The sequence below is a fragment of the Pseudomonas sp. GW458-11-26-14-LB4 genome, assembly GCF_059423925.1.
Genome location: NZ_JBWKYU010000013.1, coordinates 1 through 57671 on the forward strand (window position 1 = coordinate 1; position 57671 = coordinate 57671).

Annotated in this window: 42 protein-coding genes (1 of these 42 running past the window's edge); 23 read left to right on the forward strand and 19 right to left on the reverse strand. The window is 61.3% G+C overall.

Annotated elements, in window-relative coordinates; translation table 11 throughout:
* Positions 1-171: 171 nt before the first annotated feature.
* From AC07XZ_RS17965 to rloA, 3 genes are read right to left on the reverse strand one after another with little or no spacing between them, the layout of a single operon-like run.
* Positions 172-1158: an alpha-L-glutamate ligase-like protein gene (locus AC07XZ_RS17965; protein ID WP_085747914.1), complete on the reverse strand. Its 987-nt coding sequence runs from the start codon at positions 1156-1158 to the stop codon at positions 172-174.
* Complete coding sequence (gene rloB, locus AC07XZ_RS17970; RefSeq protein ID WP_007951967.1) at positions 1158-2693, reverse strand: osmotic stress tolerance membrane protein RloB; 1536 nt, start codon at positions 2691-2693, stop codon at positions 1158-1160. The genes AC07XZ_RS17965 and rloB overlap by 1 nt, the downstream gene beginning before the upstream one ends.
* A 5-nt stretch (positions 2694-2698) precedes the next feature.
* Complete coding sequence (rloA, locus tag AC07XZ_RS17975; RefSeq protein ID WP_011333239.1) at positions 2699-3235, reverse strand: retropepsin-like aspartic peptidase RloA; 537 nt, start codon at positions 3233-3235, stop codon at positions 2699-2701.
* Positions 3236-3535: 300 nt separating this feature from the next.
* Between rloA and AC07XZ_RS17980 the strand changes: the two genes are divergently transcribed.
* The 6 genes from AC07XZ_RS17980 (at position 3536) to prpD (ending at position 11832) form a co-directional block, all read left to right on the forward strand.
* The gene (locus AC07XZ_RS17980; protein ID WP_173892848.1) at positions 3536-4258 is read left to right on the forward strand and encodes a GntR family transcriptional regulator; all 723 of its coding nucleotides are present in this window, start codon (positions 3536-3538) and stop codon (positions 4256-4258) included.
* Positions 4255-5145: a methylisocitrate lyase gene (gene prpB / locus AC07XZ_RS17985; protein WP_007951973.1), complete on the forward strand. Its 891-nt coding sequence runs from the start codon at positions 4255-4257 to the stop codon at positions 5143-5145. Before AC07XZ_RS17980 ends, prpB begins: the two co-directional genes overlap by 4 nt.
* A 43-nt stretch (positions 5146-5188) precedes the next feature.
* Complete coding sequence (gene prpC, locus AC07XZ_RS17990) at positions 5189-6316, forward strand: bifunctional 2-methylcitrate synthase/citrate synthase (RefSeq protein WP_102686934.1); 1128 nt, start codon at positions 5189-5191, stop codon at positions 6314-6316.
* 61 nt (positions 6317-6377) lie between these two features.
* The gene (gene acnD, locus AC07XZ_RS17995) at positions 6378-8972 is read left to right on the forward strand and encodes a Fe/S-dependent 2-methylisocitrate dehydratase AcnD (RefSeq protein WP_102686935.1); all 2595 of its coding nucleotides are present in this window, start codon (positions 6378-6380) and stop codon (positions 8970-8972) included.
* 54 nt (positions 8973-9026) lie between these two features.
* Positions 9027-10229: a 2-methylaconitate cis-trans isomerase PrpF gene (gene prpF / locus AC07XZ_RS18000; protein WP_102686936.1), complete on the forward strand. Its 1203-nt coding sequence runs from the start codon at positions 9027-9029 to the stop codon at positions 10227-10229.
* Between the two features lie 118 nt (positions 10230-10347).
* Positions 10348-11832, forward strand: a complete 1485-nt coding sequence (gene prpD / locus AC07XZ_RS18005) for a 2-methylcitrate dehydratase (RefSeq protein WP_102686937.1) — start codon at positions 10348-10350, stop codon at positions 11830-11832.
* Here prpD and ppsR read toward each other — a convergent pair.
* Positions 11825-12643 carry a posphoenolpyruvate synthetase regulatory kinase/phosphorylase PpsR gene (ppsR, locus tag AC07XZ_RS18010; protein ID WP_007951980.1) on the reverse strand — a complete coding sequence of 273 codons (819 nt, stop codon included), beginning with the start codon at positions 12641-12643 and terminating at the stop codon, positions 11825-11827. The genes prpD and ppsR overlap by 8 nt on opposite strands.
* 174 nt (positions 12644-12817) lie before the next feature.
* Between ppsR and ppsA the strand changes: the two genes are divergently transcribed.
* The 8 genes from ppsA to AC07XZ_RS18050 all read left to right on the forward strand — a co-directional run bounded on the left by ppsA (position 12818) and on the right by AC07XZ_RS18050 (position 20981).
* Positions 12818-15193 carry a phosphoenolpyruvate synthase gene (ppsA, locus tag AC07XZ_RS18015; RefSeq protein ID WP_102686938.1) on the forward strand — a complete coding sequence of 792 codons (2376 nt, stop codon included), beginning with the start codon at positions 12818-12820 and terminating at the stop codon, positions 15191-15193.
* 98 nt (positions 15194-15291) lie between these two features.
* Positions 15292-16281, forward strand: coding sequence for an alpha/beta fold hydrolase (locus tag AC07XZ_RS18020; protein WP_007951983.1), 990 nt, complete (start codon positions 15292-15294; stop codon positions 16279-16281).
* Between the two features lie 226 nt (positions 16282-16507).
* Positions 16508-16999, forward strand: a complete 492-nt coding sequence (rraA, locus tag AC07XZ_RS18025; RefSeq protein ID WP_007951984.1) for a ribonuclease E activity regulator RraA — start codon at positions 16508-16510, stop codon at positions 16997-16999.
* A gap of 24 nt (positions 17000-17023) precedes the next feature.
* The gene (locus AC07XZ_RS18030; RefSeq protein ID WP_011333249.1) at positions 17024-18019 is read left to right on the forward strand and encodes a zinc transporter ZntB; all 996 of its coding nucleotides are present in this window, start codon (positions 17024-17026) and stop codon (positions 18017-18019) included.
* Between the two features lie 63 nt (positions 18020-18082).
* The gene (locus AC07XZ_RS18035; RefSeq protein WP_102686939.1) at positions 18083-18331 is read left to right on the forward strand and encodes a CrfX protein; all 249 of its coding nucleotides are present in this window, start codon (positions 18083-18085) and stop codon (positions 18329-18331) included.
* A 2-nt stretch (positions 18332-18333) separates the two neighbouring features.
* A complete protein-coding gene (locus AC07XZ_RS18040) occupies positions 18334-19158 on the forward strand; it encodes a mechanosensitive ion channel family protein (protein WP_007951987.1) in 825 nt (274 codons plus the stop codon).
* 90 nt (positions 19159-19248) lie between these two features.
* A complete protein-coding gene (gene sigX / locus AC07XZ_RS18045; protein WP_011333251.1) occupies positions 19249-19839 on the forward strand; it encodes an RNA polymerase sigma factor SigX in 591 nt (196 codons plus the stop codon).
* A 107-nt stretch (positions 19840-19946) separates the two neighbouring features.
* Complete coding sequence (locus AC07XZ_RS18050; RefSeq protein ID WP_085747909.1) at positions 19947-20981, forward strand: OmpA family protein; 1035 nt, start codon at positions 19947-19949, stop codon at positions 20979-20981.
* Between the two features lie 74 nt (positions 20982-21055).
* Here AC07XZ_RS18050 and cobA read toward each other — a convergent pair whose 3' ends face one another.
* The 8 genes from cobA to AC07XZ_RS18090 form a co-directional block, all read right to left on the reverse strand.
* A complete protein-coding gene (gene cobA / locus AC07XZ_RS18055; RefSeq protein ID WP_102686940.1) occupies positions 21056-21808 on the reverse strand; it encodes a uroporphyrinogen-III C-methyltransferase in 753 nt (250 codons plus the stop codon).
* 13 nt (positions 21809-21821) lie between these two features.
* Positions 21822-24536, reverse strand: a complete 2715-nt coding sequence (locus AC07XZ_RS18060) for a nitrate reductase (protein WP_102686941.1) — start codon at positions 24534-24536, stop codon at positions 21822-21824.
* Positions 24536-24853, reverse strand: coding sequence for a nitrite reductase small subunit NirD (nirD, locus tag AC07XZ_RS18065; protein ID WP_007951992.1), 318 nt, complete (start codon positions 24851-24853; stop codon positions 24536-24538). The genes AC07XZ_RS18060 and nirD overlap by 1 nt, the downstream gene beginning before the upstream one ends.
* Positions 24850-27303 carry a nitrite reductase large subunit NirB gene (nirB, locus tag AC07XZ_RS18070; RefSeq protein ID WP_045121673.1) on the reverse strand — a complete coding sequence of 818 codons (2454 nt, stop codon included), beginning with the start codon at positions 27301-27303 and terminating at the stop codon, positions 24850-24852. Before nirB ends, nirD begins: the two co-directional genes overlap by 4 nt.
* A 309-nt stretch (positions 27304-27612) precedes the next feature.
* Positions 27613-29283 carry a bifunctional protein-serine/threonine kinase/phosphatase gene (locus AC07XZ_RS18075; RefSeq protein ID WP_102686942.1) on the reverse strand — a complete coding sequence of 557 codons (1671 nt, stop codon included), beginning with the start codon at positions 29281-29283 and terminating at the stop codon, positions 27613-27615.
* Positions 29284-29290: 7 nt separating this feature from the next.
* Positions 29291-30502 (reverse strand): nitrate/nitrite transporter, encoded by a 1212-nt coding sequence (locus AC07XZ_RS18080; protein ID WP_102686943.1) that lies wholly within the window; start codon positions 30500-30502, stop codon positions 29291-29293.
* Between the two features lie 422 nt (positions 30503-30924).
* Positions 30925-31500 (reverse strand): ANTAR domain-containing response regulator, encoded by a 576-nt coding sequence (locus AC07XZ_RS18085; RefSeq protein ID WP_007916390.1) that lies wholly within the window; start codon positions 31498-31500, stop codon positions 30925-30927.
* A gap of 15 nt (positions 31501-31515) precedes the next feature.
* On the reverse strand, positions 31516-32727 hold the full coding sequence (locus AC07XZ_RS18090; RefSeq protein ID WP_102686944.1) for a CmpA/NrtA family ABC transporter substrate-binding protein: 1212 nt from the start codon (positions 32725-32727) through the stop codon (positions 31516-31518).
* Between the two features lie 222 nt (positions 32728-32949).
* Here AC07XZ_RS18090 and AC07XZ_RS18095 point away from each other — a divergent pair, with 222 nt between their 5' ends.
* Positions 32950-33969, forward strand: a complete 1020-nt coding sequence (locus AC07XZ_RS18095; protein ID WP_011333259.1) for a quinone-dependent dihydroorotate dehydrogenase — start codon at positions 32950-32952, stop codon at positions 33967-33969.
* Positions 33970-34107: 138 nt separating this feature from the next.
* Here AC07XZ_RS18095 and rmf read toward each other — a convergent pair whose 3' ends face one another.
* Positions 34108-34323 (reverse strand): ribosome modulation factor, encoded by a 216-nt coding sequence (rmf, locus tag AC07XZ_RS18100; protein WP_003223300.1) that lies wholly within the window; start codon positions 34321-34323, stop codon positions 34108-34110.
* Between the two features lie 530 nt (positions 34324-34853).
* On the opposite strand from rmf, the gene rlmKL reads away from it, so the two are divergent.
* Positions 34854-37124 carry a bifunctional 23S rRNA (guanine(2069)-N(7))-methyltransferase RlmK/23S rRNA (guanine(2445)-N(2))-methyltransferase RlmL gene (rlmKL, locus tag AC07XZ_RS18105; RefSeq protein ID WP_102686945.1) on the forward strand — a complete coding sequence of 757 codons (2271 nt, stop codon included), beginning with the start codon at positions 34854-34856 and terminating at the stop codon, positions 37122-37124.
* Between the two features lie 146 nt (positions 37125-37270).
* Positions 37271-39655 carry a sensor domain-containing diguanylate cyclase gene (locus tag AC07XZ_RS18110; RefSeq protein ID WP_102686946.1) on the forward strand — a complete coding sequence of 795 codons (2385 nt, stop codon included), beginning with the start codon at positions 37271-37273 and terminating at the stop codon, positions 39653-39655.
* Positions 39656-39784: 129 nt separating this feature from the next.
* Here the strand turns inward: AC07XZ_RS18110 and dacB are convergent, their stop codons facing one another.
* Entirely contained in the window at positions 39785-41245 is a 1461-nt protein-coding gene (dacB, locus tag AC07XZ_RS18115; RefSeq protein WP_007952030.1) for a D-alanyl-D-alanine carboxypeptidase/D-alanyl-D-alanine endopeptidase, read from the reverse strand.
* A gap of 234 nt (positions 41246-41479) precedes the next feature.
* Here dacB and AC07XZ_RS18120 point away from each other — a divergent pair, with 234 nt between their 5' ends.
* Positions 41480-41824 (forward strand): YggL family protein, encoded by a 345-nt coding sequence (locus tag AC07XZ_RS18120; protein ID WP_085747901.1) that lies wholly within the window; start codon positions 41480-41482, stop codon positions 41822-41824.
* A 61-nt stretch (positions 41825-41885) separates the two neighbouring features.
* Here AC07XZ_RS18120 and AC07XZ_RS18125 read toward each other — a convergent pair whose 3' ends face one another.
* A complete protein-coding gene (locus tag AC07XZ_RS18125) occupies positions 41886-43076 on the reverse strand; it encodes a benzoate/H(+) symporter BenE family transporter (protein ID WP_085747900.1) in 1191 nt (396 codons plus the stop codon).
* 224 nt (positions 43077-43300) lie between these two features.
* On the opposite strand from AC07XZ_RS18125, the gene AC07XZ_RS18130 reads away from it, so the two are divergent.
* Positions 43301-44065: a GntR family transcriptional regulator gene (locus AC07XZ_RS18130; protein WP_007952027.1), complete on the forward strand. Its 765-nt coding sequence runs from the start codon at positions 43301-43303 to the stop codon at positions 44063-44065.
* 178 nt (positions 44066-44243) lie between these two features.
* Here the strand turns inward: AC07XZ_RS18130 and guaD are convergent, their stop codons facing one another.
* From guaD to xdhA, 4 genes are all read right to left on the reverse strand, one after another.
* Positions 44244-45548, reverse strand: coding sequence for a guanine deaminase (gene guaD, locus AC07XZ_RS18135; protein ID WP_085747899.1), 1305 nt, complete (start codon positions 45546-45548; stop codon positions 44244-44246).
* 13 nt (positions 45549-45561) lie between these two features.
* Positions 45562-46419 carry a xanthine dehydrogenase accessory protein XdhC gene (gene xdhC, locus AC07XZ_RS18140; RefSeq protein WP_102686947.1) on the reverse strand — a complete coding sequence of 286 codons (858 nt, stop codon included), beginning with the start codon at positions 46417-46419 and terminating at the stop codon, positions 45562-45564.
* A gap of 141 nt (positions 46420-46560) precedes the next feature.
* Positions 46561-48954, reverse strand: a complete 2394-nt coding sequence (xdhB, locus tag AC07XZ_RS18145; RefSeq protein ID WP_102686948.1) for a xanthine dehydrogenase molybdopterin binding subunit — start codon at positions 48952-48954, stop codon at positions 46561-46563.
* Entirely contained in the window at positions 48947-50401 is a 1455-nt protein-coding gene (gene xdhA, locus AC07XZ_RS18150; RefSeq protein WP_102686949.1) for a xanthine dehydrogenase small subunit, read from the reverse strand. The genes xdhB and xdhA overlap by 8 nt, the downstream gene beginning before the upstream one ends.
* Before the next feature lie 266 nt (positions 50402-50667).
* Here xdhA and AC07XZ_RS18155 point away from each other — a divergent pair, with 266 nt between their 5' ends.
* The 4 genes from AC07XZ_RS18155 to ligA form a co-directional block, all read left to right on the forward strand.
* Positions 50668-51327 carry a GntR family transcriptional regulator gene (locus AC07XZ_RS18155; protein WP_102686950.1) on the forward strand — a complete coding sequence of 220 codons (660 nt, stop codon included), beginning with the start codon at positions 50668-50670 and terminating at the stop codon, positions 51325-51327.
* Positions 51328-51329: 2 nt separating this feature from the next.
* Complete coding sequence (smc, locus tag AC07XZ_RS18160) at positions 51330-54818, forward strand: chromosome segregation protein SMC (protein ID WP_102686951.1); 3489 nt, start codon at positions 51330-51332, stop codon at positions 54816-54818.
* A gap of 258 nt (positions 54819-55076) precedes the next feature.
* Complete coding sequence (gene zipA / locus AC07XZ_RS18165; RefSeq protein WP_102686952.1) at positions 55077-55943, forward strand: cell division protein ZipA; 867 nt, start codon at positions 55077-55079, stop codon at positions 55941-55943.
* A gap of 87 nt (positions 55944-56030) precedes the next feature.
* Positions 56031-57671, forward strand: partial view of an NAD-dependent DNA ligase LigA gene (gene ligA / locus AC07XZ_RS18170; protein WP_102686953.1) — the 5' portion only. 717 nt of this gene lie beyond the right edge of the window; 1641 of the gene's 2358 nt are visible here — the first part of the coding sequence; its start codon is at positions 56031-56033; the stop codon falls past the right edge of the window.

Here is a 57671-nt window from a genome sequence, read left to right on the forward strand (position 1 = left end):
CCCCAGCCCTCTCCCCCAAAGGGGGAGAGGGGGAAGGGAGCAGATCTTCATGCTTTTCAAAGCCTGAGTTCGACTCGGTCATTCAGGTCGATGTAACTCGAATGTTCAACACCGTCGGCTCCCTCTCCCTCCGGGAGAGGGCTGGGGTGAGGGTGCTTTTGCTTCTGAGCTTCAGCCCTCGACCGCCGGAATATGCCCAAACAACTCCTGAGCAAACGCCACCCGCTCTTCAACCGACTCCGTCACGCCGCGCGCCTTGAGCTCTTCCAGATGCGCTTCCACCGCATGGGTACGCAACGTCAGCCCGCAATCATTGGCAATCTGGATATTCAGCCCCGGCCGCGCATTCAGCTCCAGAATCAGCGGGCCTTTCTCCTGGTCCAGCACCATGTCTACGCCGATATAGCCCAAACCACACAGCTCATAACAACCGGCCGCGAGCTTCATGAAACCGTCCCAGTAGGGCAGTTGCACGCCGTCTACCGCATTGGTGGTGTCCGGGTGTTTGGTGATGATGTTGTTCAGCCAGGTGCCGCGCAGGGTCAGGCCGGTGGCCAGGTCGACGCCGACGCCGATGGCGCCCTGGTGCAGGTTGGCCTTGCCCCCGGACTGACGGGTCGGCAGACGCAACATCGCCATCACCGGGTAACCCATCAGCACTATGATGCGGATGTCCGGCACGCCTTCGTAGCTGATGCTCTTGAAGATCTGGTCCGGGGTCACCCGGTATTCGATCAGCGCCCGATCACGGTGGCCGCCCAGCGAATACAGACCGGTGAGGATGCTGGAGATGTGATGCTCCAGCTCTTCGTGGGCAATGATCTTGCCCGACACCGTACGATAGCGGCCCTCGAAACGGTCGGCGATGACGATGATGCCGTCACCGCCGGCGCCCTGGGCCGGCTTGATCACGAAGTCGTTGCGCCCGCCGATGATCTCGCCGAGCTTGTCGATTTCCTTCTCCGTGGAAATCACGCCATACAGTTCCGGCACGTGAATGCCGGCCTTGATCGCGCGTTCCTTGGTGATGATCTTGTCATCGACGATCGGGTACAGGCTGCGCTTGTTGTACTTGAGCACGTAGTCGGCGTTACGCCGATTGATGCCCATGATGCCCCGGGCTTCCAAGGCCTTCCAGGTCTTCCAGAAACCGAACATCAGGCGTCAGCCTTCTTCAGGAAAGCCTTGAAACGTACGAGTTCAGTCAGGCGATAACCGCGATAACGACCCATGGCCAGCATGAAGCCCACCAGGATCAGCAGGATCGCCGGGAAGGTGAACACGAAGTACACCAGCTCAGGAACGGTCATGATCAAGTGCGCCAGGGACGCTGCGAACAGCGTGCCGATCGCCACTTTCATGGCATGGCTGGCGCCGCGTTCTTCCCAGGTGATCGACAGACGTTCGATGGTCATGGTCAGAATCACCATCGGGAACAGCGCCACCGACAGCCCGCGCTCCAGACCGAGTTTGTGACTGAACAGGCTGATCGCCGCGATCAGCACCACCACGAACGTCAGCACCACCGACAGGCGCGGCAGCATTTGCAGCTTCAGGTGTTCCAGATACGAGCGCAGCGATAACCCGAGCGCGGTGATCACGGTAAACAGCAGGATGCCGAAGCCCAGTTGCGTCTCGCGGAAGGCCAAGGCGATCAGCACCGGTGTGAACGTGCCGAGGGTCTGCAGGCCGATCAGGTTGCGCAGGATCAGGATCACCAGCACGCCGATCGGGATCATCACCATGATCATGAACGTCTGCTGGGTTTGCAGCGGCAGGCCGTACAGCGAGTATTCGAGGAAGTTGGCGTCGGTGTTTTCGTCGGTCAGCTTGGCCAGACGAATCGCGTTCATCTCGCTGTTGTTCAGGCTGAAGGTCACGTTGGCCTTCTTGCCGCCGTCGACAGTGATCAGGTTTTCATCACCGCTCCACCACAGCAGGCGGTCGGTCGGCAGGCCTTGTTCGCCGGTTTCCGGGTTGAAGTACAGCCAGTCGGTGCCGTTGAAGCTGCGCAGCCACAGTTCCGGAGTTTGCGGCTGATCGGCGACGAGGCGGATGGTGTGGACTTTCTCCACCGGCACGTGGGCGATGGACAGCAGCAGTTCGACAATCTTGGCTTTGTGCGGCGTCGACGGATCGCCGGCCAGCAGCAGTTTCACGTTGTCGTCGTTGACGTTGTTGACGCGTTTGATCGCTTCGCCAATGAAGGTCTCGACGTCGGCCGAGTGCTGGCGGATCGGGGCGAGCAGGGCTTCGGCGGCAATCTTTTCCGGGCCTTCGATGGCCATGCTGTCGCGGAAGGTCGGGCCTTTGATCTTGGTTTTCTCGGCGGTGTAACGCTTGGTCAGCACCAGGCGGTAATAAAGGGTCTGGTTGCCCTTGGCCCGGCGTGCCGACCAGGTGACCTTGCGGTTGCCGTCGACACGGTTGACCGCCACGCCGTAGTTGTTGGAGATGAAGCTCTCATTGAGGCTGACGTAATCGCGGCTCAAGGGCGGCACGAACATCTGGATCTTCACCGGATCCTTGGTGCTGGCGACGAACTCGACCTTGGCGTCGATGTTCCACAGGTCGTCGGTGGCGTCTTCGGTCACTGGAATGCCGAGCACGAAAATCTGATAGGCCGTAACCGAAACGCCCAGCAACACCAGGATGGTGATCAGGACTTTCAGGTGGAAGGTTAGAGAACGCATGGAAATTACTCGGCGGTATGAGCGGCGATGGCGCAGGCGGGTTTGCCGGCAGCGTATTTAAGACTGGGATCGACCAGCGCATCGAAGCGTTTCAGCGCCTCGGAGCCGATCAAAAGCGGGTATTGGAACGCACTACGGTCGGTCAGGTTCACTTCGATGCTGCGCATTGCCGAACCCATGCAGATGTCCAGCTCGATCACCGGGCGCGCGGTGTACTTCTTGCCTTCTTCAGGGTCGTAGTCGCCGGCGCGGCGCTTGATCTTGCTGACCCGGGCCAGCGGCCGTTCGATCGGGTGCGAATGCGCGGCGTCGATGGCCAGGTAGAAACGTACCCAGGACTCGCCGTTGCGTTTGAAACGTTTGATGTCGCGGGCGCTCAGGGAGGCGGTTTTCGCCCCGGTGTCGAGTTTCGCCGCCACTTCCAGGTTGATCCCGTCGAGGGCAGCGTATTCGTTGAGGCCGTACACGGTCTTTTCCCCCGCCGCGGCGAGGCCGGGCAGGCAAAACAGTGCAAAGAATGTGGGGAAGGGCTTGAGTCTCATAAATCCTGGCGAGCAGCGTTCCGTTCTCGGTTCAGGGCCATGGCATCAGGAAATCCTGTCTGCCCATGCGCCTTCGTGTGCCTATCAGCTTTTTATGACAAGCCGTGCAAATGACTCGCAAATGCGGGCGGCATTCTAGCACGGTGGTTTTATGGCGCCAGCGGCGGGACCGGTCTATAACCCTTGGGGCTGATATGAAGGCTTATTAGACGATTGTCGACAATCTGTATTTATCCTTTGACTGATGCGGGCTGGTTCGCTAGTTTTTGCCGCATTGGATTTGAAGGTGTCGACAATATGCTGGATCAACTCGATCCCCCGGTGATCAACGGCGACGATTCCGAGACGCTCTCGGAAAACGTCTTCCGACGCATCCAGGCGGCCATCGTCAAAGGCGAGATCGCCCCGGGCAGCAAGATCTCCGAGCCGGAACTGGCGCGCACCTACGGCATCAGCCGCGGGCCGCTGCGCGAGGCGATCCACCGGCTGGAAGGCCAGCGCCTGCTGGTGCGCGTACCGCACGTCGGTGCGCGGGTGGTGTCGCTGAGCCACGCCGAATTGCTCGAACTCTACGAAATCCGTGAATCCCTCGAAGGCATGGCCTGCCGTCTGGCGGCCGAACGCATGAGCGTCGAAGAAATCGACGAACTGCGCCGGGTGCTGGAAACCCATGAACGCGATGCAGCCTTCCAGGCCGGTGTCGGCTACTACCAGCAGGAAGGCGATTTCGACTTTCACTACCGGATCATCCAGGGCAGCGGCAACCGCACCCTCACGCAAATGCTCTGCGGCGAGCTCTATCAACTGGTGCGCATGTACCGCATCCAGTTTTCCACCACGCCCAACCGCCCGCGCCAGGCCTTTGCCGAACACCACCGGATTCTCGATGCCATCGCCGACCGTGACGGCGAGCTCGCGGAATTGTTGATGCGCCGTCACATCGGCGCCTCGAAACGCAACATCGCCCGTCACTACCAGGACGGCGCCGACAATAAGACAGCCACTGAACGAGGTGAGTCATGAGTTCCAACAAGAGCACTCCAGGCCAGCGTTTCCGCGATGCGGTCGCCAGCGAACATCCGCTGCAAGTGGTCGGGGCGATCAACGCCAACCACGCGCTGCTGGCCAAGCGCGCCGGTTTCAAGGCGATCTACCTGTCGGGTGGCGGGGTGGCTGCCGGCTCCCTCGGCGTGCCGGACCTGGGCATCACCGGCCTGGATGACGTGCTGACCGACGTGCGCCGCATCACCGACGTCTGCGACCTGCCGCTGCTGGTGGACGTCGACACCGGTTTCGGCGCCTCGGCGTTCAACGTGGCCCGCACCGTCAAGTCGATGATCAAGTTCGGCGCGGCGGCGATTCACATCGAAGACCAGGTCGGCGCCAAACGCTGCGGTCACCGCCCTAATAAAGAAATCGTGACCCAGCAGGAAATGGTCGACCGCATCAAGGCTGCCGTCGATGCCCGCACCGACGACAGTTTCGTGATCATGGCCCGCACCGACGCCCTGGCCGTTGAAGGTCTGGAATCGGCACTGGATCGCGCCGCTGCGTGCATCGAGGCCGGCGCCGACATGATCTTCCCGGAAGCCATCACTGAACTCGAGATGTACAAGCTGTTCGCCAGCCGCGTGAAAGCGCCGATCCTGGCCAACATCACCGAATTCGGCTCGACGCCGCTGTACACCACCGAGCAACTGGCCGGCGCCGATGTGTCGCTGGTGCTGTACCCGCTGTCGGCGTTCCGCGCGATGAACAAGGCCGCGGAAAACGTCTACACCGCGATCCGCCGCGACGGCACTCAGCAGAATGTCATCGACACCATGCAGACTCGCATGGAGCTCTACGATCGCATCGATTACCACACCTTCGAGCAGAAGCTCGACGCGTTGTTTGCGGCGAAGAAGTAAGCCGCAACCGTACTCCCTAATAAATTCAAGATTGGAGACAACAATGGCCGAAGCAAAAGTACTCAGTGGCGCCGGGCTCCGGGGCCAGGTTGCCGGGCAAACCGCACTGTCCACCGTGGGCCAGGCCGGTGCCGGGCTGACCTATCGCGGCTACGACGTGCGCGAACTGGCGGCAGACGCACAATTTGAAGAAGTGGCGTACTTGCTGCTCTACGGAGAACTGCCGACCAAGGCACAGCTCGCCGACTATCAAGGCAAGCTGAGCAAGCTGCGCGACCTGCCACAAGCACTGAAAGAAGTGCTGGAACGCATCCCCGCCGACGCCCACCCGATGGACGTGATGCGCACCGGTTGCTCGTTCCTGGGCAACATCGAGCCGGAGAAAGATTTCTCCGAGCAACGCGACAAGACCGACCGCCTGCTGGCCGCGTTCCCGGCGATCATGTGCTACTGGTATCGCTTCAGCCACGACGGCAAACGCATTAATTGCGTAACGGACGAGCAGTCCATCGGCGGCCACTTCCTGCACCTGCTGCACGACAAGAAGCCGAGCGAACTGCACGTCAAAGTGATGAACGTGTCGCTGATCCTCTACGCCGAGCACGAATTCAACGCCTCGACCTTTACCGCTCGGGTGTGTGCTTCGACCCTGTCAGATCTGTATTCCTGCGTCACGGCGGCCATCGGCTCGTTGCGCGGCCCACTGCACGGTGGCGCCAACGAAGCGGCGATGGAAATGATCGAGCGCTTCTCGTCGCCGGAAGAGGCGATCAAAGGCACCCTCGGCATGCTCGAACGCAAGGACAAGATCATGGGCTTCGGCCACGCGATCTATAAGGACAGCGATCCGCGCAACGAGGTGATCAAGGGCTGGTCGAAAAAACTCGCCGACGAAGTGGGCGACAAGGTGTTGTTCGCGGTTTCGGAAGCCATCGACAAGACCATGTGGGAGCAAAAGAAACTGTTCCCCAACGCCGACTTCTACCATGCCTCGGCGTACCACTTCATGGGCATCCCGACCAAGCTGTTCACCCCGATCTTCGTCTGCTCGCGCCTGACCGGCTGGGCAGCGCACGTGTTCGAACAGCGCGCCAACAACCGCATCATCCGTCCAAGCGCCGAGTACACCGGCGTCGAACAGCGCAAGTTCGTGCCAATCGACCAGCGCTGACCGGGGAGGGCGCCGGCACAGGCGCCCCCTCTTTGAAACTACCGTGACCGAGTCCTGACCGATGAACACAGAATTTCGCAAGAACCTGCCCGGCACGCCGCTGGACTTTTTCGACGTCCGCGCGGCTGTCGATGCGATCCAGCCCGGCAGCTACGACACCCTGCCGTACACCTCTCGCGTGCTGGCGGAAAACCTCGTGCGTCGCTGCGACCCGGCCACGCTCACCGATTCCCTGAAACAACTGATCGAGCGCAAACGCGACCTCGACTTCCCGTGGTTCCCGGCTCGCGTGGTGTGCCACGACATTCTCGGCCAGACCGCGCTGGTGGATCTGGCCGGCCTGCGCGACGCGATTGCCCAGCAGGGCGGCGACCCGGCGCAGGTCAACCCGGTGGTGCCGACCCAACTGATCGTCGACCACTCGCTGGCGGTTGAAGCGGGCGGTTTTGACGCCCAGGCGTTCGAGAAGAACCGCGCCATCGAAGACCGTCGCAACGAAGACCGCTTCCACTTCATCAACTGGACCAAGAAGGCGTTCAAGAACGTCGACGTGATCCCGCCGGGCAACGGCATCATGCACCAGATCAACCTGGAGAAAATGTCTCCGGTGATTCAGGTGCGCGACGGCGTGGCATTCCCGGATACCTGCGTCGGCACCGACAGCCACACCCCGCACGTCGATGCGCTGGGCGTGATCGCCATCGGTGTCGGTGGTCTGGAAGCCGAAAGCGTGATGCTCGGCCGCGCGTCGTGGATGCGCCTGCCGGAAAGCGTCGGCGTCGAACTGACCGGCAAGCTGCAACCGGGCATCACCGCCACCGACATGGTGCTGGCGCTGACCGAATACCTGCGCAAACAGAAAGTGGTCGGCGCATGGCTGGAGTTCTTCGGCGAAGGTGCTTCGGCACTGACCCTCGGCGACCGCGCGACCATCTCCAACATGGCCCCGGAATACGGCGCCACGGCGGCGATGTTCTACATCGACCAGCAGACTATCGATTACCTGAAACTCACCGGTCGCGAAGACCAGCAAGTTCAGCTGGTCGAGCAATACGCCAAGCAGATCGGTCTCTGGGCCGACAGCCTGAAAGGCGCGCAATACGAGCGCGGCCTGACCTTCGATCTGTCTTCGGTGGTGCGCAACATGGCCGGCCCGAGCAACCCGCACGCCCGTGTGGCGGTGTCGGATCTGGCGGCCAAAGGCATCGCCGGTCAGTGGGAAGACGTGCCGGGGCAAATGCCTGACGGCGCGGTGATCATCGCCGCCATCACCAGTTGCACCAACACCAGCAACCCGCGCAACGTGATCGCCGCCGGCCTGCTGGCGCGCAACGCCAACAAGCTCGGGCTGACCCGCAAGCCGTGGGTCAAGTCGTCGCTGGCGCCGGGTTCGAAAACCGTGGCGCTGTACCTCGATGAAGCGGGGCTGACCACGGAGCTGGAGCAGCTCGGTTTCGGCGTCGTCGCGTTTGCCTGCACCACCTGCAACGGCATGTCCGGCGCGCTGGATCCGGTGATCCAGCAAGAGATCATCGACCGCGATCTGTATGCGACCGCTGTGCTGTCTGGCAACCGCAACTTCGACGGGCGGATTCACCCGTACGCCAAGCAGGCGTTCCTCGCTTCGCCGCCGCTGGTGGTGGCCTACGCGATTGCCGGAACTATTCGTTTCGACATAGAAAAAGACGTGCTGGGCGTGGTCGACGGCAAGGAAGTTCGCCTGAAAGACATCTGGCCGAGCGACGAAGAAATCGACGCGGTGGTGAAATCCTCGGTCAAGCCCGAGCAGTTCCGTCAGGTCTACATCCCGATGTTCGCCATCCATGAAGACACAGGCCCGAAAGTCACGCCGCTGTACGACTGGCGCGAGATGAGCACCTACATCCGCCGTCCGCCGTACTGGGAAGGCGCGCTGGCCGGGGCGCGACCGCTCAAGGGCATGCGCCCGCTGGCGGTGCTGCCGGACAACATCACCACCGATCACCTGTCGCCGTCGAACGCGATCATGCTCGACAGCGCCGCCGGTGAGTACCTGGCGAAAATGGGCCTGCCGGAAGAGGACTTCAACTCTTACGCGACCCACCGTGGCGACCACTTGACCGCGCAGCGCGCAACGTTTGCCAACCCGAAACTGTTCAACGAAATGGTTGTGGAAAACGGCAAGGTCAAGCAGGGCTCCCTGGCCCGTGTCGAGCCGGAAGGCAAAGTGATGCGCATGTGGGAAGCCATCGAAACCTACATGGAGCGCAAGCAGCCGCTGATCATCATCGCCGGCGCCGACTACGGTCAGGGTTCGTCCCGGGACTGGGCAGCCAAAGGCGTGCGGCTGGCGGGTGTGGAAGCGATCGCCGCTGAAGGTTTCGAACGTATCCACCGCACCAACCTGGTGGGCATGGGCGTGTTGCCGCTGGAATTCAAACCGGGCACCGACCGCAAGACCCTGGGCATCGACGGCAGCGAAACCTATGACGTGATCGGTGAGCGCACGCCGCGCGCCGACCTGACGCTGGTAATCCATCGCAAGAACGGTGAACGCGTCGATGTGCCGGTGACCTGCCGCCTCGACACCGCCGAAGAAGTGTCGATCTACGAGGCCGGCGGCGTGTTGCAGCGCTTCGCTCAGGACTTCCTCGAAGAGTCGGCGGTTGCCGTTTAAATCAACTGATGTGGGCATGGGGCTTCAAGTCCCATGTCTTCGTTAAGGAGCACCATGGCTCACGCAGCTAATTTCGCACCGCAGATCAAAATCCCCGCTACCTACATGCGTGGCGGCACCAGCAAAGGCGTGTTTTTCAGCCTCAAGGATCTGCCCGAAGCGGCGCAGATTCCCGGCCCGGCCCGTGATGCGCTGTTGCTGCGGGTCATCGGCAGCCCCGACCCGTACGACAAGCAGATCGACGGCATGGGCGGCGCCACCTCGAGCACCAGCAAAACCGTGATCCTGTCGAAAAGCATCAAGGCCGATCACGACGTCGATTACCTGTTCGGTCAGGTGTCGATCGACAAGCCGTTCGTGGACTGGAGCGGCAACTGCGGCAACCTGTCGGCGGCAGTCGGTTCGTTCGCCATCAGCAACGGTCTGGTGGACGCCAGCCGCATTCCGCACAACGGTGTGGCGGTGGTTCGCGTGTGGCAGGCCAATATCGGTAAAACGATCATTGCCCACGTGCCGATCACCAATGGCGAAGTCCAGGAAACCGGCGATTTCGAACTCGACGGCGTGACCTTTCCGGCCGCCGAAGTCCAGGTCGAATTCATGGACCCGGCGGCGGAAGAAGAGGGCGGCGGTGGCTCGATGTTCCCCACCGGCAACCTGATCGATGAGCTGGAGGTGCCGGGCGTCGGCACGTTCAAGGCGACCATGATCAACGCGGGTATCCCGACGATCTTCGTTAACGCCGAAGACATCGGTTACACCGGCACCGAGCTGCAGAGCGCGATCAACAGCGATCCGAAAGCGTTGCAGATGTTTGAGACCATTCGTGCCTACGGTGCTTTGCGCATGGGGCTGATTTCCAGTCTGGATGAAGCGGCCAAGCGTCAGCACACGCCGAAAGTGGCGTTCGTTGCCAAACCTGCGGATTACGTGGCATCCAGTGGCAAAGCCATTGGCGCTGGGGATGTGGATTTGCTGGTGCGGGCGTTGTCGATGGGCAAGCTGCACCACGCGATGATGGGGACGGCGGCGGTGGCGATCGGCACCGCCGCAGCGATCTCCGGCACCTTGGTAAACCTGGCGGCCGGCGGCGTTGAACGCAATGCCGTGCGGTTCGGGCATCCGTCCGGGACGTTGCGTGTGGGGGCTGAGGCCAGCCTTGAAAATGGCGAATGGGTTGTGAAGAAAGCGATCATGAGCCGTAGTGCGCGGGTACTGATGGAAGGTTTCGTCCGCGTGCCTGGAGATTCGTTCTAACGCACAGTCGCTGAGAGCGAACCTGATCGCTCTCAGCGCTTTACGCATTTCAATAACAAGAAAAATTAGCCCTGAACCGAGGTCCCATCAACGAACCACTTCCAAGAGTGAATCGAACATGAGCGCCAACGTCGACCTGAACAACCGCCCCGACTACGACCGTGTCCTGCAGGACATCGCCGATTACGTCCTCACCTGCAAGATCGAATCTGCCGAAGCCCTCGACACCGCCCGCAACTGCCTGATGGACACGCTGGGCTGCGGCCTGCTGGCTCTGCGTTTCCCCGAGTGCACCAAACACCTTGGCCCCATCGTCGAAGGCACCGTCGTCCCATTCGGCGCCCGAGTTCCAGGCACGTCCTATCGCCTCGACCCAATCAAAGCCGCGTGGGACATCGGCTGCATCGTGCGCTGGCTCGATTACAACGACACCTGGCTCGCCGCCGAATGGGGGCATCCGTCGGACAACCTCGGCGGGATTCTCGCGGTGGCCGATCACCTGTCGCAAAAGCGTCTGGCAAATGGTGAAACGCCGCTGACGGTGCGCGATGTACTCGAAGCGATGATCATGGCCCACGAAATCCAGGGCGTGATCGCGCTGGAAAACTCGTTCAATCGCGTAGGCCTCGACCACGTCATTCTGGTGAAGGTGGCCTCGACTGCCGTGACCGCCAAACTGATGGGCGCCAACCGTGAGCAGCTGTTATCGGCGTTGTCCCACGCGTTCGCCGACGGCCAGGCATTGCGCACGTACCGCCATGCGCCGAACGCCGGTTCACGCAAATCCTGGGCGGCTGGGGATGCATCGAGCCGGGGCGTGCGGCTGGCGGATATCGCGATGCGCGGCGAAATGGGAATCCCCGGCGTCTTGAGTGCCAAACAATGGGGCTTTTACGACGTTTTGTTCAGCCACACCAACAACGATCTGGCGCTCAAGCCCGAAGACAAGCGCGCCTTCAGTTTTTCCCGACCGTTCGGCAGCTACGTGATGGAGAACGTGCTGTTCAAAATCAGCTTCCCCGCCGAATTCCACGCGCAAACCGCCTGCGAAGCCGCCGTGACCTTGCACCCGCAGGTGCGTAATCGTCTGCATGAGATCGACCGGATCGTCATCACCACCCACGAATCGGCGATTCGCATCATTTCCAAGATCGGGCCGCTGGCCAATGCCGCCGACCGCGATCACTGCCTCCAGTACATGACCGCCGTGCCGCTGGCGTTCGGCAATCTGGTGGCCGAGCAGTACGAAGACGATTTCCACAAGGCCCATCCGGTCATCGATGTGCTGCGCGAGAAAATGGTCATCGTCGAGGATCCGCGCTTCACCCGTGAATACCTGGAGGCCGACAAACGCTCGATTGCCAACGCGGTGCAGGTGTTTTTCAAGGACGGTTCGAGCACGGAGAACGTGGTGGTGGAATACCCGATCGGCCATCGCCGGCGTCGCGCCGAGGGCATTCCATTGCTGGAGGACAAGTTCAGGGCAAATCTGGCCACCCGTTTCACCGGGCAGCGCAGCGGGGAGATTCTTGCGCTGTGCAAGGATCAGGCGCGGCTTGAAACCACGCCGGTGAACCGGTTTGTCGATTTATTGGTTATTTGAAGCGCCGCTCCACGCCTTTTTCCACGAGGATCTTCGCGGAAATTTCTTCTACCGAGAAATGCGTGGAGTTGATGTTCGGGATGTTCTCGCGGCGGAACAGGTTTTCCACCTCGCGCACCTCGAACTCGCACTGGGCGTAGCTCGAATAGCGGCTGTTGGGCTTGCGTTCGTTGCGGATCGCGGTAAGGCGGTCCGGGTCGATGGTCAGGCCGAACAGCTTGTGCTGGTGGGCGCGCAGGGCGGCCGGCAGTTGCAGGCGTTCCATGTCGTCTTCGGTCAGCGGGTAGTTGGCCGCGCGGATGCCGAACTGCATCGCCATGTACAGGCACGTCGGCGTCTTACCACAACGCGACACGCCCACTAGTATCAGGTCGGCCTTGTCGTAATAGTGGGTGCGGGCGCCATCGTCGTTGTCGAGGGCGAAGTTCACCGCCTCGATCCGCTCCATGTAATTGGAGTTGTGACCGATGGAGTGGGATTTGCCGACGGTGTAGGAAGAATGCTCGGTCAGTTCCTGCTCGAGCGGGGCGAGGAACGTCGAGAAGATGTCGATCATGAAACCATTGGAGGTTGCGAGAATCTCACGAATGTCCTGATTGACGATGGTGTCGAAGATGATCGGCCGGAAACCGTCGGTTTCAGCGGCTTTGTTGATTTGTTGTACCATGGCCCGCGCTTTTTCAACGCTGTCGATGTACGGGCGCGTGAATTTGCTGAAGGTAATGTTTTCGAACTGCGCCAGAAGGCTTTGACCCAGGGTTTCGGCGGTGATGCCGGTGCCATCGGAGATAAAGAAAGCAGATCGTTTCATTTGCACCTTGGGCCTTAAGCTAGTGACGAATCTTGGATATGATAGGCGCGATTTGCCGGCCGCCATTGGCCCGCATTCTCACTTATTTTCCAGGTCCAGGCCATACAGCCGGCCAACGCTCCCCCGAGCTGCCGGTTTCTGAGCTTTTCCAACACAGTTAGTGGAGAGATCACCTTGGTAGAGTACGTAGTTTCCCTCGATAAGCTCGGCAAACACGATGTTGAGCATGTGGGGGGCAAGAACGCATCCCTGGGCGAGATGATCAGTAACCTGGCCGGTGCCGGTGTTTCGGTCCCCGGCGGCTTCGCCACCACGGCGCAAGCCTATCGCGACTTCTTGGAACTGAGCGGTCTGAACGATCAGATCCACAAGGCCCTTGATGCGCTGGACGTCGATGACGTCAATGCCCTGGCCAAGACCGGCGCCCAGATCCGCCAATGGATCATGGAAGCCGAATTCCCTGAAAAACTGAACACCGAGATCCGCACCGCGTTCGCCGCGCTGTCGGCCGGCAATCCTGACGTCGCCGTGGCCGTGCGTTCCTCCGCCACCGCCGAAGACTTGCCGGACGCTTCGTTCGCCGGTCAGCAGGAAACCTTCCTGAACATCCGTGGCGTGGAAAACGTCATCCGCGCGGCCAAGGAAGTGTTCGCTTCCCTGTTCAACGACCGTGCCATTTCCTACCGCGTCCACCAGGGCTTCGACCACAAACTGGTCGCCCTGTCCGCTGGCGTGCAGCGCATGGTGCGTTCGGAAACCGGCACCGCCGGTGTGATGTTCACCCTCGATACCGAATCCGGCTTCCGTGACGTGGTGTTCATCACCGGCGCCTACGGCCTGGGCGAAACCGTCGTACAAGGCGCGGTGAACCCGGACGAATTCTATGTCCACAAGGGCACGCTGGCAGCCGGTCGTCCGGCAATCCTGCGCCGCAACCTGGGCAGCAAGGCCATCAAGATGATCTACGGCGACGAGGCCAAGGCCGGTCGTTCCGTGAAAACCGTTGATGTCGACAAGGCCGAACGCGCGCGTTTCTGCCTGACCGACGCTGAAGTCAGCGAGCTGGCAAAGCAGGCGATGATCATCGAGAAGCACTACGGCTGCCCGATGGACATCGAGTGGGCCAAAGACGGTGACGACGGCAAGCTGTACATCGTGCAGGCCCGTCCGGAAACCGTGAAGAGCCGCACCCAGGCCAACGTCATGGAACGTTACCTGCTGAAAGAGACCGGCACCGTGCTGGTGGAAGGTCGTGCCATCGGCCAGCGCATCGGCGCCGGCAAGGTGCGGATCATCAAGGACGTCTCCGAGATGGACAAGGTTCAGCCGGGCGACGTACTGGTCTCCGACATGACCGACCCGGACTGGGAACCGGTCATGAAGCGCGCCAGCGCCATCGTCACCAACCGTGGCGGCCGTACCTGCCACGCGGCGATCATTGCTCGTGAGCTGGGTATTCCTGCTGTTGTCGGTTGCGGCAACGCCACCCAACTGCTGAAGGATGGCCAGGGCGTGACCGTGTCCTGCGCCGAAGGCGACACCGGTTACATCTTCGAAGGCGAACTGGGTTTCGACATCAAGAAGAACTCCGTCGACGCCATGCCGGAACTGCCGTTCAAGATCATGATGAACGTCGGCAACCCGGACCGCGCCTTCGACTTCGCGCAGCTGCCGAACGCCGGTGTGGGCCTGGCCCGTCTGGAATTCATTATCAACCGCATGATCGGCGTGCACCCGAAAGCGCTGTTGAACTACGACGGCCTGCCACAGGACATCAAGGAAAGCGTCGACAAGCGCATCGCCGGTTACGACGATCCGGTCGGCTTCTATGTCGAGAAGCTGGTTGAAGGCATCAGCACCCTGGCCGCTGCGTTCGCACCGAAGAAGGTCATCGTGCGTCTGTCGGACTTCAAGTCCAACGAATACGCCAACCTGATCGGCGGCAAACTCTACGAGCCGGAAGAAGAAAACCCGATGCTGGGCTTCCGTGGCGCGTCGCGTTACATCAGCGAATCGTTCCGCGACTGCTTCGAACTCGAGTGCCGTGCGCTGAAACGCGTGCGCAACGAGATGGGCCTGACCAACGTCGAAATCATGGTGCCGTTCGTCCGTACCCTTGGCGAAGCCAGCCAGGTGGTGGATCTGCTGGCCGAGAATGGCCTCAAGCGTGGCGACAACGGTCTGCGCGTGATCATGATGTGCGAACTGCCATCCAACGCGATCCTGGCTGAAGAGTTCCTCGAATTCTTCGACGGTTTCTCGATCGGCTCCAACGACCTGACTCAGCTGACACTGGGTCTGGACCGTGACTCCGGGATCATCGCGCACCTGTTCGACGAGCGTAATCCGGCGGTCAAGAAGCTGTTGGCCAACGCGATTGCCGCGTGCAACAAGGCCGGCAAATACATCGGCATCTGCGGTCAGGGCCCTTCGGACCACCCGGACCTGGCCAAGTGGCTGATGGAGCAGGGCATCGAAAGCGTGTCGCTGAACCCGGACACCGTGCTGGAAACCTGGTTCTTCCTTGCCGAAGGCCAGGCGGCGGAATAAGCCGTGAATGAAGCCCCGGCCCGTTGAACCGGGTCGGGGCTTTAAGATTGAAGTAGGGCGAGCTCTCCGGATGCCGCCCTTTTTTGTGCAAGAGCATTATGCAAAGCAGCAGCAACCTATTTCCTGTCGCCCTGATCAGCGCCGAACGGCGCGGTGATCTGAGCGAAGACGTTTACCGTTTGAAACCGGGCAACAGCCCTGACTGGTCCGTGGAAATCGCGGTGACTCGTCTCGGCATGGCCGATGAGCCGGCGTCGCGCGGCGTGCCGGTGATCTTGCTGCACGGCAGTTTTTCCAACCGGCGCTTCTGGTTTTCGCCGAAGGGCCTGGGCCTGGGCGCGTATCTCACGCGGCTGGGCTTCGATGTGTGGATCCCGGAAATGCGCGGTCACGGTCTGTCCCAGCGCAACGAGGACTACCGCCGCAACCGCGTCGCCGACTATGCCCGTTACGATCTGCCGGCCATCGCCGCGTTCGTCCGGGAGCAGAGCGGGCAGATTCCGCACTGGATCGGCCACTCGCTGGGTGGCATCACGTTGGCAGCCGCGCTGGGCGGCGAATACCTAGGTGAACCGGCGGTGGCCTCGGCGGCGTTTTTCGGCACCCAGGTCAGCCGCACGTACTGGCCGCTGAAAATTCCGCCGGTGGAGTGGAGCGGGCGCTTCATTCTCAAGCGTTTTGCCCAATTGTCTGGTTCGCGGCTCAAGCGCGGCCCCGAGGACGAGCCGATCGGCCTGGCGCTGGAAAGCATGCGCTGGTATGGACTGTTCGGCCGTTTCGGCGACAAGGACAAGGATTGGTGGGCGGGCCTTGCCGATGTGCAGGTGCCGGTGCTGGCAGTGAGCGCGGCGGGCGATCATCAGGATCCGGCCTGGGCGTGCCAGAAACTGTTCGAACAGATCGGCTCCGAGCACAAGCAGTTCATCAACCTGGGCCGTGAACAGGGTTTCAACGATCAGTTCGGGCATGTCGAGATGCTGGTCAGCAAGGCAGCGCAGGCTGAGGTCTGGCCGCTGGTGGCGCGTTGGCTGGCGGATCAGCACACGCCATTGCTTGGCGAGAAGCCGGATCTGGCGGCAGCGGTCTGAACGCGGCGCCCTGAAAAGGGCATTTCGTTCGAGTCGGCTTGCGGCTAAGATATGACGCATTGGACGGTTCTGGTCATATTTAGTGACTGTTTCGCTATTACGTTTCAGCTTGTGTTCAGGTTCGTTCAGCGACCATGACATGGGCTAAGGTAAACAACGACCGCCGGGACTCGTTTCAAAAGAGTGCGACATCCTTGATCGTCTTCCTTGTTACAGGAGTTATTCGATGAACCATTACCTTACGCCTGACCTGTGCGACGCCTATCCGGAGCTGGTTCAGGTGCTGGACCCGATGTTCAGCAATTTCGGCGGCCGTGATTCGTTCGGCGGCGAGATCGTGACCATCAAGTGCTTCGAAGACAACTCGCTGGTCAAGGAACAGGTCGAGCTCAAGGGTAATGGCAAGGTGCTGGTGGTGGACGGTGGCGGTTCCCTGCGCCGTGCACTGCTGGGCGACATGCTCGCCGAGAAAGCCTCGAAAAACGGTTGGGAAGGGCTGGTCATCTACGGCTGCATTCGTGATGTGGACGTCATCGCCCAGACCGATCTTGGCGTGCAGGCCCTGGCCAGCCACCCGATGAAAACCGACAAGCGCGGTATCGGCGACCTCAACGTGCCGGTGACGTTTGCGGGTGTCACTTTCCATCCCGGCCAGTACATCTATGCGGACAACAATGGCGTGATCATCTCGCCAAGTCCGCTGAAAATGCCTGAATAAATCGCGGTAACCACAGGGGTGAGGATGTTCGAGGAAGAAAACGCGCAATGGGGGCTGGTGCATGCCCTGGTGCTGGACGGTAAAGGCGGTGCGCGTTCGATAGCCCGGACTGATCTCGACGATCTGCAGCTGCAGGCTCATGAAAGCTTGTGGCTGCATTGGGATCGCAGTCACCCGCAGACCCAGACCTGGCTGCGCAAATCCAGTGGGCTCAACGAGTTCACCTGCGATCTGCTGCTGGAAGAAAACACCCGACCACGCCTGTTGCCGCTGCCGGATTCCGAGCTGCTGTTGTTTTTGCGCGGGGTCAACCTCAACCCGGGTGCCGAGCCGGAAGACATGGTGTCGGTGCGGATTTTCGCTTCGGCCCAGCGGGTGATTTCCCTGCGTTTGCGTCCATTGCGCGCCACCGATGAGTTGCTGGTGATGCTGGGCGAGGGCAAGGGGCCGAAAACCTCGTCCGAGCTGATGCTGTATCTGGCGCAATTCCTCACCAACAAGGTGCAGGATCTGGTGACTTGCCTCTCCGAAGTGGTCGATGAAGAGGAAGAAAAACTGGATGCCGACGAACGGTATACCCCCGAGCATGGTGCCATTTTGCACATCCGTCGCCGGGCTGCCGGGCTGAAGCGTTTTCTGGCACCGCAGCGGGATATTTTCGGACAGCTGACGCGGATAAAACTGCCGTGGTTCGTCGATGACGATGCCGACTACTGGAACGAATTGAACAACAGCCTGACCCGTTATCTCGAAGAGCTCGAATTGACCCGAGAGCGCGTGGGGCTTGTGCTGGAGGCTGAAGACCGGCGCTTGAGCGTGCACATGAATCGCACGATGTACCGCTTCGGGATCATCACCTGCATCTTTTTGCCGATGAGTTTTATTACCGGTCTGCTGGGCATCAACGTCGGCGGCATTCCGTTCTCGAGCAGCCCTTATGGTTTCCTGATCGCCTGTCTGACGGTGCTCGCCCTGGCGTTCGGACAATGGTGGTTGTTTCGCCGTTTGCGCTGGGTATGAAGATGCGCCATGTGACCCGACCAAATTTGCCCGCGTCTTTCACAGACATCACGAGAGGTGCGTATGCACGATCCGTTTGAACAGTCTTTGCGCGACATGCTCAACGCCTCGCCGTCCGGTCGCGACGACGATGCCTGCCTGGGCCGCGTACTCAAAACCGCCAACCGCCAGGTTGGCGCCGGCGATCTGTTCAGCCTGCTGGGCCGCTGGCTGCCCGCGCTGATGATCGCCCTGAATAACGGCTCGGCCCATGTCGCGCCGGTCTCCCGTCTCCGTAAACCTACCGCTCGCACTGCTGAAAAGGCTGATTGAATATGGAACTTGATCTCTGGACTCAGAGCCTCGTCACTGCAATGACTGCGTTGTGGACCAAAGTCGCTAACTTCATTCCGAACCTGTTCGGCGCATTGGTTGTGTTGCTGTTGGGTTTTGTCGTCGCCAAGCTGCTGGACACCTTGCTGTCCAAATTGCTGGCCAAACTGGGCCTCGATCGCCTGATGGGCGGCACCGGCCTGACCAAATTGATGTCCCGTGCGGGGCTGCAAGTGCCGATCTCGACGTTGATCGGCAAAATCGTCTATTGGTTCGTTCTGCTGATTTTTCTTGTTTCGGCAGCAGAATCCCTTGGACTTGAGCGAGTTTCAGCTACGCTTGACATGCTCGCGCTGTATTTACCAAAAGTGTTCGGCGCGGCGCTGGTGTTGCTGGTGGGGGTCCTTCTTGCGCAACTGGCCAATGGCCTGGTTCGCGGGGCGGCAGAAGGCGTAGGCCTGGACTACGCTTCAGGACTTGGGCGAATTGCCCAGGGCCTGGTGATCATCATCAGCATTTCGGTCGCGATCAGTCAGCTGGAGGTCAAGACCGACCTGCTGAACCATGTGATCGTTATCGTATTGATTACCGTTGGTCTGGCGGTTGCGCTGGCCATGGGTTTGGGAAGCCGGGAAATTGCCGGTCAGATTCTTGCGGGAATCTATGTGCGTGAGTTGTATCAGGTTGGGCAACAAGTGCGTATTGGCGAGGTCGAAGGCCAGATCGAAGAGATCGGCACGGTTAAGACCACATTGCTGACCGATGAGGGTGAGCTAGTCTCTCTCTCCAATCGGATCCTGCTGGAGCAGCATGTGAGTAGCCGCTAACCCGGCAAATCCTGCTAATGTATGCCGCCGCAAAATGCCAGCTGTCGCTGGCTGCGGTGGACATTGACCTGACTGTCGGCACGACTTGTTTTGAATAAAGCCCAAACGCTATCCACGCGCTACGACCCCCGCGAGCTCTCTGATGAGGAGTTGGTCGCGCGCTCGCATACCGAGCTTTTTCACGTGACGCGCGCGTATGAAGAATTGATGCGGCGTTACCAGCGGACATTATTTAACGTTTGTGCGCGATATCTCGGGAACGATCGCGACGCGGACGATGTCTGTCAGGAGGTGATGTTGAAGGTGCTGTACGGCCTGAAGAACTTCGAGGGGAAATCGAAGTTCAAGACATGGCTATATAGCATCACGTACAACGAATGCATCACACAGTATCGGAAGGAACGGCGAAAGCGTCGCTTGATGGACGCACTGAGTCTTGACCCCCTCGAGGAAGCGTCCGAAGAAAAGGCGCCGAAACCCGAGGAGAAGGGCGGACTGGATCGCTGGCTGGTGTATGTGAACCCGATTGACCGGGAAATTCTGGTGCTACGATTTGTCGCAGAGCTGGAGTTCCAGGAGATCGCAGACATCATGCACATGGGTTTGAGTGCGACAAAAATGCGTTACAAACGCGCTCTTGATAAATTGCGTGAGAAATTTGCAGGCATTGCTGAAACTTAGTTCGGCGCAAATATCTCTTACGTGTAGGCAAGTTCTGATAGACTTGCCGCCGAGTTGTCCCCCGGTTTGCGGGACTGCTTCACAATCACCAGATGGGGATTTAACGGATGAAACTGAAAAACACCTTGGGCTTGGCCATTGGTTCTTTGATTGCCGCCACTTCTTTCGGCGCTCTGGCACAAGGCCAAGGCGCAGTTGAAATCGAAGGCTTCGCAAAGAAAGAACAATTCGACAGCGCTCGTAACTTCAAGAACAACGGCAACCTGTTCGGCGGCTCGGTCGGTTACTTCCTGACCGACGACGTTGAACTGCGTCTGGGCTACGACGAAGTGCACAACGTGCGTTCCGACGACGGTCGTAACATCAAGGGCGCCAACACCGCTCTGGATGCTCTGTACCACTTCAACAACCCAGGCGACATGCTGCGTCCATACGTCTCGGCTGGTTTCTCCGATCAGAGCATCGGTCAGAACGGCACTGGCGGTCGTAACCGCTCTACCTTCGCCAACGTTGGCGGCGGTGCCAAGCTGTACTTCACCGAGAACTTCTACGCCCGTGCTGGCGTTGAAGCTCAATACAACATCGACCAGGGCGACACCGAGTGGGCTCCTAGCGTCGGTATCGGTGTGAACTTCGGTGGCGGCTCCAAGCCAGCTGCTGCTCCAGTTCCAGCTCCGGCTGAAGTCTGCTCCGACAGCGACAACGACGGCGTTTGCGACAACGTTGACAAGTGCCCGGACACCCCAGCCAACGTAACTGTTGACGCTGATGGCTGCCCAGCAGTTGCTGAAGTTGTTCGTGTTGAGCTGGACGTGAAGTTTGACTTCGACAAGTCGGTTGTTAAGCCAAACAGCTACGGCGACATCAAAAACCTGGCTGACTTCATGAAGCAGTACCCATCGACTCGCACCACTGTTGAAGGTCACACTGACTCCGTCGGTCCTGACGCTTACAACCAGAAACTGTCCGAGCGTCGTGCAAACGCCGTTAAGCAAGTTCTGACCAACCAGTACGGTGTTGAATCGTCCCGCGTTGACTCTGTTGGTTACGGCGAAACCCGTCCAGTTGCTGACAACAAAACTGAAGCTGGCCGTGCTGTTAACCGTCGCGTAGAAGCGCAGGTTGAAGCTCAAGCTAAGTAATTAGCTGCCGCTCCGAGAAAAGCCCGGCTTAGGCCGGGCTTTTCTTTGCCTGCGATTTGGTGAAACCGGGATTGTCAGGCCAGGCGATCAGCTGGCCAGCTAATCGAGTCGAACTGGGTCACAGCCGCGGCGACGGCACCTATGACCAGAATCGCAGGACTCTTGAGCTGGAAACCAAGGGCATCGTCTTCCATGGCTGTCAGCTTGCTGCGACATTCGCGCTGCTCTGGCAACGAGGCATTCTCGATCATCGCCACCGGCGTATCCGCTGCCATACCGCCCGCCAGCAGTTGCTCGCGAATCTCGCCGAGCTTCGCCACTCCCATGTAAATCACCAGCGTCGTCCCGCCTTGCGCCAGCGCCCGCCAGTTCAACTGACTGTCGTCCTGGGTATGAGCCGTGACCAGCGTCACGCCCCGGGCCACGCCGCGTAACGTCAGCGGAATATCACACTGGGTCGCGCCGGCCAGTCCGGCGGTGATGCCATTGACCAGCTCCACCTCGACCCCGCGCTCGCGCAACCACTGCGCTTCCTCACCCCCACGCCCGAAAATGCATGGATCGCCGCCCTTGAGCCGTACTACGCATTTACCCTGACGCGCATAACGCAGCATTAGCCGATGGATGAACGCCTGGGGCGTCGAGCGGCAGCCGCCGCGTTTGCCGACCGCGATGATTCGCGCAGCAGGGCAGTGCTCAAGCACCGCCTCATTGACCAGATCGTCGATCAGCACCACCTCGGCTTCGCGCAAGGCACGCAACGCTTTGAGCGTCAGCAGTTCAGGATCACCGGGGCCCGCGCCCACCAGCCAGACTTTCGCGTTCATGGTGTTTTCCTCTTCAGATGACGGCGACCGGACGCACGTCGGCGGCCAGCAAGCGCTTGATTTCCGGGACGCAGGAACCGCATTGCGTTCCGCACCCCAATGTATTTTTCAAACCCTGCAGATCCAGACCTTCACGAATGCCGGCGCAGACCGCGCTGTGGCTGACGTTCTTGCAGTTGCACAAGGTTTTGTCCGCCACAACCTGCGCGCCGGCATTGCCCGGCGGTGCACTCATCGGTGCCAGCAGCCAGCGCCGCAGTTGTTCGTCGGCGCGCCCCTCCAGCCACAGGCCTTGCAACCAGTGCTGAGCGAGGGTTTCACCGGCCAGACGGATCGCGGTGATTCGTCCGTTTTCGATGCGTACCCGCTTGCCGATGGCGCGGCGAGGATCGTCATAAGCCAGCACCGGCCCCTCAATCAGGGCCAGGCACTGGTCGATTTCACGCAGCAATTGCGGATCGGGTGCGGCGGCGCTGGCTGCGCGTATCAGCAGCGCAGGCCGTTCACGTCCGACAAGGCTGAGACTTGCGTAGGAAAACGCCTCACAGAGCGGTCGAAGCGCCTCGAAATGCCGTTGAACATCGCCCTCGATCAGTGCGAACAGTTGCCAGGGCAGATTCACCGGTTCCAGCCGTACACCGCTGTGCTTGAGTTCCGGCTGTTTCGACAAAGGATCGAAGGCGGGCAGGGTCAGGCTGTTCACGCCGCCCTTGAGGAAACGATCGCCCCAGTGCATCGGCAGGAACGCCTGACCCGGACGCACGCTGTCATCGCTGGCAACCGCCACAATCACCGCGCCCCGACGACTTTTCAGATTCACCAGATCCCCCGGCTGCAAGCGGTGGCGGCGCACCTCATCCGGGTGCAGGTTCAACACCGCTTCGCTGACATGGCCGAACAACTGCGCCGCCGTACCGGTGCGACTCATACCGTGCCATTGATCACGCAGGCGGCCGGTGATCAGGGTCAGTGGAAAGCGCGCGTCGCGTTGTTCCTTGGCGGCGCGATAGGGATCGGCAACGAACTGCGCGCGCCCGTTCGGCGTAGGAAAGATTCCGTCGCCATACAGCCGGGCTGTACCTTGGCGAGCGCCAGCGGGAAAGGGCCATTGCTGTGGCCCCAGTTCATCAATCAACCCATGGCTGATCCCGGACAAATCCAGATCGCGACCCCGGGTCAGTTGTTTGTACTCGTCAAACAGCTGACCCGGTTGCTCGAACGCAAACAGACCCGGCTGTTGCGGGCGCAGACGTTTCTCCAGGCGTTGTGCGAAATCCACCGTGATCGCCCAGTCCGGACGCGCTTCACCCGGTGCAGCAATGGCCTGGCGGACGTGGGAAATCCGCCGTTCGGAGTTGGTCACCGAACCTTCCTTCTCGCCCCAACTGGCCGCTGGCAGCATCAGATCGGCAAACGCCGCGGTTTCGGTGGTGCGAAACGCCTCCTGCAACACCACGAACGGACAAGCTTCCAACGCTGCACGTACAGCGTTCTGGTCAGGCATCGATTGTGCGGGGTTGGTGCAGGCAATCCACAGCGCCTTGATCTTGCCGCTACGCACTTGTTCAAACAGTTCGATAGCACTGAGGCCGGTACTTTCCGGCAGCTTATCCACACCCCAATACGCCGCCACTTCGGCGCGGTGCTCCGGATTGGCCACTTCGCGATGCCCGGGCAACAGGTTTGAGAGGCTGCCGGTTTCCCGTCCGCCCATGGCATTCGGCTGACCGGTCAAAGAGAAAGGTCCTGCACCCGGCCGGCCGATTTGCCCGGTGGCCAGGTGCAGATTGATCAGCGCACTGTTCTTCGCGCTGCCAGCGGTGGACTGGTTCAGGCCCATGCACCACAGCGACAGAAAACTCGGCGCGGTGCCGATCCATTCCGCACATTGCTGCAACTGCTCGACGCTGATTCCGCACAACTGCGACACCATGGCCGGCGTGTAATCGCGTACCAGGCTTTTCAGCTCGGCGAGCCCGTCGGTGTGCGCCTTGATGAAGTCGCGGTCGATCCAGTCTTCCCACAACAGCAGATGCAAAATCCCATGGAACAACGCGACATCGGTGCCCGGCAGAATCGCCAGATGCAGGTCCGCCAGATCGCAGGTGTCGGTGCGCCGTGGATCAATAACGACGACTTTCATCTGCGGGCGGTGGGATTTGGCTTCTTCGAGGCGGCGAAAGAGTACCGGGTGGGCGTAGGCCATGTTACTGCCGACGATCACCACGCAATCGCTCAACTCCAGGTCTTCGTAGCTGCACGGTGGTGCGTCGGCGCCGAGGCTGCGTTTGTAGCCGACCACCGCCGAAGACATGCACAGCCGCGAATTGCTGTCGATGTTATTGGTCCCGACCAGCGCCCGCGCCAGTTTGTTGAAGGCGTAGTAATCCTCGGTCAGCAACTGCCCGGAGATGTAGAACGCCACGCTGTCCGGGCCATGTTCGGCGATGGTGTCGGCGAACACGTTGGTGGCGTGATCCAGCGCGGTGTTCCAGTCGCAGCGACTGCGCGCCAGGCCTTTGCCCAGGCGCAATTCCGGGTACAACGCCCGTGCTGCCAAATCACCGGTCAGGTGCAGGGTCGAGCCTTTGCTGCACAGTTTGCCGAAGTTGGCCGGATGCGCCGGATCGCCGCTGACGCCGAGAATGCGCTCGCCGTCATGCTCGATCAGCACGCCGCAGCCGACCCCGCAATAGCAGCAGGTCGAGGCGGTCGTCTGGCGGTTCATCAGACGGCGTCCCGCAGGGCCAGTTGCACACGGCCGTTCTCGACCCGGGCCGGGTGATGGTGAGCGCAACCGACGTCCGGTGCCTGGGCTTCGCCGGATTGCAGGTCGATCTGCCAGTTGTGCAGCGGGCAGGCGACACGTTTGCCGTAGATCAGGCCTTGGGACAATGGGCCGCCCTTGTGCGGGCAGCGGTCATCGAGTGCGAAAACTTCGTCGTCGCTTGTGCGAAAGATCGCAATGTCACCTTTGGGCCCGGCAATGATCCGCGAACCGAGGGCATTGATCTCTTCCAGGGCACAGATATCGAGCCAGTTCATGCCGGCACCTCCAGGTTTTTCACGGGGATCACGTCGAATTCTTTCTTCAGTTGTGGCTGGGCGAGGCGCTCTTTCCACGGATCCTGTTCGAACGACAGGGAGAATTGCAGGCGCTCGTTCAGGGCCTTGCGGCGCTCGGGATCTTCCAGCACGGCTTTTTTGATGTGCTCCATGCCGACCCGTTGCAGGTAGTGCACGGTACGTTCGAGGTAGAAGGCTTCCTCACGGTACAACTGCAGGAACGCGCCGTTGTACTCGCGCACCTCCTCGGCGGTCTTGAGCTTGACGAAGAACTCGGCGACTTCGGTCTTGATCCCGCCGTTGCCGCCGATGTACATCTCCCAGCCGGAATCGACGCCGATGATTCCTACGTCCTTGATCCCCGCTTCCGAACAGTTGCGTGGGCATCCGGAGACCGCCAGTTTCACTTTGTGCGGCGACCACATGTTGAACAGATCGTGCTCGAGGTCGATGCCCAACTGGGTCGAATTCTGCGTGCCGAAGCGGCAGAACTCGCTGCCGACGCAGGTTTTCACGGTGCGGATCGATTTGCCGTAGGCGTGGCCGGACGGCATGTCGAGGTCTTTCCACACACCGGGCAGATCCTGTTTCTTGATCCCCAGCAGGTCGATGCGCTGGCCGCCGGTGACCTTGACCATCGGCACCTGATATTTGTCCGCCACGTCGGCGATACGCCGCAGTTCCGACGGGTTGGTCACGCCGCCCCACATCCGTGGCACCACCGAATAAGTGCCGTCCTTCTGAATGTTGGCGTGGGCCCGTTCGTTGATCAGGCGCGACTGCGGATCGTCCTTGGCTTCGCCGGGCCAGGTGGAAATCAAGTAGTAGTTGAGGGCCGGGCGGCAGGTGGCGCAGCCGTTCGGGGTGCGCCAGTTGAGGTAACTCATGGTGCCGGCGATGGTCAGCAGATGCTGTTCGCGAATGGCCTGGCGAATCTGGCCGTGATTGAGGTCGCTGCAACCGCAGATGGCTTTTTCGCTTTTCGGTTTGACGTCGGCTGCACCGCCAACGGTGTTGATCAGGATCTGCTCGACCAGCCCGGCGCAGGAGCCGCAGGAACTGGCGGCCTTGGTGTGTTTTTTCACCTCGTCGACGCTGAACAGTCCGTGTTCCTGAATGGCCTTGACGATGGTGCCCTTGCACACGCCGTTACAGCCGCAGACCTCGGCGTTGTCGGCCATGCTCATGGCTTTGTCCTGGCCCTGATGTCCTACATCGCCAAGTGCGTTTTCTCCGAACATGAGGTGATCGCGGATCTCACCAATGGCGTGATTCTCACGAATCTGCCGGAAATACCAACCGCCATCTGCCGTATCGCCGTACAGACAGGCGCCGACCAGCACGTCATCCTTGATCACCAGTTTTTTGTACACCCCGCCGATCGGGTCGGAGAGGGTGATGGTCTCGGTGCCTTCGCCGCCCATGAAGTCGCCGGCGGAAAACAGGTCGATGCCGGTGACTTTCAATTTGGTCGACGTCACCGAGCCCTGATAACGGGCGAAACCCAGTTGCGCCAGGTGATTGGCGCAGACCTTGGCCTGTTCGAACAACGGCGCCACCAGGCCGTAGGCGATGCCACGGTGGCTGGCGCATTCGCCGATGGCATAGATGCGCGGGTCGTAGGTTTGCAGGGTGTCGTTGACCAGAATCCCGCGATTGCACGGGATACCGGCCTTTTCCGCCAGTTCGGTATTGGGGCGGATCCCGGCGGCCATGACCACCAGATCGGCGGGGATGATGTCGCCGTTCTTGAATTGCACCGAGCCGACGCGACCATTGCCGGCGTCATGCAGGGCCTGGGTCTGTTCGCACAGGCGAAAGTGCAGGCCACGGGATTCGAGGGCGGTTTGCAGGAGTTGGCCGCTGGTCTTGTCCAGTTGCCGCTCCAGCAGCCACTCACCGAGGTGCACCACGGTGACGTGCATGCCGCGCAGCATCAGGCCGTTGGCGGCCTCGAGGCCGAGCAGGCCGCCGCCGATCACCACGGCGTGCTTGTGAGTTTTTGCGGTGTCGATCATGGCCTGGGTGTCGGCGATGTCGCGGTAGCCGATCACACCCTGCAAGGTGTTGCCGGGGATCGGCAGGATGAACGGGGTCGAGCCGGTGGCGATCAGCAAGCGGTCGTACTCGGCCTCGGTGCCGTCCTCGGCGATCACCCGGCGTTTGACCCGGTCGATCTCCACCACTTTGCGGTTGAGCAGCAGTTTGATGTTGTTTTCCAGGTACCAGTCGAGGTCGTTGAGCACGATTTCTTCGAAGGTTTGTTCGCCGGCCAGTACCGGCGACAACAGGATGCGGTTGTAGTTGGTGTGCGGTTCGGCGCCGAAGACCGTGATGTCGTACAGCTCGTTGCTCAGCTTGAGCAGTTCTTCCAGGGTGCGGACCCCGGCCATGCCATTGCCGATCATCACCAGTTTGAGTTTTTTCATCAGGTTCTCCGGGAGCATCGGGCTTGCCTCTTGTGGGCAGTCAGGCCTTGCTCGACAAAAATGGCGCAAACAAAAAAGGCGTCCCGCCAGTTACCTAGCGAGGACGCCTTTGTCCTTGTCCCGTTCTCTCGGGAAGCCTGGCCTTCGTCGTTGAAGGTCGGGCTTTATGTCAGTTGGAAACGTTAATGCAGTGGTTGTGCCAAGTTGCGCTGAGCCGCGATTTCACTGGGGTAATGCTGGAAATGGCCAGATGTTCGATGTGGTTTTTGCACTGAATGGAAGCGGCACGCCCGTTAATGGAGCGCCACATCAGCCATGAAACAACAGGAACAGCAGGACCAGATTGCCCAGCAGTGCCAGTAACGCCAGTGTCCGCCAGACCTTCAACGGCTCACGTTCCAGCAAGGGACGAGGGCGCACACTCAGGCTGCGGCGCTCACCTTGCTCCAGAATCAGCAGCCATTCCTCGGCGGTTTCATAGCGTTGCAAAGGATCGGCCGCCACACCGCGTTCCAGACACTGCGCCAGCCACTCCGGCAGATCCGGGCGATAACGCCCGGCACTCACCGGCACCCCGAAACGCGGGCGCTGGAACGCTTCGATCTCGCCGTAGGGAAAATGCCCGGTGAGCAAGAAATACAAGGTCACGCCCACCGCATACAGATCCTGTTGTGCGCTGGGTACTGCGCTTTGAAAGGCTTCCGGTGCGATGTAGCTCGGGGTTCCGGGCAAGGTCGACGGTGCGTCCTGCGACAGACCGGGACAATACGCCAGACCGAAATCCAGCAGGCGCAACTCGCCGTCGTCCCCCAGGTGCAGGTTTTCCGGTTTGATGTCGCGGTGCAGGATCTGCCGTCGATGCAACAGGCCGACAGCCCGCAGCAGGCGTTCGGCCAGATCCTGCCACTGAGCCAGTGGCAGCGGGCCGCTTTGCCCGAACAACTGAGCCAGGGTCGTCCCCGAATATTCACGCATCACGTAGTACAAATGCTGACGCTGGCCGGCGCTATGGACTTCAGGAAAGTGCCGCCCGGCGACGCGTTTGAGAAACCATTCCTCCGCCAGCAAGGCCTGACCGGCCTGAGCATCGTCTGCCAGTTGTGCAGGCAACGTCTTCAACAGCCACGCCTGGCCCTGACCATCGAGCACGCGATACAGCAACGATTGCTGGCTGCGACTTACAACCTCTTGAACCCGCCAGCCTTCAAAGTCCTGACCCGGTTTCAGCGGCGGGGGCAGCGGCCACTGCTGCAAATGGATCAGCGCGTCGCCGAGGCTGGCCTCGCCGACGGCATCCACTCGCACCAACAGCGCGCTGGCGTTGTCCTGACTGCCGGCCAGATGCGCGGCGTTGACCAACGTTAGCGCGGCACTGTTCAGATCCGGTTGATCGCGCAGGATTCCGGCGATGGCGGTATCGCCGAGCGCCGCCCACACGCCATCACTGAGCAGCACGAAACATTCGCCGTCACGCAGTTCGCCATCGAGAAAATCCAGCACCAGATGCTGATCCAGTCCCAGTGCCCGCTTGAGCACATGCTGCATGCCCGGTTGATCCCAGACGTGATCTTCGCTTATCCGCTGCAAGGTCTCGGCGTGCCAGCGATAGACCCGGCAATCACCGACATGCGCCAGCGTGAAGCGTTTACCGCGCATGACCAGCGCACTGACCGTGGTGAGCAACGGCTGTCCGCCACCGTTGGCCTGCAACCAGCGGTTTTGTGCGAGCAGCAGACGATCGAGGGCCTGGGCCACGCTCCAGGTTTCCGGGGTAGCGTAGTAGTCCAGCGCCAGCGCCTGCAAGGTCGAACGCGCGGCCAGCCCGCCATCGGCGCACTGGCTGACGCCGTCGGCGATGGCGAACAGAAACCCCTTGCTGGCCGCCAGCGCCGGGGCCGGGGTCACCAGGCGCAAGGCGTCCTGGTTTTCCGCGCGGGGGCCGGTGGCGCTGGCTTCGGCAAAGCTCAGTTGCAGAGCCATTCGGGCTTCAGACCCGGGCAGCGGTCACGGCCGCCGAACCCCAGGTGGTTCTCCAGCGACGTTTGACTCCGTGCAGACCGAACCACGCCAACACACCCAGGCTGGCAAACAACCACAGCGCCAGTTGATAGCTGCCGGTGCTCTGTTTGATCGCGCCCATGCCTGCCGCCAGGGCAAAACCGCCGATACCCCCGGCCATGCCGATCAACCCGGTCATCACGCCGATTTCGCGCCGGAAACGTTGCGGCACCAGTTGGAACACCGCGCCATTACCTGCGCCGAGACCGAGCATGGTGCAGACGAAAAGAGCCAGCGCCGCGTAGGAACTTGGCAGGTTGAAACCGACCGCTGCGATGCAGACGGCGGCTACCGTGTACATCGCCAGCAGGGTGCGGATACCGCCGAACCGGTCCGCCAGCGCGCCACCCAGCGGACGCATCAGGCTGCCGCCGAACACGCAGGCGGCGGTGTAGTAACCGGCGGTCACCGGGCTCAGGCCGTATTGATCGTTGAAGTAGCCGGGCAGGGCGCTGGCCAGGCCGATGAAGCCGCCGAAGGTGACGCTGTAGAAAAACATGAACCACCAGCTGTCGCGATCGCCCAGGGCCTTGAAGTAGTCGGCCATGGACTTGGCTTTCGGCCGCTCCGGCGCGTTTTTCGCCAGCCAGGCGAACAGCACCAGGGTCAGGATCAGCGGAATCAGGGCGAAACCGAACACATTGCTCCAGCCAAACGACGCCGCGAGTACCGGGGCGATCAGTGCCGCGAACACGGTCCCGGAATTGCCGGCTCCAGCGATGCCCATCGCCTTGCCCTGATGCTCCGGCGGATACCATTGCGAAGCCAGCGGCAGGGCCACGGCGAACGAGGCGCCGGCCATGCCGAGGAACAAACCGAGCAGCAGTGCCTGTTCATAACTGTGGATGCCCAGCTTCCAGGCACCGAATAGTGCGCAGATCACGATCACCTGGCCGATCAGCCCGGCGGTTTTCGGCGACAGGCGATCGGCGAGCATGCCCATCGCAAAGCGCAGCACCGCGCCGGCCAGAATCGGCGTGGCCACCACGAGACCGCGCTGCTGGGTGGTCAGGTGCAGGTCGGCGGCAATCTGCACCGCCAGCGGGCCGAGCAGGTACCAGACCATGAAGCTCAGGTCGAAATACAGGAAGGCCGCGAACAGGGTCGGGGTGTGGCCGGATTTCCAGAAGCTTTTATTCATCGCGCACCTCAGCTGTAGAGAATCTCGAGAAGGAGTCAGAACCAGCACAGTGGGGCGCCGCCACGGCCGCACCACCGGCCCCGGGCTGTGGGGCCAAAACGCAAAAACGCCGCTACCCGGATCGCCGAAAGGGGGCGAAGAAGGTGAGCGACGTCTTTGTCGTAGGTGGGGCAACCGCCGTTGGTTACCTGTAGGGATTGCTTAGCGAGATTTGTGCCAAGTCAAAATCAAAAGCCCCTCACCCTAGCCCTCTCCCGGAGGGAGAGGGGACTGATCGGGGGATATTCGAGAGATACGCCGACGTGAACGATCGGCTTTGAATCCATAATCGACTGGGTCGATGTATGACGCAAGACACTGCGGTCGGTTCCCTCTCCCTCCGGGCGGTCCGACGTTTCGGGAGGGTTAGGGTGAGGGGCTTTTCAGCCGAGCAACTCGCTCATCGCAATGATCTGCTCCGCCACCTGAATCAGTTTCTGCTGGCGGCTCATGGCCTGGCGGCGCATCAGGGTGTAGGCCTCTTCTTCGTTGCAGTCCTTCATTTTCATCAACAGGCCCTTGGCCAGTTCGATTCGTTTGCGCTCGGCCAGTTGCTGGTCGCGGGCCTGAAGCTGGGCGCGCAAGGCTTGATCGCTCTCGAAGCGGGCCATGGCCACGTCGAGAATCGGCTGCAGGCGTTGTGCGTGAATGCCTTCGACGATGTAGGCACTGACCCCGGACTTGATCGCCTGACGCATCACGCCGGGGTCATGTTCGTCGGTGAACATCACGATCGGCCGTGGCTGGTCGCGGCTGACCAGCACCACTTGCTCCATCACATCGCGGCTCGGTGACTCGGTATCGATCAGGATCACGTCCGGACGCACCGTTTCGACGCGCGCCGGCAGGTCGATGGTCAGACCCGACTCGTCGATCACCTCGAAACCGGCCTCGGTCAGCGCGGCTTTCAGGCGTCCGACTTTTTTCGCGGTGTCGTTGATCAGCAGAATGCGCAGCATGTTCGCGGTCTCCTGTCAGCGTTGGGCGAAAAGGGGCGCGCTGTCGCTCAGCGCGTGGAGCTTGAAGCTTCGGGCGTAGGCGGCCGGGTCGCTGCCGTCCCAGATTTTGCCGTCGATCAACTGGCTGCTGCGCATGTCCTTGCCCCAGGCTGCGACGCCCACAGCAGTCGCCGCGTCGCGATAGATCTCCAGTTGTTGCACCTGACGGGCGACGGCGAGGTAGTCCGGGTCATCGCGCAGCAAACCCCAACGGCGGAACTGGGTCATGAACCACATGCCGTCCGACAGATACGGCAGATTCACCGCGCCATCGCCGTGAAAGCGCAAGGCGTGCGGGTCCTGCCAGCGATTGCCGAGGCCATCGTCGTAGTCGCCGAGAAAGCGCGGTTCGATGCAGGACACCGGGGCGTCGAGGTATTCCGGGGCGCTCAGCAACTGCGCGGTGCTGCGGCGGTTTTCCGGGTTTTCTTCGATAAAACGGCTGGCTTCGAGGATCGCCATCACCAGCGCGCGGGCGGTGTTGGGGTATTGCTCGACGAACGCGCGGGTGCAGCCGAGGACTTTTTCCGGGTGATCGGGCCAGATGGTCTGGCTGGTCGCCAGCGTGAAACCGAGATCCTGCTGCACGGCGCTGGCCGCCCACGGTTCGCCAACGCAGAGGCCATCAATACGCCCGGCCTGCAGGTGCGCGACCATTTGCGGCGGCGGCACCACCACGCTGTCGACATCCTGCAACGGATGAATGCCCTGGCTCGCCAGCCAGTAATACAGCCACATGGCATGGGTGCCGGTCGGGAAAGTCTGGGCGAAGGTCAGTTTTGCGCGGGTTTGGTGCACATGGTGGTGCAGCGCTTCAGGACCGGTCACGCCCAGGCCCTGCAAGCCGTGGGACAGGTTGAGGCTCTGGCCGTTCTGGTTCAGACCCATCAGCACCGCCATGTCGGTCGGCGCAACGCCGCCGATGCCCAGATGCACTGCGTAGATCAGGCCGTAAAGGCTGTGGGCAGCATCGAGTTCGCCGCTGACCAGATTGTCCCGCAGGTTGGCCCAGGAATTCTGGCGCTTGAGGTTCAGGGTCAGCCCATAAGGCTGGGAGAAGCCCTGAGTGGCCGCGACCACCAGCGAGGCGCAGTCGCTGAGGGCCATGAAGCCCAGATTGATCGCGCTTTTTTCCGGGGCATCGCTGCCGTTGACCCAGGCCAGCGGCCCGGCGGAGGTTTGAGTCATGAAAGCCACCCTCAAAAAAAACGTCGTCCCAGGCTTTGCCCGCGCAAAACCGAGAGACGACGCCATTGTCCTTGCCTGCACGCCACCATTGGCCTGCGGGCTGATGCCGAGGAAGGTGCAAGGCATATGCCATGCGCACGGATTTACCCGTGCGCCTCGCGCGGCGGGGCGATGCCCGGCTATAATCGCCGCCTCTTTTCGCCGCCCGAGTCATAGCCGCCCATGTACACCCTGGCCCGTCAGCTGTTGTTCAAACTTTCCCCGGAAACCTCCCATGATCTGTCGCTGGATCTGATCGGCGCGGGCGGGCGTTTGGGCCTCAACGGCTTGCTGTGCAAGGCGCCGGCGTCGCTGCCGGTGAATGTCATGGGCCTGCAGTTCCCGAACCCGGTGGGGTTGGCGGCCGGTCTGGACAAGAACGGCGCGGCCATCGACGGCTTCGCCCAGCTGGGTTTCGGGTTTGTCGAAATCGGCACCGTGACCCCGCGCCCGCAGCCGGGCAACCCGAAACCACGGATTTTCCGTCTGCCGGAAGCCGAGGCGATCATCAATCGCATGGGGTTCAACAACCTCGGTGTGGATAACCTGCTGGCGCGGGTGGCGGCGGCCAAATACAAGGGCGTGCTGGGGATCAACATCGGCAAGAACTTCGACACCCCGGTCGAGCGCGCTGTAGACGACTACCTGATCTGCCTGGACAAGGTCTACGCCCACGCCAGTTACGTCACGGTCAACGTCAGCTCGCCGAACACTCCGGGCCTGCGCAGCCTGCAATTCGGCGATTCGCTCAAGCAATTGCTGGCGGACCTGGCCACGCGCCGCGCCGAACTGGCCCTGCGCCACGGCAAGCATGTACCGCTGGCGATCAAGATCGCGCCGGACATGACCGACGAAGAAACCGCGCAAGTCGCCCAGGCGCTGATCGAAACCGGGATGGACGCGGTGATCGCCACCAACACCACCCTCAGCCGCGTGGGCGTCGAAGGCATGGAACATGGTGACGAGGCGGGCGGTCTGTCCGGCGCGCCGGTGCGTGAGAAGAGCACCCACACCGTGAAAGTGCTGGCGTCTGAGCTGGGCGGCAAGTTGCCGATCATCGCGGCGGGCGGCATCACCGAAGGCAAGCATGCGGCCGAGAAGATCGCTGCCGGCGCGAGTCTGGTGCAAATCTACTCCGGCTTCATCTATAAGGGCCCGGCGCTGATTCGCGAGTCCGTGGACGCGATCGCCGCCAAGCGCTGATCGGCGGACATAAAAGGCAGGCACAAAAAAGGGCTCCTCGAAGGAGCCCCTGGGCCGTAGCCCGCCGTCCGGGAAGGACGTGCATGGTGATCAGGTTGTTACGAAATCAGATTGTCGTGTCGGAATAAGTGCCCTGTGTCAGCCGACGGCGTGAAGTTCGTTGAGTCTGTGGATTCCCGCAGTGCCGGTCATACCGTCCCAGTTGTCGCCGCGTCCTTCTCGCCAGCCGTTGATCCAGGCTTGACGTACCGACGGTAGAGTAAATGGGCAAAGCTCACGGGATTTGCCACCAACGCCATATTGATATCCGCGCAAAAATGCTCTTTCCAACGGATCACGCTTAAGTCTTCTCATAGGGTGTTTCCCTCACTTGTTGACTGTTTTTGTCGCGTCGACCTCAATTGAGGTCTGGCAGAAAAACTCTGCCGTTGGCGGCTCGCTGCCGGCGTGGCGAGCCAAGGTGTTGACGCCGTTGCGACGTCAACCTGTGTCCAGTTCTAACCAATGAGTCACATCGATGGAATGACCGTTTTGTCATAAGGACGTAACGAAAAAGATGCTATGGCCATAAGTAACCGCGTATTTATCCAGCGTCTATTGGCCAAACCCCGGTATGATCGGCCCCGCGCTGGATGATGAGGTTAATCCTTTAGTGAGAATGACCCACGTTTACGCTGGGGTACTATTCGACGAAGGGTTGCTTTGAGTCATTTTGTTGCTTCAACTTTTTTATCTGTCCCGGCATCTAAGCTCTTTTAACCCGAGCAGCGGGGATGGAACGGCACACCTTCGTGCCACGCGGGCGCTCTTGTAGAAAAGCGCCTGATTGAAAACCGGATCGGCAATGCGTTGCCGGTTCATTAGCCAAAGGCTCTGGAAAAACCATGTCCGACCGTTTCGAACTCTTCCTCACTTGCCCCAAAGGCCTTGAAGGCCTGCTCATCGAGGAAGCCGTCGGGCTTGGCCTTGAAGAGGCCCGCGAACACACCTCCGCCGTGCGTGGCATGGCGACCATGGAAACCGCTTATCGCCTGTGCCTCTGGTCGCGTCTGGCCAACCGGGTGCTGCTGGTGCTCAAGCGTTTCCCGATGAAAAACGCCGAAGACCTGTACCACGGTGTACTCGACGTCGACTGGCAGGATCACATGCTGGCCGACGGCACCCTGGCCGTGGAATTCAGCGGCCACGGTTCGGGCATCGACAACACCCACTTCGGCGCCCTGAAGGTCAAGGACGCCATCGTCGACAAGCTGCGCACCCCGCAGGGCGACCGCCCAAGCATCGACAAGCTCAACCCGGATCTGCGCATTCACCTGCGCCTGGATCGCGGCGAAGCGATTCTGTCCCTCGACCTTTCCGGCCACAGCCTGCACCAGCGCGGCTATCGCTTGCAGCAGGGCGCCGCGCCGCTGAAGGAAAACCTCGCGGCCGCGATCCTGATCCGGTCCGGCTGGCCGCGCATCGCCGCCGAAGGTGGCGCGCTGGCTGACCCGATGTGCGGTGTCGGCACGTTCCTGGTCGAAGCCGGCATGATCGCCGCCGACATGGCGCCGAACCTGCGTCGCGAGCAGTGGGGCTTCACCGCCTGGCTCGGCCACGTGCCGGCGCTGTGGAAAAAGCTGCATGAAGAAGCGGTCGAGCGCGCCGCTGCCGGTCTGGCCAAGCCGCCGCTGTGGATTCGTGGTTATGAAGCCGACCCACGCCTGATTCAGCCGGGCCGCAACAACGTCGAACGCGCCGGCCTGAGCGAGTGGATCAAGATCTATCAGGGCGAAGTGGCGACCTTCGAGCCGCGTCCGGACCAGAACCAGAAAGGCCTGGTCATCTGCAACCCGCCGTACGGCGAGCGTCTGGGCGATGAAGCCAGCCTGTTGTACCTCTACCAGAACCTTGGCGAGCGTCTGCGTCAGGCCTGCCTGAACTGGGAAGCGGCGGTGTTCACCGGCGCGCCGGACCTGGGCAAGCGCATGGGCATCCGCAGCCACAAGCAGTATTCGTTCTGGAACGGCGCGCTGCCGTGCAAGCTGCTGTTGATCAAAGTCTTGCCGGATCAGTTCGTCACCGGCGAGCGTCGCACCCCGGAGCAACGTCAGGCCGAACGCGAGCAAGCCGCCTACGATCAGACGCCGGATGAGCCGCAAGAGCGCAAGTTCAACAAGAACGGCAATCCGATCAAACCGACGCCGGCCCCGGCGCCAGTGATCGAGCAACCGCGCCTGAGTGAAGGCGGGCAAATGTTTGCCAACCGCCTGCAGAAGAACCTCAAGGCCATGAGCAAGTGGGTCAAGCGCGAAGGCATCGATTGCTACCGCGTCTACGATGCGGACATGCCGGAATATGCCATGGCCATCGACCTGTACCACGACTGGGTGCACGTTCAGGAATACGCCGCGCCGAAGTCGATCGACCCGGAAAAAGCCTCGATCCGCATGTTCGATGCGCTGGCGGCCATCCCGCAGGCGCTGAACATCGACAAGAGCCGCGTGGTGGTCAAGCGCCGCGAGCGTCAGAGCGGCACCAAGCAGTACGAGCGTCAGGCGGCTCAGGGCAAGTTCAATGAAGTGACCGAGGGCGGTGTGAAGTTGCTGGTCAACCTCACCGACTACCTCGACACCGGGCTGTTCCTCGACCACCGGCCAATGCGCATGCGGATCCAGAAAGAGGCCGCCGGCAAGCGCTTCCTCAACCTGTTCTGCTACACCGCGACCGCCAGCGTGCACGCGGCCAAGGGCGGCGCGCGCAGCACCACCAGCGTCGACCTGTCGAAAACCTACCTCGACTGGGCGCGCCGCAACCTGTCGCTCAACGGTTTCTCCGACAAGAACCGTCTGGAGCAGGGCGATGTGATGGCGTGGCTGGAGAATTCCCGCGACGAATACGACCTGATCTTCATCGATCCGCCGACCTTCTCCAACTCCAAGCGCATGGAAGGCATCTTCGACGTGCAGCGTGACCAGGTGCAACTGATCGACCTGGCCATGGCCCGACTGGCGAGCGGTGGGGTGTTGTACTTCTCCAACAACTTCCGCAAGTTCCAGCTTGAAGACAACCTGGCCGAGCGCTACGCGGTCGAGGAAATCACCGCCAGCACCATCGACCCGGATTTCGCCCGTAATGGCAAGATCCACCGCGCCTGGAAAATCACGGCTCGTTGACGCTCTGCAAAATTGGATCCACAGAGCCTTGATTTTTAAAGGCTCTTGGATCCGTTCAGAGCTAGCCAAATTAGTGGCTAATAGCTATAACTCACACACGGCCGATGGGGTTTTTCCCGCAGATGCTGACGTAGTGAGTGGCTTTTATGTCGTTGCACCCCGTGCGCCCGAAGATATTGGGTTTTATCAGCGAAGACGTCTCGGCCTGGCTGGTCGGGGTGCTGGTATTGCTCGCCGGCGGAATTCTCACGGGGCTGCTCGCCTGGGGCACCCTCAATCAGTTTCACAGCCAGTTGCGCCAACGCTTTCAGCTGCTGGCCAACGAGCGCTACAGCCGCATCGAAGAGCGTTTTCAGGATCAGGAGCAACGTCTCGATGGCCTGCGCCGGTTCTTCGCCAACTCCGAATCGGTGTCCCGCGCCGAATTCGACGGTTACACCCATCCTCTATTGCTGCGCACCCAGGCTTATTCGTTTGCCTTGCGGGTGAGCGGTGCCGAACGTGCCGCCTTCGAGCAGCGCGTGCGAGATGAGGGCCTGAGCACCTTCAGCGTGCGCGAACTCAATGCGCGCGGCGAACTGCAACTGGCCTCCGCCCGCGATGAATACGTGGTGGTGTTGTACAGCCAGACCCAGAGCCGGCTCGGTTCTCCGCTGGGTTACGACTTGCTGGCTCAGCCGTTGCGCCGCTCGACCCTGGAGCGCGCCGACCAGCTTCGCAGTCTGGCAGTGTCGCAGCCGATGCATCTGGTCGGTATCGAGCCGGCTTACGCCCGCGGCGTATTGCTGGTGGCACCGGTGTTGCGCGAAGGCGAGCCCAGATCATACGGCTACGTGATGGCCGTCATCAGCATGCGTCAGCTGCTGGCGGACGGTTTGCCGGATGCATTTCATGACTATCTGTCGGTGCGCATCCTTGATCTGTCTACCAACGATCAGCATGAAGTGCTGTTCGAATCGACCAATGAACCGGCGCCGAGCGATCTGTCCGCTACCCGGCTGGTGCGCATGGCCGATCACGACTATCAGGTGGATATCTCGCCCAGCGAGGCGTTCATGCAGGCCAACCATTCGTCGGTTGGCAGCGTGGTGGTGCTGGGCGGATTGCTCAGTCTGCTGCTGAGCGCGCTGCTTTATGTGCTGGTCAGTCAGCGCCAGCGCGCGTTGCGCATGGTCGAATTGCGCACCCAGGAGCTACATGAGCGCGAACAGGAACTGCGCGGCACCCACGGCCAGTTGCGCGGGGTGCTCAACGCGGCGACCCAGGTTGCAATCATCGCCACTGACCTGCGCGGGGTGATCAACACCTTCAACCCCGGTGCCGAGCAGATGCTCGGTTATCTCAGCAGCGAAGTGGTCGGCCACATGACCCTGGAGAACCTGCACTTTCCCCGGGAACTGGTGGCCCGCGCGGCGGAGCTCAGCGCCCGTTATGGCAAGACCATTCCGACCTGTCAGGCGATGCTGGTGGAGGGCGGGGAAGTGGGCGGGCACGAGGCGCGCGAGTGGACGCTGGTGCGCAAGGACGGCAGCCACATTCCAGTGAACATGCTGGCCACGCCGGTGCTGGACGAGCAGGGGCTGTGGGTCGGGCACCTGGCGATCTGCATCGACATCACCGAGCGCAAGCGCGTGCACGAAGCGCTGGCCGCGCGGGACGTGCTGTTGAAGAAGCTCAGCGCCCACGTGCCCGGCGGGATCTATCAATTCAAAATGGAGTTCGACGGGCGCTTCAGCGTGATCTACGCCAGCGACGGCATCCGCGAGATCTACGAGCTGGAGCCGGATGTGCTGCTGCTCAACGCCGAAGCGATCTTCACCCGCATCCACCCGCAGGACGTCAGCCGCGTGCGCAAGTCGATCCGTGCCTCGGCGGACAACCTCAGCCCGTGGCGCGAGGAATACCGCGTGCAGTTACCCGGGCGCGGTCTGCGCTGGGTTCGCGGTGAGGCGACCCCGGAGGAATTGCCGGGCGGCGGCGTGCTGTGGCACGGTTATATCTCCGACATTTCCGACCTGAAGCGCGTCGAAGAAGAACTGCGCGCACTGTCGGTGACCGATTCCCTGACAGGCATTCACAATCGGCGCTATTTCCAGGAGCGCTTGACCACCGAAATGGCCCGAGTCGAGCGTGGGGGCGGCGAGTTGTCGGTGATCATGCTCGACATCGACCACTTCAAGCGGATCAACGATCAGTACGGTCACGCGGTGGGCGACCGCGTATTGCAGGCGGTCTGCGAGCGCATCGGCCATCGTCTGCGGCGTACCGACGTGTTCTGCCGGTTGGGCGGCGAAGAGTTCATGGTGCTGTGCCCGGACATCGACGGCGATCACGCCCACATGCTGGCCGAGGAGTTATGGCACAGCCTGCGCAGTGCGCCGATCGACGTGGTGGGGGTGGTGACGGCCAGTTTCGGGATTGCCAGCTGGCGACCGGGAGAGGGCGCGGACGCGCTGTTGCTGCGGGCGGATTCCGGGGTCTATGCGGCGAAGCAGGGCGGACGGGATCGGGTTGAGCGGCAGATGAACTGAGCCCCTCTGCCACCTGATCGTTCCCACGCTCTGCGTGGGAATGCCTCCGGGGACGCTCCGCGTCCAGTGACGCAGAGCGTCACGGGCTGTATTCGCACGCAGAGCGTGGGAACAATCATGTACGGGGGATTACAGAACCGAAGCAGTCTGCGGCGTCCGCGGCTGTTTGTAGAGATCCAGCAGCACCTGATCCAGCACCGACGACGCACCGAACGGGGCCTTATCGTTGAGGATCGCCACCACCGCCCAGGTGTTGCCGTTGACGTCGCGGCTGAAGCCGGCAATCGCCCGTACGGTGTTCAGGGTGCCGGTCTTGACGTGGGCTTCGCCGCGCATCGCGGTGGTCTTCAGGCGTTTGCGCATGGTGCCGTCGGTGCCGGCAATCGGCAGCGAGCTGATGTACTCGGCGGCGTACGGGCTGTGCCAGGCCGCTTGCAGCATGCTGGCCATTTCACGGGCACTGACTCGCTCGGAGCGCGACAGACCGGAGCCGTTCTCCATCACCAGGTGCGGCGCGGTGATGCCTTTCTTCGCCAGCCACTGACGCACCACGCGTTGCGCGGCCTTGGCGTCATCGCCGTCGGCGTCGTTGCGGAATTTCTGGCCCAGGCTCAGGAACAGCTGCTGAGCCATGGTGTTGTTACTGTACTTGTTGATGTCGCGGATGATTTCCGCCAGATCCGGCGAAAACGCGCGGGCCAGCACTTTGGCGCTGCTCGGGGTCGGGGCCAGACGATCCTTGCCCTGGATGCTGCCGCCCAGTTCCTTCCAGATCGCCCGCACGGCGCCGGCGGTGTAGGTCGCGTGGTCGAGCAGCGACAGATAAGTCTGCGAGCTGCAGCCTTCGCCCAACTGGCCGGCCACGGTCACGGTCACGCTGCCATCGGCTTGCGGCACCGGGTTGTAGCGCACGCCGCCGGTGCATTGTTTGGAGTTGAGCGCTTTGACGGTGTTTTCGATGTTGATGCTGGCAATCGGCGGTTCAACCGAGATCAACACCCGACCATTGTCGTTGCGGGCCACGAAACGCAGGGCCTTGAGGTTGACCAGCAGTGAATCCGGCTTGACCAGGAACGGCTTGTTCTCGTCGTTGCCGTCATCGTTGAATTCCGGCAGTTGCGGCTGCACGAAGAAGCTGCGATCCAATACCAGATCACCGGTGACCTGGGTTACGCCGTTGGCACGCAGGTCGCGCATCAGCAGCCAGAGTTTTTCCATGTTCAGCTTCGGATCGCCGCCACCCTTGAGGTAGAGGTTGCCGTTGAGGATCCCGCCGTTCAGGTCGCCGTCGGTGTAGAACTCGGTTTTCCACTGATGGTTGGGGCCGAGCATTTCCAGCGCCGCGTACGTGGTGACCAGCTTCATGGTCGAGGCCGGGTTGACCGAGACGTCGGCGTTGTACACGGTCGGCGTGCCCGGGCCGTCCAGCGGCACCATCACCAGCGACAGGGCGGTGGGCTGCAGCTTGCTGGCCTTGAGGGCTTTTTCGACGTTGGGGGTCAGGGCGGTGTTGATGGTGGCAGCGGAGACGGGCAGGGCCAGCGGCAGAAGAAGACCGGCCAGGAGCAGAGGACGCAACGATTTGATCATATGAAATAAAACCCTACAGCCGAGGGGAAAAAAGACGAGGACATGGATGAAAAGGCCCTCAGTGGTCATGAAAGTGTCGGCATTATGCCCCAAGGTGTAACAGCTTGTGCCTTTCGCAAGGGCGCCAATTCGTTATTTTTTTACAGGCGGTCGCACGCACGTCCCAGAGAGTCGGGCAATCGCCGGCTTAAACTGGTAAAGTGCCGGCCGTTATTACTTAAGAGGATTGTTCCAATGGCGACTAACCGTTCCCAGCGTCTGCGCAAAAAACTGTGCGTCGATGAATTTCAAGAGCTGGGTTTCGAACTGAACCTGGGCTTCAAAGAAGACCTGTCCGAAGAAGCCATTGACGCTTTCCTCGAAGCATTCATCAAAGAAGCCATGGAAGCCAACGGTCTGGGCTATGTCGGCGGCGACGACTTCGGTCTGGTTTGCCTGCAGAAGCGTGGTTCGGTCTCCGAAGAGCAGCGCGCTGCTGTTGAAGCCTGGCTGAAAACCCGCTCCGAGCTGACTTCTACTGAAATCAGCCCGCTGCTGGACGTTTGGTATCCGGAAAAGCCGATCAACCCGGCTAAGTGATACTGAAAAAAACGGCGACCTGAGGGTCGCCGTTTTTTTATGCCTGCTTTTTAACGAGGCCTCAAGCCTTGCGCCAGTTGAGGATCAGCAAGGTCAACACCCCCGCGACAATCCCCCAGAACGCCGAACCGATGGAAAACAGCGTCAGCCCCGACGCCGTGACCATGAAAGTGATCAGCGCCGCTTCCCGTTCCTTCACCTCGGTCATGGCGATGCTCAAGCCGTTGATGATCGAGCCGAAAAGCGCCAGTGCGGCAATCGACAGCACCAATTCCTTCGGCAGCGCGGCGAACAGCGCCGCCAGCGTGGCGCCGAACACCCCGGCAATCCCGTAGAAAATCCCGCACCACACCGCAGCGGTGTAACGTTTGTTGCGATCCTCATGGGCATGCGGCCCGGTGCAGATCGCCGCGCTGATCGCTGCGAGGTTGATGCCGTGGGAACCAAACGGCGCCAGCAGCAGGGACGCGATGCCGGTGGAGGTGATCAGCGGCGAGGCCGGGACGTTGTAGCCGTCGGCCCGCAGCACGGCGATGCCGGGCATGTTTTGCGAGGTCATCGCTACGACAAACAGCGGAATGCCGATGCTGATGGTCGCGGCCAGGGAAAAGTGCGGCGTGGTCCAGACCGGTGTCGCCACTTCCAGATGAAAGCCGCTGAAGTCCAGCAAACCCATGAAACCCGACAGCGCGGTGCCGATCAGCAGCGCGGCAAGCACCGCATAGCGTGGCGACAGGCGTTTGACGATGAGATAAGTGAAGAACATCCCCAGCACCAGACCGGTGCGGTGTTGCGCGGCGACGAAGATTTCGCTGCCAATCTTGAACAGAATCCCCGCCAGCAGCGCGGCGGCGAGGGAGGCCGGGATCTTTTTCACCAGCCGTTCGAAGCTGCCGGTCAGGCCGCAAATGGTCACCAGCACCGCGCAGGTAATGTAGGCACCGATGGCTTCGCCGTAGCTCACGCCGCCAAGACTGGTGATCAGCAGCGCCGCGCCGGGCGTCGACCAGGCAATCGTGATTGGCGTGCGATAGCGCAGCGACAGGCCGATCGAACACACCGCCATGCCGATGGAGATCGCCCAGATCCACGACGAAATCTGCCCGCTGGTCAGGCCCGCCGCTTGCCCTGCCTGGAACATCAGCACCAGCGAACTGGTGTAGCCGGTCATCATCGCGATGAACCCGGCGACGATGGCGGAGGGCGATGTGTCCGCCAGCGGGCGCAGTCGGGTGTGGGTAATTTCGTTCATGACAGCGGCGTTCCTTGTTCAAACCACGGATTTCGGGTTTAAGCCTAAACTCAAACGTAACGGAGCGTTGCAATACAGCCGAAGCCACAAACAGCCGTACAGTCGTGTTGCCACCTTCCATTGTGTACAATCGCGCTGTTTTTTACGCGATACTTGCCAGCGACCCACTGTGCCGTATTACAGTCACGGTCAATTCGCCGCCGTTCTTCCCGACTCGAGTGCCCATGAACGAACAGTTGCAACCCCTCAAGAAACAACCGCGAGCAGGCAAAGCCGGCCGCAGCGGAACCCAGGACGATATTGTCTATGCGCATATCTTCGAGGCCATCCTCGAACAGCGCCTGGCGCCCGGCACAAAGTTGAGCGAAGAAGCGCTGGGGGAAATTTTCGGGGTCAGCCGCACCATCATTCGCCGCGCGCTCTCGCGTCTGGCCCATGAAGGCGTGGTGCTGTTGCGGCCGAACCGTGGCGCAGTCGTTGCCAGCCCGAGCGTTGAAGAGGCGCGTCAGGTGTTCCTCGCCCGACGTCTGGTGGAACGCGCGATCACCGAGCTGGCGGTGCAACACGCCACCGCCGAGCAGATCGCCGAACTGCGCCAGATGGTCAACGACGAGCGCGACAGCTTCTCCCGTGGCGATCGCGGTGCCGGCATCCGTCTCTCGGGTGAATTCCACCTGAAACTGGCCGAAGCGGCGAAGAACGCGCCGTTGATCAGCTTCCAGCGCAGCCTGGTTTCGCAGACGTCGCTGATCATTGCCCAATATGAAAGCGGCAACCGCTCGCACTGTTCCTACGACGAGCACACCCAGTTGATCGATGCCATCGAAGCGCGCAATGGCGAGCTGGCGGTGGACCTGATGATGCATCACATGGATCACATCGACAGCAAGCTCAACCTCGACGAGGAAAGTGCTTCGGACGATCTGCATGCAGTGTTCTCGCACCTGTTGCAGACCAAGAAGCCAGGGCGTCCGGCGGTCAAGCTCTGAGGCGAATCGACAGGCAATAAAAATCCCCCGGACTGCAAAGTACCGGGGGATTTTTTTTGTCCGTCTGATCGTTCCCACGCTCTGCGTGGGAATGCCTCTGGGGACGCTCCGCGTCCAGTGACGCGGAGCGTCACGGGCTGCATTCCCACGCGGAGCGTGGGAACGATCAAGCGATCAGTTAGCGCTGGTGCACCAGCGCGCCCGCCGCATAGGTCTGAGCCACAGTGCGGTCATCGCCCAGGGTCATCAGCACGAACAGCGTTTCGGCAATGTTGTTGGCCTGCTTCAAGCGGTAGCTCAGCAGCGGCGTGGCGTTGTAGTCCAGCACCAGGAAGTCGGCGTCGGAGCCTGGTTGCAGGTTGCCGATCCTGTCTTCCAGACGCAGTGCCCGCGCGCCGCCGAGGGTAGCGAGGTATAGCGATTTGAACGGGCTCAGGCGTGCGCCTTGCAGTTGCATCACCTTGTAGGCTTCGTTCAGGGTTTGCAGCAGCGAGAAACTGGTGCCGCCGCCGACGTCAGTCCCGAGGCCGACGTTCAGTTTGTGCTTCTCGGCCATCGGCAGGTTGAACAGGCCGCTGCCGAGGAAGAAGTTCGAGGTCGGGCAGAACGCAACCGCCGAACCGGTCTCCGCCAGACGCGCACATTCGTCGTCGCACAGGTGCACGCCGTGGGCGAACACCGAGCGCTCGCCGAGCAATTGGTAGTGGTCGTAGACGTCCAGATAGCCCTTGCGCTCAGGGAACAGCGCCTTGACCCACTCGACTTCCTTGAGGTTTTCGCTGATGTGGGTCTGCATGTACAGATCCGGGTATTCGCTGAGCAACTGGCCGGCGAGGGTCAGCTGTTCCGGGGTGCTGGTCGGGGCGAAACGCGGGGTGACGGCATAGTGCAGACGACCCTTGCCGTGCCAGCGCTCGATCAGCGCCTTGCTGTCGACGTAGCTCGATTCCGGGGTGTCGGTCAGGTAGTCCGGCGCGTTGCGGTCCATCATCACCTTGCCGGCGATCATCCGCAGATCCAGCTTCTCGGCCGCTTCGAAGAACGAGTTCACCGATTGCGGATGCACGCTGCCGAACACCAGCGCGGTGGTGGTGCCGTTGCGCAGCAGTTCCTTGATGAAAATGTCCGCCACTTCATCGGCGTGGGCCTTGTCGGCGAACTGGCTTTCGCACGGGAAGGTGTAGGTGTTCAGCCAGTCCAGCAGTTGCTCGCCATAGGCGCCGACCATGCCGGTCTGCGGCAGGTGGATGTGGGTGTCGATGAAGCCCGGGGTGATCAGCGCATCCTTGTGATGCGTGATCTCGATGTCCGCCGGCAGGGTCGGCAGCAGTTCGCTGGCGTGGCCGAGGGCGCTGATCTTGCCGTCATCGACCACCAGCAGGCCGTCCTCGAAATACTCGTAGGAGGCTTCGATGCCGACCTCGGCAGGGTCGGCGATGCTGTGCAGGATGGCGGCGCGGTAGGCTTTGCGAGTCAGAGGCATGAGGGTTCTCTAATCAGTTTGAGGCTTTGAGTGTGGCGGCCTGACTGCGGCGCGAAACCGGCAGCAGTTTGGCAATCGGTTCGGCGCTGGCGGTGTGCTGGCCGAAATTGGCGTTATAGGTGGCGATGATTTCGCCGGCGATGGAGATGGCGATTTCCACAGGCAACTTGCCTTTGACTTCGCCGATGCCCATCGGGCAGCGCATGCGTTGCACGACGCTGGCGTCGAAGCCACGGTCACGCAGGCGATGTTCGAACTTGGCCCGTTTGGTTTTCGAACCGATCAGGCCGAACCAGGTAAAGTCGTTGCGCTTGAGGATCGCGGCGGTGAGTTCCAGATCCAGCTGATGGTTGTGGGTCATGACGATGCAGTAGCTGCCGGCGGGCAGGTCGTCGATTTCATCCACAGGCTCCTCGGCGACGATTTTGCGCACGCCGTGGGGAATCTGCTCGGGGAATTCCTCTTCCCGGGAATCGATCCAACGCACCCGGCAGGGCAGGCTGGCGAGCAAGGGTACCAGCGCGCGACCGACATGACCGGCGCCGAACACGGCGATCTGCGCCTGCATCTGGCCCATCGGTTCGAACAGCAGCACCGTGGCGCCGCCGCAGCACTGGCCGAGGCTGGCGCCGAGGCTGAAGCGCTCCAGATGGGTGTCCTGCTTGCCGCTGGCGAGCATCTCGCGGGCGATCTGCATGGCTTTGTATTCCAAGTGCCCGCCACCGATGGTGTCGAACGTCTGGCGGGCGCTGACGACCATCTTCGAGCCGGCATTGCGCGGCGTCGAGCCGAGCTCTTCGATGATCGTCACCAGAACACAGGGTTCGCCCTGGTTCTGCAGGTCGGCGAGGGCGTCGATCCAGTTGTACATATCTCACCTCTCAGATCGTTCCCACGTCGAGGCGTCGAACCGTCGCGTGGGAATGCATCACTGGACGCTCCGCGTCCGCTGTTCAGGATGCGACGCAGAGCGTCGCCGGCTGCATTCCCACGCAGAGCGTGGGAACGATCATCAAACGACCTCGGTTTCAGCTTCGACGGCTTTCACCGCCTTGAGCTGGCGCATTTGCTCGCAACCCCACAACACCCGCTCCGGGGTCGCCGGCGCGTCGATCTTCGGTTGATGCTTGTAGTCGCCGAGGCTGGCCACCGCATCCTTGATCGCGCACCACGCGGCGATGCCGAGCATGAAAGGCGGCTCACCCACAGCCTTGGAGTGGAACACCGTGTCTTCCGGGTTCTTGCGGTTTTCCACCAGTTTCACCCTCAGGTCCAGCGGCATGTCCGCCACGGCCGGGATCTTGTAGCTGGCCGGGCCGTTGGTCATCAGCTTGCCCTTGTTGTTCCACACCAGTTCTTCCATGGTCAGCCAGCCCATGCCCTGAACGAAACCGCCCTCGACCTGGCCGATGTCGATGGCCGGGTTCAGCGAGGCGCCGACGTCGTGGAGGATGTCGGTACGCAGCATTTTGTACTCGCCGGTCAGGGTGTCGACGATCACTTCGCAGCACGCCGCGCCGAAGGCGAAGTAGTAGAACGGCCGGCCACGGGCCTGGCTGCGGTCGTAGTAGATTTTCGGGGTCTTGTAGAACCCGGTGCTCGACAGCGACACCTGATTGAAATACGCCAGCTGGATCAGCGCTTCGAAGGTCAGGATGTGGTCGCGAACGCGCACGTGGCCGTTGTGGAATTCCACGTCCTCTTCACTGACCTTGTAGTGCCGCGCGGCGAATTCGACCAGCCGCTGCTTGATTGTTTCGGCAGCGTTCTGCGCCGCTTTGCCGTTGAGGTCGGCGCCGCTGGAGGCTGCGGTTGGTGAGGTGTTCGGCACTTTGTCGGTGTTGGTCGCAGTGATCTGCACGCGGTCCATTTCCACCTGGAACACTTCGGCCACGACCTGCGCGACTTTGGTGTTCAGACCCTGGCCCATTTCCGTGCCGCCGTGGTTCAGGTGGATGCTGCCGTCGGTGTAGACGTGCACCAGCGCACCGGCCTGATTGAGGAAGCTGGCAGTGAAGGAAATGCCGAATTTCACCGGGGTCAGCGCCAGGCCTTTTTTCAGGATCGGGCTGTTGGCGTTGTAGCGACGGATCGCTTCGCGACGCTCGGCGTACTGGCTGCTTTCTTCCAGTTCAGCGGTCATCTCCTCGAGCATGTTGTGCTCGACGGTCTGGTAGTAGTGGGTGACGTTGCGCTCGGTCTTGCCGTAGTAGTTGGCCTTGCGCACGGCCAGCGGATCGAGGTTCAGGTGACGGGCGATGGCGTCCATCACTTCCTCGATCGCGACCATTCCTTGCGGGCCGCCGAAACCACGGTAGGCAGTGTTCGACGCGGTGTTGGTCTTGCAGCGGTGACCGTTGATGGTCGCATCGCCCAGGTAGTACGAGTTGTCCGAGTGGAACATCGCCCGGTCAACGATCGAGGCCGATAGGTCAGGCGAGCAGCCGCAGTTACCGGCCAGGTCCATGGCGATGCCGTGCAGGCGCCCGGTGCTGTCGAAGCCGACGTCGTACTCGACGTAGAACGGGTGACGCTTGCCGGTCATCAGCATGTCTTCGACCCGTGGCAGGCGCATCTTGGTCGGCTGGCCGGTGAGGTGCGCAATCACGGCGCACAGGCACGCCGGGCTGGCGGCCTGGGTTTCCTTGCCGCCGAAACCACCGCCCATGCGGCGCATGTCGACCACGATCTTGTTCATCGACACATCGAGAACTTCGGCCACCAGTTTCTGCACTTCGGTGGGGTTCTGGGTCGAGCAGTAAACGATCATGCCGCCATCTTCGGTCGGCATCACCGAGGAGATCTGGGTTTCCAGATAGAAGTGTTCTTGGCCGCCGATGTGCAGCGTGCCCTGAATACGATGTTCGGCCGTGGCCAGAGCCGTGGTCGAATCGCCGCGCTGATGGGTGTGGCTGTCGAGCACGAAGTGTCGTTTGCGCAGGGCTTCGACCACGTCCAGCACCGGCTCCAGATCTTCGTATTCAATGATCGCGGCCATGGCGGCCTTGCGTGCGGTTTCCAGATCTTTTGCGGCCACGGCCAGCACCGGTTGACCGACGAACTGTACGTCATCGATAGCCAGCAGCGGATCGCCCGGCAGCAGCGGGCCGATGTCTTTCAGGCCCGGCACATCTTCGTGGGTGATGGCGATGCGTACGCCTTCGAAGGCGTAGCAGGGCTGGGTGTCGATGCTGATGATTTTCGCGTGGGCGCGATCCGACAGCCGTGCGTAAACGTGCAACTGGTTGGGGAATTCGAGCCGGTCATCGATGTACTGCGCTTCACCGGACACATGCTTGGCGGCGCTGTCGTGCTTGACGCTGCGGCCGACGCCGGTGGTCAGGTCCTTGGCGAACAATTCAGCCAGTTCAGCTTGAGTTTTCTCTACGCCGTGATGGTTAGACATAAGCGGTCACCCGAGTCTCGATGTGCGGTGTTTGCAGTTCGATGAAGTATTTGCGCAGCAGGTTCTGCGCGCTGAGCAGGCGGTATTCCTTGCTGGCGCGGAAGTCCGAGAGCGGGGTGAAATCCTCGCCCAGCGCGGAGCAGGCGCGTTCGATCACCGCATTGTTGAACGGCTGGCCGAGCAGCACGGCTTCGCAATGAGCGGCGCGTTTCGGGATTGCGGCCATGCCACCGAAGGCGACGCGGGCGTCGGTGATCACGCCGTTTTCGACGCGCAGGTTGAACGCGGCGCAGACGGCAGAGATGTCGTCGTCCAGACGCTTGGAGACTTTGTAGGCGCGGAAGCGCTGCTCGGCCGTGGCACGTGGGACGATGATCTTCTCGATGAACTCGCTTTCCTGACGTGCGGTAACCCGGTAATCGATGAAGTAATCCTCGAGGGCCAGCGTGCGGCGGGTCTCGCCCTTGCACAGCACGATCTGCGCGCCGAGGGCAATCAGCAGCGGTGGCGAGTCACCGATCGGCGAGGCGTTGCCGATGTTGCCGCCGAGGGTGCCCTGGTTGCGGATCTGCAGCGAGGCGAAGCGGTGCAGCAGTTCGCCGAAGTCCGGGTACTCGGCGTTCAGCGCTTCGTAGCAGTCGGAGAGGGCGGTGGCGGCGCCGATTTCGATGCGATCGTCGAAGTGCTCGATGCGCTTCATTTCGGCGACGTTGCCGACGTAGATCATCACCGGCAGGGTGCGGTGGAACTGAGTGACTTCCAGCGCCAGATCAGTGCCGCCGGCCAGCAGGCGAGCCTGTGGATAAGCGTCGTAGAGATCGGCCAGATCGGCCACGGTCAGCGGCACCAGGCAGCGTTTGTCGCCGCTGTTGAGTTCGCCGATCGATGTCGGGGCAATGGCTTTGAGGCGGGAGATGGTTTCGGCTTCGCGAGCGTCGAACTGATCCGGTTGCTTGCCGCAGCAGGATTGCTCGGCGGCAGCCAGGATCGGCCGGTAGCCGGTGCAGCGGCAAAGGTTGCCGGCCAGCGCTTCGTGGGCCTTGGCCTGATCCGGTGCATCGCTGTTCTTTTGCAGGGCGAACAGTGACATCACGAAACCGGGGGTGCAGAAACCGCACTGCGAACCGTGGCATTCGACCATGGCTTTCTGCACGCTGTGCAGTTCGCCCTTGTGCTTGAGGTCTTCGACGCTGATCAATTGCTTGCCGTGCAGCGACGAAACGAACGTCAGGCACGAGTTGAGGCTGCGATAGCGAATGTGCTCGCGGCCATCGTCATCCGTCTGCAACTCGCCGACCACCACCGTACAGGCGCCGCAGTCACCGCTGGCGCAGCCTTCTTTGGTGCCGGATTTACCCACGTGTTCGCGCAGGTAGTTGAGCACAGTCAGGTTCGGGTCCAGGGCGTGCTCGCTACGGAGTTCCTGGTTAAGTAAAAACTGGATCACGGAAGGCCTCGCAGACTCATTATTGTTGTTGAGCGACTTGAGCCGAATTTAGCAGGTCTGACTTTTCGGTCAATGGTTTTCTGACTTAAAGGTCAGGAAAAACCGTTTTGTCGCTCAACCACGTGTCTCTTCAGTATTGACCCTCATTGGATCAAGCGCTTTTTTGCGGGATTCGTGCCAAAAACCGCTGTGCGGGCACTCCGCCATGACCGCGCATTGCGCTACACTGCGCCGCTTGTGCAGATCGAAGAGTTTGAAGGACAACCATGACGTTCAAGGCGCCGGACAGCCTCGCCGAGCAAATCGCTCACCACCTCGCCGAACGGATCATTCGCGGCGAAATGAAGCCGGGAGAGCGTATCCAGGAACAGAAGGTCACGCTGGCGCTGAACGTCAGCCGCGGCTCGGTCCGCGAAGCCTTGCTGATCCTCGAGCGCCGTCACCTGATCGCGATCCTGCCGCGCCGTGGCGCCCATGTCACTGAGCTTACGGCGCACAAGGTGCAGAGCCTGTGCACGCTGATGAGCGAGTTGTACATCCTGCTCGGCAACGCAGTGGCCAATGGCTGGCAAGTCCAGTGCGACATGGCGCCGTTCGTGCAGATCCAGCAGCGCCTGACCGCCAGCTACGAGCGTCAGGACATCCGCACCTTCGTCGACGACAGCTTCAACGTGATGCGCGCCGCGTATCCGTTCGCCAACAACCCGTACCTGCAGGAAACCGTCGAGAACCTGCAACCGGCCATGAGCCGTGCGTATTTCCTCGCGCTGGAACAGCGCAAGGCCGAGATGAGCGAGTTCCTCGAACTGTTCGAACGCCTGCTCGCCGCCGTCCTCGCCCGTGACCTGCCGCAGATCCGCATCGTGCTGACGGCTTACGCCCAGCGCAGCTGCGATCTGGTGGTGTCCGCCCTGACGGTTGCCTGACCTTGCGGCTCAAGTGCATCAAGCTGGCGGGGTTCAAATCCTTCGTCGATCCGACCACGGTGAACTTCCCCAGCAACATGGCGGCGGTCGTCGGGCCGAACGGTTGCGGCAAGTCGAACATCATCGACGCCGTGCGCTGGGTGATGGGCGAAAGCTCGGCCAAGAACCTGCGTGGCGAGTCGATGACCGACGTCATCTTCAACGGCTCGACCAGCCGCAAACCGGTGAGCCAGGCGAGCATCGAACTGGTGTTCGACAACTCCGACGGCACGCTGCTGGGCGAGTGGGCGGCGTATGCGGAAATCTCGATTCGCCGCAAAGTGACCCGCGACAGCCAGACGACTTATTACCTCAACGGCGCCAAATGCCGTCGTCGCGACATCACCGACATTTTCCTCGGCACCGGCCTCGGCCCGCGCAGCTACTCGATCATCGAGCAGGGGATGATCTCCAAGCTGATCGAGTCCAAGCCGGAAGACCTGCGTAACTTCATCGAAGAAGCCGCCGGCATCTCCAAGTACAAGGAGCGTCGGCGCGAGACTGAAAACCGCATCCGCCGCACTCACGAAAACCTTGCCCGTCTGACTGACCTGCGCGAAGAACTCGAGCGCCAGCTCGAACGCCTGCACCGGCAGGCCGAGGCCGCCAAGAAGTATCAGGAATACAAGGCTGAAGAACGCCAGCTCAAGGCGCAACTGTCGGCCCTGCGCTGGCAGGATCTGAACGATCAGGTCGGTCAGCGCGAATCGATCATCGGCAACCAGGAAATCAGCTTTGAAGCGCTGGTCGCCGAACAGCGCAACGCCGACGCGGCGATTGAACGCCTGCGCGACGGGCACCATGACCTGTCCGAGCGCTTCAATCTGGTGCAGGGGCGCTTCTATTCGGTCGGCGGCGACATCGCCCGGGTCGAGCAGAGCATCCAGCACGGCCAGCAGCGCTTGCGCCAATTGCAGGACGATTTGAAAGAAGCCGAGCGCGCACGCCTCGAAACCGAATCGCACCTGGGCCACGACCGCACCTTGCTGCTGACCCTCGGCGAAGAGCTCGATCAACTGACCCCCGAGCAGGAAATCACCAACGCCGCGGCCGAAGAAGCTGCCGCTGCGCTGGAAGATTCCGAAGCCGTCATGCACGGCTGGCAGGAGCAGTGGGACGCCTTCAATCTGACCGCCGCCGAACCCCGTCGTCAGGCCGAAGTGCAGCAGTCGCGCATCCAGCAGCTGGAAACCAGCATGGAGCGCCTGGCCGATCGGCAAAAGCGTCTGGGCGAAGAGCGCGCGCTGCTGTCGGCCGATCCGGAAGACGCGGCGATCATGGAACTCAGCGAACAGCTCGCCGAGTCCGAAGCCACCCTTGAAGATTTGCAGACCAGCGAAGAAGCCCAGGTCGAAAAACTCGAGCAACTGCGCCAGGAATTGCAGCAAGCGCTGACCGCGCAGCAACAGGCGCAGGGCGATTTGCAGCGCCTCAATGGTCGCCTTGCATCGCTGGAAGCCTTGCAGCAGGCCGCGCTCGATCCGGGCACCGGCACTGCCGAATGGCTGAAGGAACACAACCTCGCCGAGCGCCCGCGTCTGGCCGAAGGCCTGAAGGTCGAGGCCGGTTGGGAGCTGGCGGTGGAAACCGTGCTCGGCGCCGACCTGCAAGCGGTGCTGGTGGATGATTTCGACGGCTTCGATCTGTCTGGTTTTGCCCAGGGCGATCTGCGTTTGCTCAGCCCCGGCAATGACGGCGTGCGCGTGGCCGGCAGCCTGCTGGACAAGGTCGAGGCGCAGGTGGATTTGTCGCCCTGGCTCGCTCAGGTCAAGCCGGTCGACAGCCTTGAACAGGCGCTGGCCCTGCGCGGCCAACTGGCTGCCGGGCAGAGCTTGATCAGCCGTGACGGTTACTGGGTCGGCCGGCACTTCCTGCGGGTGCGCCGCGCCAGTGAAGCCGAAAGCGGCATGCTTGCGCGCGGCCAGGAAATCGAATCGCTGCATGCGGAACGCGAAGAGCGTGAAGCCACGGTCGAGGCCATGGAAGCCCGTCTGCAGACCCTGCGCGCGCAACAGCGTCAGCAGGAAAACGGTCGCGAACATTTGCGTCGACTGTTGCAGGACGAAGCCCGTCAGCAAGGCGAACTGAAAGCTCAGCTTTCCGCCGGTAAGGCCAAGGCCGAGCAGTTGAACCTGCGTCGCACCCGCCTCGACGAAGAACTGGTCGAGCTCGCCGAGCAGCGCGAGCTGGAACACGAAAACATCGGCGAAGCGCGGATCCAGTTGCAGGATGCTCTCGACGCCATGGCCCTCGACACCGAGCAGCGCGAATTGCTGCTGGCCCAGCGCGACAGCCTGCGCGAACGCCTGGATCGGGTGCGTCAGGAAGCGCGTCAGCACAAGGATCACGCCCATCAATTGGCCGTGCGCCTCGGCTCGCTGCGCGCACAACACGATTCGACCCGCCAGGCCCTTGAACGTCTGGAAATGCAGGCCGAGCGCCTCACCGAAAAACGTGAACAGCTCAGCCTGAATCTGGAGGAGGGCGAGGCGCCGCTGGAAGAGTTGCGCCTCAAACTCGAAGAGTTGCTCGACAAGCGCATGAGCGTCGACGACGAACTCAAGACCGCGCAGATCGCCCTGGAAGATGCCGATCGCGAACTGCGCGACGCGGAAAAACGCCGGACCCAGGCCGAGCAGCAATCGCAATTGATCCGTGGCCAGCTCGAACAGCAACGCATGGAATGGCAAGCCCTGACCGTGCGCCGCAAGGCCCTGCAGGATCAATTGCTGGAAGACGGCTACGATCTGCACGGCGTGCTCAACACCCTGACCGCCGAGGCCAGCGAGAAGGCTGCCGAAGAAGAACTTGAACGCATTGCCGCGCGCATTCAGCGCCTGGGCGCGATCAACCTCGCGGCGATCGACGAATACACGCAACAATCCGAGCGTAAACGTTATCTGGATGCCCAGGACGCCGATCTGGTCGAAGCACTGGAGACCCTGGAAAACGTCATCCGCAAGATCGACAAGGAAACCCGTAACCGTTTCAAAGATACCTTTGATCAGATCAATGGCGGTTTACAGGCGCTTTTCCCGAAAGTTTTCGGTGGCGGACGCGCCTATTTGGAACTGACGGGCGAAGATCTACTCGATACAGGGGTGACGATCATGGCGCAGCCGCCCGGGAAGAAGAACAGCACCATCCATTTGCTCTCCGGCGGCGAGAAAGCCCTGACGGCACTGGCACTGGTTTTTGCGATCTTCAAATTGAATCCGGCGCCGTTCTGCATGCTCGATGAAGTTGACGCACCACTGGATGACGCTAACGTTGGACGCTACGCACGATTGGTCAAAGAGATGTCGCAGACCGTGCAGTTCATCTATATCACCCACAACAAGATCGCCATGGAAATGGCTGACCAGTTGATGGGGGTGACGATGCACGAGCCGGGTTGTTCGCGACTGGTAGCCGTGGATGTCGAGGAGGCGATGGCGATGGTGGATGCCTGAGCCGGCGCTGTCGGAAAAGGTATTTGTAGTCTGTAGGACATATTTACCGGCTTCGACTTGCTGGCCAATCGACATAATCGCGCAAGCCAATGAGACAGACGGTGTAAAGTTGTCTTTGGTCGTGCTAGTTTAATGTCAATTTTTCGTATACGTGGGCAAAACGCCTGTCAGAACATAGAGTTGGCGCCACGTTTTAAAGCGGTTTGCACAGTGTAAACCCCTTATTTTTCAGCATTTTTTATAGAGGCACGGGATTACATGGAAATCGGTCTGCGCGAGTGGCTGATCGTCATCGGCATCATTGTGATAGCCGGTATTCTTTTCGATGGCTGGCGCCGTATGCGCGGCGGCAAGGGAAAACTGAAATTCCGTCTTGACCGAAGTCTGTCCAACCTGCCGGACGAGGACACCAGCGCTGAGCTGTTGGGCCCGGCCCGCGTGCTGGATACACATAAAGAGCCGCAACTGGACGAACACGATCTGCCATCGGTGAGCATGCCGGCCCGCGAAGCACGCGAGCCTCGCGAATCCGGTTCCAAGCGCGGCAAGCGCGGCAGCAACGGTCCGGCCCAGGGCGACCTGAACCTCGATCTGGATCTGGACGGCGGCCCGAGCTTCAGCAGCCGCGACGATGATTTCGTCGAGCCTGTTGCTAAGTCGTCGCCGGCGGTTGCTGATAAAGATCAGCCACAAGCCGAGGAAGTGCTGGTGATCAGCGTGATCTGCCGCGACCCGGCCGGCTTCAAGGGCCCGGCACTGTTGCAGAACATTCTGGAAAGCGGTCTGCGTTTCGGCGAGATGGATATTTTCCACCGCCACGAAAGCATGGCCGGCAACGGTGAAGTGCTGTTCTCCATGGCCAACGCGGTCAAGCCGGGCATTTTCGATCTGGACGACATCGACCATTTCAGCACCCCGGCGGTGAGCTTCTTCCTCGGCCTGCCAGGCCCGCGTCATCCGAAGCAGGCCTTCGATGTGATGGTGGCGGCAGCCCGCAAGCTGTCCCAGGAACTGAACGGCGAGTTGAAAGATGACCAGCGCAGCGTCCTGACCGCGCAGACCATCGAGCACTACCGTCAGCGCATCGTCGAATTCGAACGTCGCGCCCTGACCCAGAAGCGTTGATCGAAAAGGTTGCCTCGCAATAAAGGGGCAATCGGCAAAATAGATTGAGCAGCCTCGGCTGCTCTTTTGCTTTATGAGAGAACACCCATGACTGCCGCCAAAGACCGCATTCTAGAGCTGCGCGCTGAACTCGATCAGCACAACTACCGTTACCACGTCCTCGATGAGCCGAGCATTCCGGATGCCGAGTACGACCGGTTGTTCCACGAGCTCAAGGCGCTGGAAGCGGCCAATCCGGAACTGATCACCAGCGACTCGCCGACCCAGCGTGTCGGCAGCGTGGCGCTGACCGCGTTCACCCAGGTGCGTCACGAAGTGCCGATGCTCAGCCTCGGCAACGCCTTCGAAGAAACCGACATGCGCGAGTTCGATCGCCGGGTGACCGAAGGTCTGGATCTCCCGGCCGGCGACCTGTTCGGCGGTGGCGCGGCGGTGGAATACAGCTGCGAGCCGAAACTCGATGGCCTGGCGGTCAGCCTGCTGTATCAGGATGGCGTGCTGGTGCGCGGCGCCACGCGTGGCGACGGCACCACCGGCGAAGACATCAGCGTCAACGTGCGCACGGTGCGCAACATCCCGCTGAAGCTGCACGGCACGGGCTGGCCGGCGACCCTGGAAGTGCGCGGCGAAGTGTTCATGTCCAAGGCCGGTTTCGAACGCCTCAACGCCTCGCAACTGGAAGTCGGCGGCAAGACCTTCGCCAACCCGCGCAACGCCGCCGCCGGCAGCCTGCGACAGCTGGATTCGAAGATCACCGCCAACCGTCCGCTGGAATTCTGCTGCTACGGCATCGGTCAGGTCTCTCACGATATTTCCGACACCCACATCGGCAACCTCAAGCAACTGCAAGCCTGGGGCATGCCGATCAGCCACGAATTGAAACTGGCCAAGGGCATCGGTGAATGCCTGGACTACTACCGCGATATCGGTGAGCGCCGTAATTCGCTGGCCTATGAAATCGACGGCGTGGTGTTCAAGGTCAACAGCATTGCCGACCAGCGCGAGCTGGGCTTCCGCGCCCGTGAACCACGCTGGGCCATCGCCCACAAATTTCCGGCGATGGAAGAACTCACCGAACTGGTCGACGTGGAATTCCAGGTCGGCCGCACCGGCGCCGTCACCCCTGTGGCGCGGTTGAAACCGGTCAAGGTCGCCGGCGTCACCGTGGCCAACGCCACGCTGCACAACATGGATGAAGTCGCCCGGTTGGGCCTGATGATCGGCGACACAGTGATCATTCGCCGCGCCGGTGACGTGATACCGCAAGTGGTGCAAGTGGTCATGGAGCGCCGCCCTGAAGACGCGCGCCCTGTGCAGATTCCCGAGAGCTGCCCGGTTTGTGGCTCCCATGTCGAACGCACGCAACTGGTGAAACGCAGCAAGGGCAAGGAAACCATCAGCGAAGGTGCGGTGTATCGCTGCGTCGGCCGACTGGCCTGTGGTGCGCAGCTCAAGCAGGCGATCATTCACTTCGTCTCCCGTCGCGCGATGGACATCGAAGGCCTTGGCGACAAGAGCGTCGAGCAACTGGTCGATGAAGGTCTGGTCAGTTCGCCGGCCGATCTTTACGCGCTGAAGTTCGATGACATCGTCGACCTCGAAGGTTTTGCCGAAGTGTCGAGCAACAAGTTGCTGGCCGCTATCGAGGACAGCAAGAAGCCGGGTCTGGCGCGCTTCATCTATGCGCTGGGCATTCCGGATGTCGGCGAAGAGACGGCCAAGGTGCTG

What these genes read in the sequence shown, in the direction of transcription:
- AC07XZ_RS18080 (WP_102686943.1), bottom strand. Translation starts at nt 30,502, where the DNA reads ATGAATAAAAGCTTCTGGAAATCCGGCCACACCCCGACCCTGTTCGCG.
- AC07XZ_RS18110 (WP_102686946.1), top strand. Translation starts at nt 37,271, where the DNA reads ATGTCGTTGCACCCCGTGCGCCCGAAGATATTGGGTTTTATCAGCGAA.
- xdhC (WP_102686947.1), bottom strand. Translation starts at nt 46,419, where the DNA reads ATGTACAACTGGATCGACGCCCTCGCCGACCTGCAGAACCAGGGCGAA.
- rloB (WP_007951967.1), bottom strand. Translation starts at nt 2,693, where the DNA reads ATGCGTTCTCTAACCTTCCACCTGAAAGTCCTGATCACCATCCTGGTG.
- AC07XZ_RS18035 (WP_102686939.1), top strand. Translation starts at nt 18,083, where the DNA reads ATGCACGATCCGTTTGAACAGTCTTTGCGCGACATGCTCAACGCCTCG.
- ppsR (WP_007951980.1), bottom strand. Translation starts at nt 12,643, where the DNA reads ATGAAACGATCTGCTTTCTTTATCTCCGATGGCACCGGCATCACCGCC.
- prpD (WP_102686937.1), top strand. Translation starts at nt 10,348, where the DNA reads ATGAGCGCCAACGTCGACCTGAACAACCGCCCCGACTACGACCGTGTC.
- AC07XZ_RS18155 (WP_102686950.1), top strand. Translation starts at nt 50,668, where the DNA reads ATGACGTTCAAGGCGCCGGACAGCCTCGCCGAGCAAATCGCTCACCAC.
- dacB (WP_007952030.1), bottom strand. Translation starts at nt 41,245, where the DNA reads ATGATCAAATCGTTGCGTCCTCTGCTCCTGGCCGGTCTTCTTCTGCCG.
- AC07XZ_RS18120 (WP_085747901.1), top strand. Translation starts at nt 41,480, where the DNA reads ATGGCGACTAACCGTTCCCAGCGTCTGCGCAAAAAACTGTGCGTCGAT.
- prpB (WP_007951973.1), top strand. Translation starts at nt 4,255, where the DNA reads ATGAGTTCCAACAAGAGCACTCCAGGCCAGCGTTTCCGCGATGCGGTC.
- AC07XZ_RS17965 (WP_085747914.1), bottom strand. Translation starts at nt 1,158, where the DNA reads ATGTTCGGTTTCTGGAAGACCTGGAAGGCCTTGGAAGCCCGGGGCATC.
- AC07XZ_RS18020 (WP_007951983.1), top strand. Translation starts at nt 15,292, where the DNA reads ATGCAAAGCAGCAGCAACCTATTTCCTGTCGCCCTGATCAGCGCCGAA.
- nirD (WP_007951992.1), bottom strand. Translation starts at nt 24,853, where the DNA reads ATGAACTGGCTCGATATCTGTGCCCTGGAAGAGATCAATGCCCTCGGT.
- AC07XZ_RS18060 (WP_102686941.1), bottom strand. Translation starts at nt 24,536, where the DNA reads ATGAACCGCCAGACGACCGCCTCGACCTGCTGCTATTGCGGGGTCGGC.
- prpC (WP_102686934.1), top strand. Translation starts at nt 5,189, where the DNA reads ATGGCCGAAGCAAAAGTACTCAGTGGCGCCGGGCTCCGGGGCCAGGTT.
- AC07XZ_RS18040 (WP_007951987.1), top strand. Translation starts at nt 18,334, where the DNA reads ATGGAACTTGATCTCTGGACTCAGAGCCTCGTCACTGCAATGACTGCG.
- AC07XZ_RS18050 (WP_085747909.1), top strand. Translation starts at nt 19,947, where the DNA reads ATGAAACTGAAAAACACCTTGGGCTTGGCCATTGGTTCTTTGATTGCC.
- guaD (WP_085747899.1), bottom strand. Translation starts at nt 45,548, where the DNA reads ATGCCTCTGACTCGCAAAGCCTACCGCGCCGCCATCCTGCACAGCATC.
- rmf (WP_003223300.1), bottom strand. Translation starts at nt 34,323, where the DNA reads ATGAGAAGACTTAAGCGTGATCCGTTGGAAAGAGCATTTTTGCGCGGA.
- zipA (WP_102686952.1), top strand. Translation starts at nt 55,077, where the DNA reads ATGGAAATCGGTCTGCGCGAGTGGCTGATCGTCATCGGCATCATTGTG.
- AC07XZ_RS18090 (WP_102686944.1), bottom strand. Translation starts at nt 32,727, where the DNA reads ATGACTCAAACCTCCGCCGGGCCGCTGGCCTGGGTCAACGGCAGCGAT.
- acnD (WP_102686935.1), top strand. Translation starts at nt 6,378, where the DNA reads ATGAACACAGAATTTCGCAAGAACCTGCCCGGCACGCCGCTGGACTTT.
- AC07XZ_RS18085 (WP_007916390.1), bottom strand. Translation starts at nt 31,500, where the DNA reads ATGCTGCGCATTCTGCTGATCAACGACACCGCGAAAAAAGTCGGACGC.
- AC07XZ_RS18095 (WP_011333259.1), top strand. Translation starts at nt 32,950, where the DNA reads ATGTACACCCTGGCCCGTCAGCTGTTGTTCAAACTTTCCCCGGAAACC.
- AC07XZ_RS18075 (WP_102686942.1), bottom strand. Translation starts at nt 29,283, where the DNA reads ATGGCTCTGCAACTGAGCTTTGCCGAAGCCAGCGCCACCGGCCCCCGC.
- rraA (WP_007951984.1), top strand. Translation starts at nt 16,508, where the DNA reads ATGAACCATTACCTTACGCCTGACCTGTGCGACGCCTATCCGGAGCTG.
- xdhB (WP_102686948.1), bottom strand. Translation starts at nt 48,954, where the DNA reads ATGTCTAACCATCACGGCGTAGAGAAAACTCAAGCTGAACTGGCTGAA.
- rlmKL (WP_102686945.1), top strand. Translation starts at nt 34,854, where the DNA reads ATGTCCGACCGTTTCGAACTCTTCCTCACTTGCCCCAAAGGCCTTGAA.
- AC07XZ_RS18130 (WP_007952027.1), top strand. Translation starts at nt 43,301, where the DNA reads ATGAACGAACAGTTGCAACCCCTCAAGAAACAACCGCGAGCAGGCAAA.
- nirB (WP_045121673.1), bottom strand. Translation starts at nt 27,303, where the DNA reads ATGAAAAAACTCAAACTGGTGATGATCGGCAATGGCATGGCCGGGGTC.
- prpF (WP_102686936.1), top strand. Translation starts at nt 9,027, where the DNA reads ATGGCTCACGCAGCTAATTTCGCACCGCAGATCAAAATCCCCGCTACC.
- cobA (WP_102686940.1), bottom strand. Translation starts at nt 21,808, where the DNA reads ATGAACGCGAAAGTCTGGCTGGTGGGCGCGGGCCCCGGTGATCCTGAA.
- AC07XZ_RS18030 (WP_011333249.1), top strand. Translation starts at nt 17,024, where the DNA reads ATGTTCGAGGAAGAAAACGCGCAATGGGGGCTGGTGCATGCCCTGGTG.
- AC07XZ_RS18125 (WP_085747900.1), bottom strand. Translation starts at nt 43,076, where the DNA reads ATGAACGAAATTACCCACACCCGACTGCGCCCGCTGGCGGACACATCG.
- rloA (WP_011333239.1), bottom strand. Translation starts at nt 3,235, where the DNA reads ATGAGACTCAAGCCCTTCCCCACATTCTTTGCACTGTTTTGCCTGCCC.